Source organism: Sporomusa sp. KB1 (genome assembly GCF_007830295.1).
Lineage (GTDB): Bacteria > Bacillota > Negativicutes > Sporomusales > Sporomusaceae > Sporomusa.
On record NZ_VLKC01000001.1, the window covers coordinates 759,236 to 816,906 of the forward strand.

Genomic DNA, 57,671 nt, shown 5'->3' on the forward strand with positions numbered 1-57,671 from the left:
GACCTTATCGTAGAAATTAACGACACCAAGGCCACAACCGCAGAATTCTCCCTCGACAACTATGGCAACCGTTTCACCGGCCAAAGGCGCAGCAACCTCAACCTCAACTTCAACAACATCAGCGGCAAAGGTGACGCGGTATCCATTAGCGGTACTAATTCCGGGGGCGACCTGAACAACGGCACCATCAACTACATGCTGCCTGTCGGCAGCAAAGGCGCCAAAATCGGCGTAGGCTATTCCCAGTTGCACTATACCATCGGTAAGGAATTCGAAGCCCTTGAAGCCGGCGGTACCTCAAAGAATACCAGTATTTTCGGTATATACCCCCTTGTCCGTTCCCGTAACTACAACCTTTATGGCGTAATTGAGTATAACCATCGCAAAATCGAAGACCACATTGACACATATGACGCCTTTACCGACAAACATAGCAATGCCTGGACCATCGGCCTGAACGGTAGCAACCGGGACAAATTCCGCGGCGGCGGTGTTAACAACTTTGCCCTGACCATTACCACCGGCCGCCTGAGCATCGACGATGGACAAGATATGTATGGCATTGCCGCGCAAACCGTCGATAACAAGGGCCTGCAAACTACCGGTTCCTATACCAAAGCCAACGTTAACTTCAACCGTCTGCAATACCTCAATAACCGACTCAACCTGTACCTTGGCTTTACCGGACAGCTGGCCAACAAAAACCTGGACTCCTCCGAAAAACTGTTCATCGGCGGCGCCAATGCCGTCAGAGCCTACCCCCAGGGCGAAGCATCAGGCGACCAGGGTTACCTCTTAACCGGCGAACTGCGCTGGAATATGCCGACCCCTGCTTTCCAACTGGCAGCCTTCATCGACAACGGCAGGGTATCAATTGATAAAAATCCGGTAGCCGGATCAGGCGATAACAGCCGCATCCTTACCGGCGCCGGCCTGGGACTCATTCTTAATAAGCAAAAAGACTACACCCTCCGGGTTGACTATGCCTGGAAGTTAAGCTCCAGCGATGCAACCTCAGACAGAGACAAAAGCGGTCGTTGGTGGGTGAAAGGTACTCAGCGTTTTTAAATATATTAACCGCAGAGACACAGAGGGCGCGGAGGAGGAATTTTTCAATGGCCAAAGAGATGAATTCTGATCTGAATATGAATAGGTTAACCGGGTTGGTTATTGGCGCTGCCGTTGAAGTGCATCGTATGTTAGGACCGGGTTATCTCGAAAGCGTTTATGAAGAAGCACTTTCTGCCGAGTTTACAATGCAAAATATCCCATTTGAAAGGCAGAAAACAATATCTATAAACTACAAGGGATTTCCGGTTGGCGAAAGTCGTTTAGATTTCCTGGTGGATTCGCAGCTAATTGTGGAATTAAAAGCTGTTGAAAACTTGGCGCCGATTCATAAAGCCCAGGTTCTTTCTTACATGAAAGCCACAGGATACAAAATAGCATTATTGATCAATTTTAACGTTGTTTTGTTAAAAAACGGCATTAATCGAATTATACTTACAGAATAATCCTACTCCTCTACGTACTCTGCAGATCAACCTTTTATATTAAACTATATCAACCGCAGAGACACAGAGCGCGCAGAGGGAGATTATTTTAATGGTTAACGAGATGGATTCTAAGCTGAACAGGCTAATTATCCCAATTCTCTGTGTACTCTGCGCCTCTGTGGTTCAAATCGACTCAATCTTTTATTTTTCAATGTATCAACCGCAGAGACACAGAGGGCGCGGAGGGAGATTATTTTATTTGGATTAACGCGTTTTATTAAAACACAAACCCAATCCTCTGTGTACTCTGCGTCTCTGTGGTTCAAATCGACTCAATCTTTTATTTTTTAATGTATCAACCGCAGAGACACAGAGGGCGCGGAGGGAGATTATTTTATTTGAATTAACGCGTTCTATTAAAACACAAACCCAATCCTCTGTGTACTCTGCGTCTCTGTGGTTCAAATCCCTATTCCTCTGCGTACTCTGCGGTTCAAAAACGGTTCAACCCTTTATTTTAAGCAAGGAGGTATACTACATGCAAAGAAAATGGCGGCGCGATTGGGAGCGCAGTAAACCAAGCCAGCGGCAAAACAGTGTCAGCAAATCCACTCCCACGATTAATCCCCTGAAAATACTCGCCAAAAGCATCTTACCGTCCGTAATGGCAGCAGGCATCCTGCTCGGCAGTATGAATGGGGTCTTTGCCAACCCGACCGGCGGCACAGTGACTACCGGTTCCGGTACCATCAGTTCCAGCGGCACGACTACCACCATCACCCAGACTACCGATAAACTCGGCATCAACTGGCAGAGCTTCAGCATCGGCAGCGGTGAAACGGTAAACTTCATTCAGCCCGGCACCAGTTCGATCGCCTTAAACCGGGTCATCGGCAATGACGCTTCGGCAATTTACGGCACCCTGACAGCCAACGGCAAAGTATTTCTCATCAACCCCAACGGCATCCTGTTCGCCCCCGGCGCCAAGGTCGACGTCGGCGGGCTGGTGGCCTCGACCTTAGATCTGTCTGACAGTGATTTTCAGGCCGGGAAATATAAATTTACCGGCCGGGACGGCACCATCGGCACAGTCGTCAACCAGGGAACCATTACGGCTGCCAACGGCGGCTATGTAGCCCTGCTCGGCCCCCAGGTGGCCAACGAAGGTATCATTGTCGCCCAGCAAGGCACAGTAGCCCTGGGCGCCGGCCAGGCCATCACGCTGGATATGGACGGCGACGGGCTATTGAACCTGGCTGTGGACAAGGCAGCGATAAATGCCAGTGCAGCCAATCACAATCTCATCCAGGCTGATGGCGGACAAGTCATCATGGCCGCCAGCGCGGCCGGTGACCTGGCCGGCACAGTGGTCAACAACAGCGGCATTATTCAGGCCCACAGTGTCAGTAATGTTAACGGCAAAATCATTCTGGACGGCGGCACTAACGGCACAGTAGTGAGCAGCGGCACCCTGGACGCCTCCGGGAAAAACGCGGGCGAAACCGGCGGTACGGTTAAGGTACTAGGCAATACCGTCACCCTGGCCGACGGCGCTAAGGTTAACGTGTCCGGCGCCAAGGGCGGCGGTACAGCGCTCATTGGCGGTAATTACCAGGGCAAAGGAACCGAACAGAATGCCACTACTACCACGGTAGCAGCCACTGCCACTATTAACGCCGATGCCCTCACCAGCGGTGACGGCGGCCAGGTCGTGGTGTGGGCCAATGACACCACCAATTACTATGGCACCATCTCGGCTAAAGGCGGCTCGGTCAGCGGCAACGGCGGCAGCGCCGAAGTGTCCGGTAAACAGACACTGCTGTACAAAGGCTACACCAACCTGCTGGCGCCCAACGGCACGACAGGCACCCTGCTGCTGGACCCCGGCGAGTACACCATCAGCACGGACGCCACCAGCGGCAATGTATATAACGCCACTGACCTGGCTAACCAGCTAACTTCCGCCAACATCACCCTCCAGACCGACGGCACCGGTACCGGTAATATCACCGTTGCCGCCCCCGTATCCTGGTCGAGCGGCAACAGCCTCACCCTGCAGGCCGATAACGATATCAATGTCAACGCCAACATCACCAATACCGGCAGCGGCGGCGTTACCCTCAAGGCCGACAAGGATGTCAATGTCAATGCAACCATCACCACCGGCAGTGGCAATGTGGTGCTGCGGTCTGACAGCGACGCCGACAGCAGCGGCACGGTTGCCTTCGGGACAGACGGCAAGGTGGTAAGCGGCGGGACGGTGTCCATTTACTATAATCCAACAAGTTACGACGACGCGGCTACCCAGTCGACCGCGGTTACCACCTGGGCCGGAACAACAACCAGTAATCCTTATACTTCTTACGTTACCGGCGATCTCACCGCCTACATGCTGGTGAACTCGCTGGACGATTTGCAGAACGTCAGCAACAACCTTTACGGCGTCTACGCCCTGGGTACTGATATTGACGCCGGCGCCACCAGCACTTGGAACAGCGGCGCGGGTTTTGTGCCAATTGGTGGCACTCAATCCTTTGGCGGCATTTTTGACGGTGATGGGCATGTGATCAGTGGGCTTACCATTAATAGCAATAGTTCTTCTGCTTACATTGGTCTGTTTAGCCATACGATCTACGCAACCATTCGCAATGTCGGACTGGAAAATGTCAATATAACCGGCACCTGGAATAACGGCGGTGCTTTGGTAGGTTCAGCCGCAGCCTACACGACTATCACCAATTGCTACAGCACAGGCACAATAAAAGGAATCGGTAGTATTGCTGGTGGCTTGGTAGGTAATAGCGAAGCCACCACCTTCACCAACAGCTACAGCGACGTCAACATATCTGTTAATTCTAGCACAAGTGTAACTGCAGGCGGTCTTGTCGGGAGTATGAGCAGCGGCGGTGCCATCACCAATAGCTACAGCACAGGTACAGTCGACGTTACCGCTACAGGGAACTGGACCAGCGTGGGCGGCTTGGTAGGGAGTAGTGGTGGTACGATCACAAATTCCTACAGCACCGGGGCGCTAACCCTTACCGATGCTGCCGGATTTAATTTTATTGGTGGTTTAGTCGGAATTGACTCGAGCATATCTACATTCAATAACTGCTATACTACGAGTCCGGTCACAATGAATGGCGACAGTAGTTACGTTGGCGGTTTTGGCGGACTCGTCCTTGGCACTATCACAAATTCCTACAGTACAGGTTCGATAACCAATAACGGCAGCAACACTTTCGGTGGTTTTCTAGGGAGCAACGGAAGTGCTTTTGGGTTGAACGCTACTATCGCCGGTTCCTACTGGGATACCGAGACTTCAGGCATAAGCGATACAACCAAAGGCGTTGGCGACGCCGCTAATGCCAGCGGCGTCACCGGTTTGACAACAATCCAGGCAAGGGACAAGACCACCTTGACAAACCTTGGTTTTGACTTTACCAACACCTGGTTCATGATCGACGGTTATACCCGTCCCTTCCTGCGGTCCGAATTATATAGTTCCACCATCAGTAACGCCCACCAATTGCAGTTAATCGCCGCAACTGAGAACCTGAACGACAGTTATACTCTTAGCCGCAACCTCGACCTGAGCGGGCTGTTCACTGACGCCGCCGGTATGTGGAACACAGCTACCGGCTTCGTCCCCATCGGCAGTGCTACCACGCCGTTTACCGGTTCTTTTGACGGCAACGGATACTCAATCAGCGGCCTTACCATCACCAACCCGTCAGTTTCGGCCATCGGTCTGTTCGGTTATATCAGCGGCGCAACCATCAGCGATGTCGGCCTGACCGGTCTGGTCATCACCGGCGGCGCCAATAACACGTATGTCGGCGGCCTGGTTGGCTATAATGACGGCGGTACCATTGCCGATGTGTACACTACAGGCGCGGTAAACGGCGGTACCAATGCCGGCGGCCTGGTCGGTTTTAACAACGGCACTGTGAAACAATCCTATAGCATGGCTACCGTCAGCGGCGCCGGCAATGTCGGCGGCCTGACCGGGACCAATACCGGCACCATTACCAACAGTTATTTTGATGCTGCCGGCGTGGTCTCCGGTGGCACCGCCAGCAAGACGGGCGGCATCGCCGGCGTTAACAGCGGTACTATTTCCACTTCCTACAGCGCTGGCGCGGTAAGCGGCGGTACAGCCGGCGGCCTGGTCGGCGACGGCAGCGGCGGCACAGTTGCAGCCTCAGTGTGGGATACCACCACTTCCGGCCAGACAAGCGGCGTCGGCAGTGATTCGTCCGCCACCGGTGTCACCGGACTGACCACTGCCCAAATGGGCAACAGCGCCAACTATCCCAGCGGCTGGGATTTTACCAATACCTGGTCTTTATCCGGGGCACGGCCCCTCCTGCAGTGGGAATTAAACGGCAGCACCATCATCACCACGCTTGATCAACTCCTGGCCCTAAGCAACAATCTGAGTGGTACGTATATTCTGGCCGCTGATATCGACCTGACTGGCACGGCGTGGACACCCATCGGCGACAGTGCTACAACTTCCTTTACCGGTATCCTGAAGGGCAACGGCTATACCATCAGCGGGCTGACCATCACGGACTCTGCCGCTTCCGCCCTCGGCCTGTTCGGCTATACCAAGGGCGCCTCCCTCAGCAGCATCAACCTGACCAACGTCAATATCGTGGCCGGCGCAAATAACCTGTATGTCGGCAGCCTGGTCGGCTACAGTGGGATCGGCACCAGCATCACCGGTTCCTCCAGTGCCGGTAAAATTATTGCCAGCGGCACCGGCAACACCGTCGGTGGCCTGGTCGGCTACAACGCCGGCAGTATCGAGAGTTCTGCCAACACAGCCGCTGTTACCGCCACCGGCGCCAGCAGCCTAGTGGGCGGCCTGGCGGGCTGGAATGCAATTGATGGCGTCATCACCGGGTCCAACAATGCCGGCATGGTAACCGCCAGCGGCGCCAACAGCATAGTCGGCGGCCTGACGGGAACAAACGCGGGCACTATTGAAAGCTCCTATGTCGACACTGCCGTTACCGTCACCAGTGATGCCGACAGCAACTCAGCCGGCGGCCTGGTTGGCGAAAACGACGGCAGCATCAGCAGTTCCTACAATAAGGGCGGGGTGAAAACAACTGCGAGCGCCACCAATAATAAGGTCGGCGGTCTGGCCGGGGTAAACAATGCCAGCAGCACTATTACCGGTTCCTACAATAGCGGCGCGATAACCGCCAATGGTGCTGCCAGTGACGTTGGCGGCCTGATCGGAACTAATAATAGTAACATTACCAGCCTTTACAATGCCGGCGCAGTGACCAGCACCGCCGACAACAGCATCGTTGGCGGCCTTGTGGGCAGAAACAATAGCACGATCAGCAATTCCTATAATTCCGCCAGAGTAACCGCCAGCGGTGCCACCAGCACAGCCGGCGGCCTGGTCGGGATAAACACCTCCACCGGCGCCATCACCGGCTCCTACGATACCAGCGCGGTCACCGTCAGCGGCGCCGCCAGCACAGCCGGCGGCCTGGTGGGAGAAAATGACGGCAGCATCACCAACTCCTACAGCATGATCAAGACCTCCGGCACCGGCGCCGGCAGCACCATCGGCGGCCTGGCCGGGATAAACAACGGCACCATCGCCACTTCCTTCAGCGTCGGCGCCACCACCGGCACTGACAGCACAGTCGGTGGTCTGGTCGGCGTGAACAATGGCACCATTACCGACGCAGTTTGGTGTACAACAACCTCCGGGCAAACCACCGGGATCGGTTCCGGTTCCGGCACTGCCACCAATGTCCAGGGCTTGATGTGGGCCAATATGTTAAAAAGCAGCAATTTCTCCACATGGGATACCAGCAAATGGGGAATTACCAACGGTTTCCTCCCCTACCTCCAGTGGCAGTATGACGGTACGCCAACACAAAGTTTCACCGGTACAGTCCAGGGAGGCACCGGCGAAACGATTAATGTTGTATTTACGAACTATTCGGGAATAACTCAAACAGCTGCGCAAGCTTATGAATTCGGTGTTGATGGTTTCTATTATGGCATGGGCACGACATCAGTGCCTACCAACAGAGCAGTATTGCTCTACGTCGCAGGCGACGCCAACTATAAGGCTAACAGCATCTACCGCGCCACCAGCAACGGCCTGACAGGCAGCAAGCTGATCAAAGATACACTGTTCATCGATAACAGTGGCGCAACATCGGATACAGATCCAAGTATATGGAATGTATTTACAACCTACCAGTCACCCGATGAAATTCTTTATACATTCGGCACTCTGAATGGCGTCTCCGGGCTTATAGTAAACGGCAACCTCATAGCCAATGATATTTCACTTGGTAATAGCACCAATAGCATAATCGCCACCGGCTCCATTACCATTACCACCCCCGGCGATATTATGTTCAATAACAACTTTCATGCAAATAATCTTGATTCATTCGATTTAGGCAATCAGCAACTTGTCGCCCTCGGCGGCGACATTACCATAACCGCCGGCGGCAACATCATCCTGCGCCACGGAGCAACCAATACTACCGAGCTTACCGCCAGCGGCGACGTTACCCTGGTGGCCGGTACCGGCTTCCTCAATGACAGCGGCGCCAACGCCATCGTGGCCGGCGGACGCTGGCTGGTATATGCCCCCGATCAGCTCATTTATTCGTCCAACACTGCGTTATACTATGACGCCAGAACTTATGACAAACTGTCCCGGATGACCAGCAAGGTGGACAGCCCCAGCAGCGAGCTCATCTATGACGCCCGAGGCGGGCTGACTGGTGACTTTGTCCTATGGGATGGCCAATCAGCGCCAGCTACTGGCAGCGGCTTTATCTTCACAGCAGCCAATCCGTTAACCCGTCCCCTGACACCGGCCCAGTTACAACGTAACGCGGCCATTACCGAAGCCCTCATCTCCAATGCCAGGTTAGGCTCGATAGTTACACCAGCCGCTGATCTGGCGGTAAGTTCAGAGACTTTGCCGTTCCTGACCATCGTCGGTGAAGGTGTGGCAATTCAATAGTCTTGTCTTAGGAATAGTAAATCTATTAACCGCAGAGACGCAGAGATCACAAAGGGGTATACGGATTTATTGGCAGAAAAGAGTCCCTTTTGTCGAAAATCCCTCTGCGCCCTCTGTGCCCTCTGTGGTTAAAATATTTCAACATCTGGTACAGGAGGAATAGTAATGAACATTCAAGAAATCTTCGCCGACGGAATTAGCGGCATCCACATTACCAACAACACCATCCGGGTGGATTTAATGACACTGCAGCCTCATCTTAAAAGTGAGAATGGCCAGCCAGTATTTAACATCAACCACCGTCTCATCCTGCCGCTGGAAGGCTTTGTCCAGGGGTTCGGCCTGCAGCAGCAAATCCTCAAACAATTAGCCGACGCCGGGGTGATAAAGAAGCAGGAAGATAATACAGCCGACTAAGAGTAAAAAATAGTTAGCTGCCAAGAACGCCACAAGCTCGCCAAGAACAGACACCGGAAAAATCACCAGCTAACCACCCACAATAATACATTTGGCGTCCTCAGCGTTCTTGGCGTCTTTGGCGGTTAATCCATCATGTTTATCCAATATCGTAAAGGGGAGAAAAGTCATGAAAAAAAAGAAACTGGCGTTTTTAGCCAGTTGCCTGCTGCTGTATTCCAGTTTTCCACTGGCGGTGACGGCGGCCGAAGAAGCCAATACCGGGGGCGACACCGAGGTGGAAGAGGTGGTGGTAACCGCTGCCGCTTTCAAACAGCTTAACCCGGTTAAGTTTACCGTCATTACCGAGGACGAGATCAAGTCCAAAGGAGCACAAAACGCGGCCGACGCCCTGAAAGACGTAACCGGCTTATATATTACCAGCAGCAATACCAAAGGCAAGGCTATTGCCCAGTTCCGCGGCAGCGACGCCGATAACACCAAGATCTTTATTGACGGCGTGCCGCTCAGTCCGGTCGGCGACGGCAAGGTGGATTTACGCAACATCCCGGCCGACAATATTGAAAAAATTGAGATCATCAAAGGCGCCGTGCCGGTTATTTACGGCACCGACGCTCCCGGCGGGGTTATCTATATCACCACCAAGAAAGCCACTCAAAAAATGGCCGAATCACTGACCATCACCTCCGGCAGCAACAATACGCAGCGATATTTTGCCTCAGTCGGCGGTGATACCGGCAAGTTCAATTATAATTTCACCGCCAAGAAGGAAGATACCGACGGCTATACCGCTCATTCCAAGTTATCGGCCGACTACTACAGCGGCAAGATGAGCTGGGATATCAACAACAAATCCTCGCTCACCCTGTTCGGTTCCTATTCTGAGCGCCAGGAAGAGCAACCCAACCGTATCGACCCGGCTACCGGCCTGATTGTCTTAAACAGCGGCCGGAGCGGTGCCACGACCGGCAAAAGCAGCTACTGGTCCAATAGTTATGACTGGGAATATGACCCGATTAAAAACTCATACACCGGCGCGTTATACAACCAAAAACTCAACGCCAACAGCGAGCTTAGTTTCAAGGTGTACCGTTCTAAGGAAAACAGCCATCTGCTGGCTGCCCTGCTCAACACGACCGACAAGTTAAATCTGTGGTGGGATGGTACGGTTAAAGGCTACGAATTACAAAATACCATCAGAACAAGCAAGGTCAATACCGCAACCTGGGGTTACTCCTATGAAACCAGAAGCTTTACCGAGCAATCCAACAGCGGTCATTCTTATTATGATTACACCGGCAAAAGCTTTTATCTGCAAAATGTCACCAATCTCGGCAAACTGGCAACAAGTTTCGGCTACCGGCATTACGAAAACTCCGACAATGCCAACATCCGGACAATCGCCTATAACTCACCGGCGACGCAATACGGCAAAGGCACGGCCGACGATCCGGTCTTCAGCCTCAACTATGCGCTTAGTGACAAAACTAATCTACATGGTTCTATCGGCAAAAGCTACCGCTGGCCAAACGCCAAAGAACGGTCCGGACCGGGCGGCATCTATCCCTACAGCGACACGCAAACCTATCTAACCAACTCTGACGGATCGGTAACTTATTATTATGTAATGGCTGATGGCTCACTATCTCAAGGCACAGTCTGCGACTACCTGTTGCCGGAAACAGCCATCAACCGCGAATTGGGACTGGGTTACTCGCTGCACGGGTTTAAATTCGATATTACCTACTTCAACAAAGACATCACCAATATGATCAAAGGCCAGGGGTTCGGCCAGCAGCATACCCAGTATTACAACATCCCCCATGTCGATATGCATGGTTTTGAAGTGGAAATTAACAAAAAAATTGCCGACCATGTCAAAGGCTTCCTGAACTACACCTACACCAATGCTTTTGACACGCTGTTGCAATTGCAAGTGCGCGACATCCCGTACCGCAAATTCTCTTTGGGCCTCAACTACACCGGCCAGGACGGCCTAAATGCCAATCTGGCCCTAAACTATATCGGCTCCTGCACCAGCGCCTTCAGCAACGGCAACGGCAACGGCAGCGGCGATTCTCCCACCAGAATGCTTGTTCAGAAATTGCCCAGCTACTCCACTGTTGATCTGAAAGTCAGCAAGACAGTCGATAACCGGGATTATTACATTAAAATCAGCAACCTGTTTGACAAGAAGTACTACGCAGGCGCCTATCTTGCGGCCCCTGATAGGTATATAGAAACAGGCGTAACGGTTAAATTTCAGTAATATTTGAGGAATTGTGTTAAACCGCCAAGGACGCCAAGGATAACATAAGCTATAAAATTACCTACTCACAATAAGTTAAAATCCCTTGGCGCCCTTAGCGTTCCCTGGTGTCCTTGGCGGTAAAAATTATGCCTTGAACGGCAGGAAAGAAGGTAACTACTATGTCTATATTTAATGAAGCAAAAAAAATCAGCGCATTATCGCTTACATTGCTTTTTCTTGGATTATTCGGGATCATTATGACCCCACCCGGCACAGCTTATGCCGCACCAGCAGCTTCGGCGGTCGGCACCGTTGACTACGACCTGCTGATCAACCAGCATCCAGATACCCAGAAAGCCAATGAAATTTATCGCACTGAAACCGAACAGGCCAAAAAGGAATATGACGCCAAAGCGGCCGGCCTGAGCGACAAGGAAAAACAGGATCTCAACCTCCAGCTCATGCAGCGGGTGGAACAAAAGCGCCAGGAGCTATTGAAAGCCATCACCGACAAAATCAACGCCGCCGTCAAGGAAGTGGCCACTGCCCAAGGCCTGACAATGATTGTGTCCAAAACTTTTGTCATTTACGGCGGACCGGATATCACCAATGATGTCCAAAAGAAGATAACCGGCAAGTAAGTTAAAAAAAGCGCTATCGTGGGATTGTATAACCACAGAGACGCAGAGTACGCAGAGGGAAATGCATGTCAAGCCGTTCCCCCTGTGTACTCTGCGTCTCTGTGGTTCAATAAACTTAACTTTCTTTCCGTATAAAGTTTACGCCCCGGCCACATTGGCCGGGGCGTAAGCTTTATTGATGTTCTAATTAGAGAGCACTTGCCGTGGAGATGGATAAGCCTACCGGCTGCGTATTGCCGCTGTTGGTGGGCTGAACGCGGACCCAATAGGTGTGGCCTGAGGTCAGACCGGTAATGGAATAGGACATCGGCGAGCTAAGCGTATTGGTGATAACACTGCCGTTTGCTTTGGTCCAGGAACCAATGCTGGCATATTTGCCGTCAGCGTTGGAAGCATCGATATAATAGACATTAAACCCATACGGAGCCGGAGTAATCGAATAAGTTTGGTTGACAGGCCATGACACGGTAATTTGGCTGGTGCTGTCGCGGGTGGCCGTCAGATTGACGAGGGGATTGCCAGTATTCTCCCAGCCGGCGTAATCAGTAGAAGCTGTAGAGAAATTGAAAGCGGTAATGCCCGTGGAGTTATCTTTGGAATTTGTAAAAGTAGTGTAAGTATGAGAAGCGGTATCAGTGAAGCTCGGCAGATACAGGGTATAATTGTGGCCGGCAGTCCGGTTATAAACTGTCGTGCTATTGCCTTGTTTGGTCATGGGGAAGTAGAAGGTGGTGTTCACACTACCGTAGTCATTGGAGATCGCATTATGACTCTGACTCCCCGGTACGGTTGTACTACCCGTGGTGTCCTTGAAGCCAACACCGGCGCTAGAACTGTTCAGAGTACTTAAATAGGTCGAAAGCGAGCCGGAAGCAAGTGGCCGGTCAAAAATGAGTATTGTATTGGACTCTACCGGTACACCAGAGGTACTGTCAGGGTCCCCCACCACAAAAGTGACATACGGATTATGATCTGCATAGTTTCCCAAAGCATTAGGGGTCCTGAAGGTGAATGTCAAGTCTTTTGCTTTCGTATAATTACCTACGCTAAGACCGTTTTGATCCTCCAAGACGCCATGAATAACCACGTCATAAAGCGTGTCGGCACTCAGCGAAGATGTCGTGATGGTCGCTTTGGTGCCTTTGCTTAGGTTGGTGTCAGTGGTGCCGCTATACTGGCCGCCGGTGCCGCCCGAGCTAACCGAAACCGAGCTGACCTTATCGCCGCTACTACCGTGCGGTATGACGTCAAACAGTTCTGCCGTAATGGTTTCACCCGGACTGCCTGTTTGTTTGTCAAAGAACACCGCAATATGGGTGCTGTCCACATACTGATAGCCACTAAAGCTTATTGGCTTGTTGCCGCTGCCTGACCCAGTCTGGGTGCCGCTATAGTTCAGCGCAAAGGCGCTGGACCCGACTGCCACAGTAAATGCCAGGGCAAGCGCGGCCATATTGGCTAACTTACTACTTTTTTTACCAGCTTTCTTAAACGTAAACATTTTGTTTGCCTCCTTAATTTTTTTTGGCGGATTTGACCAAGGTATTGTAACTCTGCATTACTCAGTCATCAATCACCCCTCATCCCCTTTTAGATTTAAAAAGTCGGAATGTAAAAGATCACCCCGGCTGGGCCGACAATCTTTTCCACACTGGGAGGCATCGTTTGTGACACTAAGGCTTGTCCACACCATATATCCAGGAAAGCCCGGTGTCCAACAGCAATTTTCACCAACCTTATTAAACAAAACAAATAAAAACGGTTATAACAAATGATAACAAAATATAACTGATATTGGTATTTTTTCTATTTGCTGTGTTAATTTGATTATATTTGTTCATATACATTTTTGTCAAGCATACTCTCAATATCTAATTTGTTTATGTTAGTTTATTTTTGTTTATCTTTGTTTATTTTTGTTTACTTTTGTTTATTTCGCAAATTATGACATTTTTTTCATTATTGGTTGGTTTATAATGGCAACAATAATTGCTATTTATTATGTAGGGGTGATTTGGTTTGGAGACGCATGGAATATTAGAAAAACGAGTTATTCAGAACCTCTTCTACAGTCAAGCCTCTAACTATATTAAATGTTTAAGACCGAAGCAGTGGAGCAAAAATCTGTTAGTGCTTGGTGCACTGCTATTTTCATTTTCCACCGTTACTCTGACACAGGTCTTTGAAGGTCTAACTGCATTTATATTGTTTTGTTTAGGCTCAGGCAGCATCTACATTCTAAATGATTTTGTCGACCGCGAAGCTGACAGGCTGCATCCGCAGAAGTGCCGGCGTCCAATGGCTTCTGGCGAACTAAATCCCTATGCGGGTCTATTACTGGGAATTGTCCTGGCCCTCGGCACCTGTATTTACGCCTTTATATTAAGAGAGTCTTTCGGGTTAGTGCTAGTAACCTATTTAGTAATAAATATCGCCTATTCTTTTAAGCTCAAGAACGTTGTGCTGCTGGATATTATGGCAATCGCCTTCGGATTTGTCCTGCGGGCAGTTGGCGGCGGATTGGCAATCGGTGTTCAGCTGACGCCGTGGTTTTTATTATGCACCTTGTTATTAGCCCTGTTTTTGGCGATTGGCAAAAGGCGTCATGAGCTGCACTTGCTGGCGGACAGCAAAGGTGTGCACCGCCCAGTGCTGATGCATTATTCAACCGAACTATTGGACAAGCTCAGCGGCATTGTTACTACGGCTACCATTATGAGTTATGCGCTGTATACATTTACCTCCGGCAAGCCAGTTGAGCTTATGCTGACTATTCCCTTAGTTATCTATGGTATTTTCCGTTATCTGTATTTAATACACATTAAAGGCCAAGGAGGTGCTCCGGAAAAAATCTTGTTAGAAGACAAACCTATCCTATTCACGGTTCTGTTGTATGGGGCCACAGTATTAGTAATTCTCAATACTTTTAGCTAAGGACTGATACAATGTACTATTTGCGCAGTTTAAAACTATTGCTATTGTTGTTACGCCTGCAGCGTAACTTGCACTCTGGGCAGTTAGTAAATTCCCTGGGCGAATTTCATGGCTTTCCCCAAAAGTTAGGTCAGCATTTAACGTTATATGAGGGAGAAGCGTCACAAGTCCTGCAAACTCTTTGCAATCAAGGGACAAGCGAATTCTGTGACATAAGCGGTATTTTAGCAGAGCTTGGTGTATCCCCTATCACTGCGCCCCAAAACATATCTCAGGCTTCCATCGGACAAGTATTTAAGGTGCAAACCAGGGAATATGGCGATATTGCCGTGAAGCTTAAATATCCCCATATCGCCAGAAAGCTTGGCAGTGATATTAAGGTACTAAGGGCCGTGACCTATTTAGCTAAGCCCTTCCTTCCCAGTGGTAATTATCTGCGGGATACGATTGCCTTTATTTCAGGAAAGTTGCTGGAGGAATGCGATTACCACGAGGAACTGCATACGCAAACCAGGGTTTTTCAGACCTTTGCGGCAGGCTCCCACATCCATGTACCCCGGCCAATCACTGCCTTATGTAATTCGGAAGTGCTTGTCAGTCAGTGGGTGAACGGAGTGTTTTTGGATGAGGCGTTAGCAAACGCTGCCTATGACCAAAAGCTACAAATGTACGATTTACTGTGGAATTTTGAACTTCAGCTTTTTTGGCGGTTAGGTATGATCCATGCCGATCCGCATCAGGGGAATTTCCTTGTTACCGGCACCAGGCAGACACCTGAGCTGACAATTTTGGACTTTGGCAGCAAACTGGAATTTACTACTGAGCAGCGAAACTGCCTGGCAGCTATTGTAATGCGGGCTTGTGATCTGGGACAATTAAAAAAGCACCTCAGGGTGCTGGGGTTTGGGGACGAGGTATTGGCAGAATATCAGCCGGTACTTGGCGATATCATTACCGTTATGTTTGAGCCGTTTTATGCAGATGCTGATTATGATTTTCGTAATTGGCGGCTGGCTTATAAAATCAATACTATTTTATCGTCTGCCAATTTTCATCAACCCTTTACCCTTCCTCCCGTCCTGTTAACTTTTTTACGGATGGTGCATGGCTTATACTATTACGCGCAAAAGCACCGTCTGGCCTATAACTGGCGTCGTAATATGCTTAAGATTACTGATAACTCTGGGGGCTATGCAAATGAGTAAAGTATTTGTAATGAAGACTAAGCCAAAAACAGTACTTAACGATTATCAACAATTACTAAGAAAAGCAAATGTTAACGGTATTCTCGACCCTACAGTTCCAACAATTTTAAAGGATAACATCTCCTGGCATTTCCCCTACCTCAGTGCCAATTCCACGCCCTGGCAGTTGGAAGGAACCATTCTTGGACTCAAGCAGCAGGGTTTTAAGAAAATTTCGTGTGTTCAAAACGAGACTGTGGTAACAAATGCTTTTAAAGGCGAAAAGCTGAACAAATATCTTCCTATATTCAAGAAATATAATATTCCGGTGCTGTATAACTTCAAAGATGCTGATATGAAATGGGTATTCCATCAACCCAAGAAAAAATTGCTGGTGTTGCCTGAAGTTTTCCCTGAAGGTATTCGTATTCCCGACTACTTTTATGGCAAAAACGTTGTGCATTTGCCGACAGTTAAATGTCACATTTATACAACTACCACCGGCGCCATGAAAAACGCGTTCGGCGGGCTGCTAAACACTAAACGGCATTATACTCACAGCGTCATTCACGAGACCTTGGTTGATTTGCTGCAAATTCAACAAGAGATCCATCCGGGGGTCTTTGCCGTGATGGATGGCACAGTTTGCGGCAATGGCCCGGGACCACGCACTATGATTCCGATTGAGAAGGACTATATTCTCGCCAGCGCTGATCAGGTGGCGATTGATGCAGTTGCCAGTAAAATGATGGGCTTTGAACCGCTGGACATTCCCTACATTCGCCTGGCGCATGAACGCGGTTTGGGTATTGGCGACTTTCGGCAGATCGAAGTAATTGGTGAAGATGTGGAAAAGGTGAACTTTCAATTCAGGGTCGGGGATAATTTGGCTTCCCGCTTTGGCGATGCGGTGTGGTTTGGACCGCTGAGATCATTACAAAACCTGTTGTTCAGAACGCCGCTGGTGAATTTGTTCATCTTTGGCTCATTTTTCTATCACGACTACTTGTGGTGGCCTTTCAAAGGCAAGCGTAAGATGGAACATTTCAAAAAAAATACGCGATGGGGGCAGTTATTTGAACGCTATGAGGGATGAAACCAGCATTACTATTAAAAGCCTGCAAAACAAGCTGATCATTGGTTTAGTCCTGGGGCTTATCATCTCAACCAGCTTGGCGCTGTGGGGCGATGTCGGGCAAATTGGCAATGCGGTCAAAGGCTTTGGCTGGCATTATGCACCACAAATTCTGGCGTTTGTAGTGATGGGTTACCTGGGGAGATTTCTAAAATGGCAGCTTTATCTTGAAGAACTGGACATCAAGATAGGCTGGCAGGATAGTGCCCGGGTTTTCTTCTCCGGCTTGTGCATGGCAGTTACGCCAGGAAAGGTCGGGGAGGTTTTAAAATCGTACCTGTTGTTGAAGCAGCACAAAGTCAGTTTTTGCCGTAGCGCACCAACGGTAATTGCAGAACGGCTGACAGACTTAATTGCCATGCTGATCTTGGCAAGTCTGGCGGCTAATTTCGTTACTTATGGCCAAACAGTTATCGTCATGGGGCTGCTCATGTCATTAGGTCTCATCTGTGTATTACAATGGCGCCGGCTAGCAACGACTTTAATCAAGGGGCTTGAACATATTCCTTTTGTAAAACCCAAAGCCCAGCTATTAAATGCTATGTATGAAAGCGCTTATATTTTAAGTGGGGGTAGTTTACTGTTTAAAGCACTACTAATTAGTGTCATAGCCTGGCTGTGCGAATGTATCGCCTTGTATTATATATTGTTGGGTTTTGGTACTGCTGCTTCTTTACAGGTAGCAATGTTTGTGTTTTCGCTGGGTTCTATCGCCGGTGGGCTTTCCATGCTCCCGGGCGGTTTAGGTGTCGCCGAGGGCAGTATGATCGGTCTGCTGCTCAGTTGCGGGATAGACTTTACCGGCGCTGCCGGGGCGACGCTATTTGCGAGATTTGGCACATTATGGTTCGGCGTATTCTTAGGGCTATTGACCCTGCTGCTCAATTGGCGCAGGTTTAACCTTAACGCAAGGTCTGACTAGCATGAAGCGAATCAATATGGATTGTCATGTACATACGTCCTATTCCCGGGACTGTGGTATCAAAATTGCCGATTTGCTCCGGCTTTGCCCGGCAAGAGGGCTGGACGCCGTAGCCATTACTGATCACAACACCATTAGGGGCGCGCTGGAATTACGTGAACAGGCTCCCTTTAAAGTAGTCGTCGGTGAAGAAATAAACACCCTACAAGGCGAAATAATCGGGTATTTTCTCCAGCAGGAAATTCCCCCAGGACTATCTGCGCTGGCAACAGTGCAGGCCATCAGGGAACAAGGCGGTTTGGTGTGTGTGCCCCATCCTTTTGACCGCTGGCGCAAGTCGGCGATAGGTTACGAGACCTTGACGCAAATCATCGGCTATGTTGACATTATTGAGGCCTATAATGCCCGGAATGTTTTTAATCAGGATAATAAAAAAGCCGCCAGGTTTGCCAGCCAGCAGCATAAGCCAATCTCGGTCGGCAGCGATTGTCATACGGCTTGGGAAATCGGCTGTAGTTATGTAGTAATCGGCGACTTTAGCGACGCAGCCACATTCTTGGGGAATTTAGCTAATTCACTCATAAAGTTTACCAAGAGTAGTATTATGGTGCATTGCTATACTAAGCTGTTTAAAGCGAAGTGCGCCATCGGCTTACCAAAATAGACAAAGGAGTTATTGGCAACATGACACTGTTAAACGCAACTACCATTCGTTATTGTTCCTGGGGGTTCATTTTAGCTTATATAGTTACTTTTAGTATTTGGGTATTTACCGGGTCGGGTATGATCGACAGGAACGAAAGAGTCATTGGCGGCGACTTCATTTGTTTTTACGCGGCTTCCCATAAACTGTTGTCCGGAGACGTATTAGGCATCTATGATGGCAAAGATTTATGCGCGGTTGAACAGCAAATTACCGGGCGAACTAACACTGTGGGCTGGTATTATCCGCCAACGTTTTTGTTACTGGTGACCTATTTCGCCACTCTACCTTATTTAGCAGCTTTATTCTCCTGGCTTGCTATCACTCTTGCCGGATATATCATGGTTGTGCGCAAAATTGCCCCTCATCCCACTACTGTGGTACTTACTTTGGCCTTTCCCGGAACATTCCAGAATTTCATTTGCGGCCAGAATGGCTTTTTGAGTGCCTTGCTGCTCGGTCAGGGACTGTTATTGCTTGAGCAACAACCTGTACTTTCCGGTATAATACTTGGGTTACTGGTATATAAGCCTCACCTGGCGTTTTTAGCAGTGATTGCCTTAGTTGCCGCGAGAAAATGGCAGGCACTTATCGCCGCCTGCGCATCAGCAGCAGCCTTAATCATAGTTAGTATAGCTGTATATGGGATTGCCAGCTGGGAAACGTTCTATCATACCCTGCCTGTGGCCCAATACTTATTAGAAATAGGCTCTTTACCCTGGTACCAAATGACAACAGTTTTTGCTATGGCGCGTTCCTTCGGATTTTCCGTTCCTTTCGCTTACGGACTACAAGCAGTGTTTACGGCTGTTGCCGTTATCGCTGTGGCTTGGGTGTGGTACAAGCGAATCTTCCCGCTGGCCTATATTATCCTGACAGTCAGCATTTTCCTTGCTACTCCTTACGCCTACCAATATGATCTTACTATTTTAGGTCTTAGCATCGCTTGGTACGGTTGGGAGGGGCTTAACCAGGGCTGGTTACCCTATGAAAAGATAGTCCTGTTACTTGCCTGGTTTATGCCGTTGGTAAATTCGCCGATTGCCCGCTTAACTAACCTTCATATAATACCTATTATCTTATTAACATTGTTAGTTTTGGCCCTAAGGCGCAGTATATTGGGGCTAAGGTTACCAGCCGGACCGAAAAACAAATTAATTTTAGGGAGATGAGTATGATGATTAATATAAAAACAAAAGCACTGTATATTAATATTGTCATGTTATCGGTCATCTACTTGGCAGAATTGGTGTATATTCTGTACCTGAATTCCGGCGTTTTTTCCTATACGTTGGATGATCCCTATATCCACATGGCCTTGGCAAAAAATATTGCTGCCGGTCACTATGGGATAAATTTAACTGAATACTCCGCGCCCTCATCCAGTATCATCTGGCCCTTCATTTTAGCAGTTTTTTCCGGTGCCGGTTGGTTTGATTATGTGCCACTGATTATTAATTTTATTTGTAGTCTCGGCACGGTTTACCTGTATACCCAACTATTCAGTATGCTGTTTACCGCAGCTAATGCCCAGCGGCAAACGTTGCTAACAATAATAGCAACAATGGCTATCGTATTTATTACCAATATAATTGGTCTTGCTTTTACCGGGATGGAGCACTCGCTCCAGGTCTATATTTCACTACTGGCAGTGTATGGGGTAATAATTTCGCTCCGGGAACAGCGAGTTCCCTGGTGGCTGGTGCTGGCCGTAATAGCGGGGCCGCTGGTACGGTATGAAAATCTAGCTCTGTCCTTGCCCGCCATAGTCTATCTTGTTGCCCAGAGATACTGGCTAGCAGCGGTTAGCAGTGGTTTACTACTGGTTGCGTCAGTCAGTGGTTTTTCGGCTTATCTACATACATTAGGTCTGGGGTATTGGCCCAGTTCGATCATCGCCAAATCTGCTTTGCTGGAAAAGGGACATTTAGCCGCTGTCATTGATACTATGCTTAGTCATTTAGCATTTGTACCTGTTAGTATTTTTTTAATTTCCGTATTAATGCTAGCACTTTATAACTGCTTCAATACCAAAGCAGCAGATAAATATCTTGCTTTAATTATTGGTACAGCGATAATTGCGCATATGCTGTTCGGTTATTCCGGGTGGTATTATCGTTATGATATGTACATTGTAAGTGCAGCTACCATGGGTATCATTTACAGCTTCAGAGGTGCTTTATCGAAAATCTATAATGCCCTCTACAAGGAACTTGATGAAAGCTCACCAGTTACCTATACTCTGGTTTTGCTGATCATATGTTGCGGGGTTGGATTCAATTCCTGGAAAACTACCGCAACAACAGCAATTGCCGCCAATAATATTTTTGAGCAACAATATCAAATGCACCGATTTGTCAACGATTATTATAAAGCACCTGTTGCCATTAATGATCTGGGTTGGGTTGCTTATGAGAATCCCAATTATGTATTAGACTTATGGGGGCTGGCTTCACTAGAAGCACTCAAATCCAGACAAACCGCAACAGATTCCGCCTGGATGGATAAGCTCGCCAGCAAGCACAATGTAAAATTAGCCATTATTTACGATTCCTGGTTTAGAAATAAACCTTTCACCTGGCGACCGGTGGCCGTAATGGAACTAGGGAAGGAAAGGATCACGCCCGCTTCTAACTACGTAACCTTTTATGCTTTAGATAGCAATTCATATGAAAAGGTCAAACCTATGCTGTTGCAGTTTAAAGATAGTTTACCTAACGGTGTCAAGTTAACAGTATATTGACCTTAACTATAACCAAAATCGCAGTTAAAGGAGGCTTGCCTAGACGATTAGTCCTATGGAAGTTGGTCTTAAGTCATAACCGCTGCAGCAGATGCTCTGTACGTTTGCTATTCACTAATAGAAATGAGGTGAGTAATTGGTTTTGCAACATTGCCAGAGGACAACTTTCTGCATATTCATTTTGGGTTTATTACTTTTTATCATACCATTTGTTGCTTTTGCGGCACTGCCGGATGCTGGCTCACCGCCACCCACGGCCACTCCGGCAGCGTCAGCTACACCGGGAACTCCAGCATCTAACCCTGCGGGACAAGCTCCGCCGAATGCTGGCTCATCTACGCCCACTGCAACTGCACCAGTTGCAGCTGCACCGAATAATCCCGCGTCTAACCACGCAGGACAGCCTACTCCGACTGCGCCGCAAAATGTGCCGGAACCCACCCCCGATGCCTTGGCAGCTGTCGGGTTATCGCCTTTGGTTGTGCGGTTGGAATATGTAAAAGCAGATCAAGTCAAACTTATGCTCGCCACGCTGTTTCCCGATAACCGAATCAGGGTAGACATTGTAAATAAGACGCTGATTGTCACAGGCAGTGACGATGACTGTGCCGCTGTTAAAGCTATGCTAGCAAAGCTTGATGCCCCACCACGCCAGGTTATATTTGAAGCCGAAGCAGTCGAAATATCTCGTGACAACCTGCGAAATCTCGGCATCAACTGGGGAACTGTCAACGGGCTGACAGAAACCGCGCTTACCGACAGCAGTGCTTTTCGCATCACCCTCGGTATTCCAAATCATCCGGAATACGGCATCAATCTCAAGGGTACTCTTAATCGTCTGATAGAAAACAAAAGAGGCCATTTGTTGGCCAGTCCCCGCATCGCTGCCTTGGATGGTGAAACCGCCAAAATTCTCATCGGTGACAAGTTAGCGGTGGAAAGCACGCAAATTTCCAGCGGCACTACAGTCACCACAGTAACTTACGTTGAGGTCGGCATCAAACTGGAGATAACCCCCACCGTCCACACTGATGGTACCATAACTGCCATTATTAAACCGGAAGTCAGTAACAAAACAGACACTACCACCAGTGGCAACCCGAATATCCGGACCCGTCAGGCTGAAACAACGCTGCGGGTAAAAAACGGCGAGACAATTGTCCTCGGCGGTTTAATCCAACGGCAAAAAACCAGTGATACGATCAAATTCCCCCTGTTAGGTGATTTACCCTTAGTTGGGATGTTCTTTCGCTCAACAAATAGGGAAGTCACAGAAAGCGAATTGATTATCCTAATTACCCCCAAACTGATTGATCTATGAGGAAGGTGCTATGACTATGCAACGCGCTCTGATGACAGCATTATTCCTACTAGTATTGCTTATTACCCCAGTACAGGCTGGCGCTACAAGTGAAACTGCCGTGATTTTGCGGTGGGCGCCGGTTATTCATCAGCAGGATAACGACCAAAACCCGCTGTCGCGGGAAAATATCTTTACTGTAGCTAACTTTGACCTTGATTGGCGAATGAATAACAATTGGGGAAACCTGCCATACTACCCTCCCGGCGCAGCTGTGTACTATTCTCTGGTGGAAAGTGACACGCATTATTTTATCGGCTATTACCTTTACTATCCTCGCCATATTGGTAAAGTCCAGCATGAGCATGACATGGCCGGGGTATTGGCTGTGGTGCAAAAAGGCTCTGAGCAGTTAGAATTACTGTTGACTTATAATCATAACGAGTTTCTGAAATGGAACGGTTCCCATGTGCGGCTCGAAGCTGGACATCCCAGTTTGGTAGTCAGTGCTGGTACTCATGAAATATCGCTAGTTAAGACTTACGAAGCAGCGCCAGGTCCTGGCGGGATTTTCCCGCTCCCTCCGGAAAAACAAGTACCGGCAACAGGTGGTCAAACCGGTACAGCGTCAAGTGCCGTCTACCGGTTAGTTGACTTGAAAGAATTATGGCAACGTTGTAACGACATCGGCCAAAGCCGTACTTTTAGCCGCTGGGGTTACTTCGATAGTTATTATTATTTTGATGCAGCTGTGCCGTGGATGTGGGAATATAACCGGATCAACTGGCTGGCTAAACCGGCTGAACTGGTAAGGCGTATTCATGGAAATGACCGCCAACCAATAACGTACCTTAAGAATCCATATGCAGGCATCCGCTAGCGGCATAAGTAATTTTAAAAAACTGGCGTCACTCTAAAGTGACGCCAGTTTGGCGTAGTATCTTATAAGATAAGAAATTATATGTTTTTTGAACCGCAGAGACGCAGAGTACGCAGAGGGAATGTCTCGATATACATCTCCTCTCTGTGTACTCTGCGGTTAGAGCCGTATCCTCAAGGGCACGATAGCACTTTTTTATACGACAACCATATAATTTAATTTCTAGTCCTTTTTCGTCTTACCGAACAGATACGTTATTAGCAGAAGAATCAACTAATTTTCTAAAACTTGTAGATGCAATCAGCATTGCCAATGTAATCAACGCAATAGCCACAATTAACTGCAAACCATCGGTCAGGAAAGAAAAGCCGCCAGTGTAGATGATTTTATGAACGATACCATAAATTGACATACCCAGCGAAATCAACGTAACTACTAACATAAAGCACATTGGAATGTAAAGCATTTTCCCCTGACGTCCGGTGACTTTCATGAAGACAGCCAACGCAATCAGAACCAACGCAGCACACAGTTGATTTGCTGCGCCGAATAATGGCCAAACATTCATATATCCGCCCAGACAAAGCAAATAACCAGAAAACAGTGTTATTACGGTAGCAACGTATTTATTTGTCAACACACGCTGCATTGGCGACATTTTTGCCGGATCAGTCGTATCACCGGTAAACAATTCCTGGAAACACATCCGTCCGATACGCCCGACAGAATCCAGCGTAGTCAGTGCCAGTGCAGATACGCACATAGTGACGACACAGGTCGCTACAAAGCTGGACATACCAAACATGGACAGAAAATTGCCGACAGAAGCGGAGAATATCTGGAATGGCGTACCTTTCGGCATCACACCGCCAGTAGCGGCAGCGCCAACAACGATCAAAGCAACGACAGCCAGGATGGTCTCAACCATCATGGAACCATAGCCCACAAACAACATATCTTTTTCATTGGAAATTGTTTTGGAAGAAGTACCGGAAGAAACTAAGCTATGAAAACCGGAAACGGCGCCACAGGCAATGGTAATAAAGAGGATTGGAAACATCGGCTTGCCATTTACTTCAAAGCCAACAAAGGCCGGCAATTCAATCGTAGGATTGGTAAAAACAACGCCGATAACACCACTCGCAATCATACCGAGCAGTAAGAATGAACTCAAATAGTCACGCGGCTCCATCAGCAGCCACATTGGCATAACAGCAGCCATAAACATATAGGCAAAAACAACATAGATCCATGTTGTCTTGTCAAAATAAAGCGGATAAGCGATACCTGCTGCCAGCATACCAATAATCAAAAGAATACCAACTGCCAGTTTAGGCTTTTCTGACAGGGGAAATTTTTCTAGAAAAAGTCCGAAGAAAATAGCAACAACGATATACAACATCGAAATCGACGCAGCAGCGGCATTAGGGGTAGCCAGTGAACCATTGGGACTAAAACCATTAAACGTGCTGGCAACAATGTCCGCAAAAGCGGCTGTTACTAACAGAGTGAACAACCAGGAAAAGAGCAAAAACATTTGTTTCCCGGTTTTACCGATATATTTTTCAATCAGCATTCCCATAGACTTGCCTTCATTTTTGACAGAAGCGTACAGTGCTGTAAAATCCTGAACAGCACCAAAGAAAATCCCACCGATCATCAACCAGAGCATAACTGGTAACCAACCGAACATCGCAGCAATAATCGGCCCGGTGACTGGGCCTGCGCCGGTAATAGAAGAAAATTGATGCGCAAATACAGTGAATTTTGAAGAAGGAACATAGTCATTACCGTCTTCTAAACGATAAGCCGGCGTTTTAGCATCAGGATCAATACCCCATACCTTTGTCAGCCAGCGGCCGTAAATAAAATAACCGCTTGCACAGACAAGTAACGCAATACCTAATAAAGTTAAGCCAGTCATAAATTTTTAATTCCTTTCCATTTTTATGCTGCGTCTGCAATCCTGTGTCGCAGTAATGACGACTGCAGTCTGGCATTTTTTCAGAATATCCGGCATTTCTTTGCAAAACCCCAAAAGGCAATTCAGATGTTCTTCTGATCGCAAAAAATAAACAAAAAATCCTTCGTCTTCCTCATGCATTAACGCATGGAAGACGAAAGATACTCCTCCACATTACCATTTCATTTGCTGATTGCGCAGCCACCCTCTGCCATATCAGAGAAATTTCAATTTTTTACCGTCTTCCACTCTCTTGACGTCTCTCTGCAGGAAGAACTTTCCATTACGGAGTTTGGCTCATTGTTTCCAGATATTCTGTTGGGGTATAATATATCACTATTTTTTTTTATTGTCAACAAGTTATTAACAATCTAACTTAATCGATTTCTTGCTGTATCCAATCTATATACAACGCGTTAAAGATTTTTGCAGGCGGGTGGTGTGTTGGCAATACACCACCCGCCTGGGCCTGTAAACTTCTTTACCGCGGAATATACACAGGTCTATAGTTTGCCCATCAAATCTTCAGGTGAGGACTCAGCCCCACCTGAGATAATGCCGCCGATAAACCCCTTGTCCATATTTTCAATTCTCGCTTTGAACTGCAACCAGGTTTCCTGCGCTGTATTTTTCCCGCAGTTTCGGTTTTTCAATTTTTCCAGTGGGGTTGCGCGGAACCATATCAAATATAATCTTGCGCGGGCGTTTGTAACGCGGCAGGGAAGAACAGAATGTCATTATTTCATTTTCAGTGCATTGGCCATCTGGCTTTAGTTCGATGATGGCTGCGGAAATTTCGCCAAGACGTTGATCTGGCAGGCCAATCACTGCTACATCTTTAATCGCATCATGCTGATGAAGAAAATCCTCAATCTGTACCGGATACAAATTCTCTCCGCCACAAATAATAACATCTTTTTTCCGATCAACCAAATAAATAAAACCGTCTTTATCCATGCGTGCCATATCGCCGGTAAAAAGCCAACCATCTTTTAATACAGCCGCCGTCGCTTTCGGATCATTATAGTAACATTTCATCACACCTGGGCCTTTTACGACAAGTTCTCCCACGTTTCCCTGCGCAACAGGGTGGCCCGATTCACCGATAATCATTGCTTCCCATCTAAACCCTGGTTTGCCGATTGCCCCGACCTTGTGAATGTTTTCTATACCAAGATGAACACAGCCTGGGCCAATTGATTCGCTCAAACCGTAATTAGTATCATAGAGATGGTCGGGAAAATATTTTTTCCAGCGCTGAATCAGGCTGGGTGGAACTGGCTGAGCGCCAATATGCATCAACCGCCACTGGTCAAGCTTATAATCCCCGAGCTTCACTGCTCCGCTTTCAATCGCGTCAAGAATGTCCTGCGCCCAGGGAACAAGCAGCCAAACGATTGTGACCTTTTCTTCAGAAATAGCTTTTAGTATCCATTCGGGTTTAACTCCGCGAAGCAAAACGGCTTTGCCCCCTACCAAAAAGCTGCCAAACCAATGCATCTTGGCACCGGTATGATACAACGGCGGAATGCAGAGAAAATTATCATCCCGCGTCTGCTTGTGATGATTTTGTTCGGTATAGCAGGAAGATGCCAGGCTACGGTGATTATGAAGAATCGCTTTGGGAAAGCCTGTGGTTCCAGAGGAAAAATATATTGCTGCGTCATCTTCATCTGTAAGATTAATTTGAGGCGCTTCAGCGGAGCAAGCTGCTGCCAGCTTGTCATAGCTACCAGCAAAGGAAGGGCAATCTTCGCCTACAAAGAAGTACCTTTTGCCACTAGAAATTTTATCGATAATTGTTCCCATACGGTCAATAAATTCTGATCCGAAGACCAACGTAGTAGCTTCCGCTAACTCCAGGCAATATTTTATTTCCTCCGAAGTATAGCGATAGTTCAACGGTACTGCCACAGCGCCGATTTTAAGAATCCCTAAATAAATCGGCAGCCATTCGATACAATTCATTAACAGTATCGCAACTTTATCTCCCTTATTTATACCACTGCGTAGCAGAAGATTGGCAAATCTGTTCGCTTTGTCGTCAAATTCACGCCATGTCATCTCCCGCCGAAAACTCACCGCCGGATTTGTTTCAATCAGTTCGTATTCACGCCATGAAACTACATGTTTTTCCTGTAATTCCGGATTGATTTCAACCAGGCTGGTATCATCACCATACATAATAGCATTGCGAGAAAGTATTTCCGTTATTAACACGTTATTTGTTCCCCCTAATACACCTTTACTAAAGAAAGTGCAACTGATTTCTTCTATAAAATATTTAACAAACATAAAAATCCCGTCTCTGTATTCCTACAGGGACGGGATTAACAATCCGTGGTACCACCCTGCTTGCTTATAGCAAGCCGCTCTTTTAGGTACAGGAACTCCAGGTCCGATACCCTAGCCTTGGTAACGGTGGCACACCGGCACAGTCTACTCATTTCTTTTCAACCTGCTGCTCATGAGTGTATTTCAGTTAATCTGCTTACCGGTTCGCACCCTCCACCGACTCTCTGCCAAGCACAAAAAACCTACTTTTCTCAATCATTGCATTTATCTTTTGCTGCTAATCGTAATTATAACACAAAATTCCTTTATGTCAATAATAGAAGAAACGCAGTCAAAACTTCAACAGCTAAATAGTAATCAATTACTTCCTTCCTGAGCCGGTTCCAAAATAATACGATGGTCAACTAGGTTCAATTCTTTAATTCTAGCCGCGATAGTTGTTCTCTGTCCCCAAATGCTTTCGAGATAGATTTCACCATTTTGAGGCACTACCCTATCAACCCTTTCCATCAATAACTCTTCTTTATTATCCTTAAGAAGATATGCATTAGCCTCGCACATAGGACTATTCCCTCCCTTCACTCACTATATATTGTTTCATTTGTATTAACATAGCCTCCACCATGTGAGGTAATGGCTCTGAGTGTATACCAATTAGATCAATGTTGTTGCGATGAATTGGTAAAAGAATCTTTCTTGCCTTGCTGGTAACCACTCGCTTAGCCATTTTGGCTGTTAGCTCACCCTTCATTGAGTTAGGCAAGATTATACTAAGTGGGCCAAGTACTAAATCCACTTCATCAATATTACAAATAACTGCATTCTCGCCAGTAGCACCTTCATTTGCCCCAGCCCGTAACATAACAGAAGTAGCCTGAGAATTCGTCCCAATAGCCAAAATTTCAACGTTATTACGAAATTCGTTTCGAACTCTATCAATTATGACCCTGCCAATTCCGCCTCCCTGACCATCTACAACAGCAATGTACACAAAATCCCCCCAGCATTACAAAATCAGTTCTAAGATCAACCTCTATCACGCTGCACCTATTTTATATCAGCATTTTGTACATTACTATTTTATCCCTTCCCATAGTAGCCAAAAGCGTAAGCAGCGGCACATAAAAACGAAAAAGCCATGAAAATATCGCTTCACACGAAACCTTCATGGTTATTATCTTCATTACAAGAGCTATTTTCAAGTCATTCAATAAACCGACCGTACTTCATACGGTATTCGGCAGCTTCAGCTACCTTCTTTGCATTAATTGTACCAAAGTTCACTTTTAAATGTCAATACATAGTATAAATTATCTACAATATATTCTTTACTCAGAAATACTCATTGACAAGTTTGCTACAATTACGAGATAATATATTTATAAAATTACACATATTTTGAAATTAAAGGTATGAAGCCTTGTTGGAGACGCAGTCCCCTTCACTTTTTCATACCTTTTTTTAATTTGTAAAATAAAAAATTATTGGAGGTATTATCATGAACAATCGTTCTGCTGACTATCAAAAGGCTATTGACTTTCATGGACACTGCTGTCCTGGGCTGACTATTGGCTACCTTGCTGCCAAAGCTGCCTTGGCCCACCTCAAAGTAGAACGCGCCGCCGATGAAGAGCTTGTCACTATTGTCGAGTCGGACGGCTGCGGCATTGATGCTGTGCAAGTGCTATTAGGATGCACCATTGGTAAAGGCAACCTGATCTACAAAGACCATGGCAAACAAGCTTATACCATTGGCAACCGCAGCACAGGCCAAGCCGTGCGAATTGTTATGACTGGTGACATGGTGCCGCTGACAACAGAACAGGAAACCATCAAGGCGGCCGTATTCAGCGGACAGGCCACGCCTCAGCAGGAAGAAGCCTGGCATAAACTTCAGTCTGAACGCACTGCCCGTCTGCTAGCTGCTCCGTTTGAAGAAATATTCAAAATTCAGGATGTTGAACTTAAACTTCCCTCAGAAGCCAAAATCTTTAACTCGGTCATCTGTGAGTACTGCGGCGAAAAAGTCATGGAAGCCCGTGCCCGTTTGAAAAATGGCAAAATTGCCTGCCTGGCCTGTACCGAAGAATATAGCCGGGGATGGTAAACCTGACCAGAAATAAACATATATTGGTGGCGACCCTGCTGGCTGTGTGCCTTACCCTGCTGGTGCTCGGCTGCGGTGGATCAGCAGGGCCGGACTCCCTAGTAGCCCAAGATCAAGTCTATACCATTGCTGATGCCACCGGTGATTACGGCTTTCCCTCACCTTTTGCTCATTATTCCCGCGGCCCCGGTTATATCCGCATGAGTATGATTTTTGATACCTTACTATGGAAAGACGCTGACGGCTATGTTCCGGCATTGGCAGCTAAGTGGGACTATCTCGCAAGCGAAAACGCTTACCTTTTCCATCTGAACAATACAGCTACTTGGCATGATGGTAAAAAAGTGACTGTAGATGATGTCTTATTTACGTTTGATTATCTGAAAAAATTCCCCTATCAAACAACCAATATTAGTATGATTAAAACCGTTGAAGCCATCGACAGCTCTACTGTGAAAATTACATTATCCCACCCGCACGCGCCATTTTTAGATCAAGTTGCCGGCACCATCCCGATTCTGCCCAGGCATATCTGGCAAAATATTACCAATCCTGCTCAATTCCGGCAACCAGAGGCACTCATTGGTTCCGGCCCGTTTAAACTTGTTGACTATAACAAAGAACAGGGTTCGTACTTATATGAAGCTTATGAAGGCTATTATCAGGGTAACCCCAAATTCAAGCAGCTCAAATTCATAAAAATGAATGTCGAAATGGCAACAGCTGCTTTGAAGCAGCACCAAATTGACATCACCCAGATTCCGCCGGAGTTAGTCAAGCCTCTGGAACAGACAGGTCTTAAAATTTTGACCATGCCACACGACTGGATTGCCAAACTAGTTATTAACCACCAACAAGAACCGTTTAATAGCACCGAATTCCGGCAGGCGTTAGCGTACGCTATTGACCGTAAGGCACTAATTGACACCACACTGCGAGGTCAGGCACTTCCTGGTAACCCTGGTCTCATCCCGCCTGACAGCCAGTGGTATAACCCGGCATTAGCCGAAATGTACCTTTATAGTCCGGACAGTGCTGGTAAACTTCTGGCCAAACTAGGCTATAACAAGTCAGGCAGTTATTGGGAAAAGAACGGACAGCCGCTGGAGATCGAACTACTTGTTACCGCCAAAGCCGGTATCCCTGGCTCCCCTGGTGAGCGCCAGGGGGAATTTATCAAAGTGCAACTGGAGCAATTCGGTATCAAGGTCAACCTAAAAGCCCTGGAAGGTAAAACACTGGACAACCGCATTAATGAGGGAGAATTTGAATTGGCTTTAAATGGCCACGGCGGTTTGGGGGCTGACCCCGATTTCCTGACAAATATGATTGTTGGCAAAGGATTCAACAGCGCTCACTACCATCAGAACCAAACCCTTACTACCTTACTCGCCAAACAAGCTTCTCTTATGGATAACGCCGCCCGCAAACAACTTTTTGCCGAAATCCAGACTGTCTTTGCTGCCGATGTACCGGCCTTGGCCTTGTACTATCCTACCTGGTACTATGCCTACAGCAACCGGGCCAACCTGTACTTTACTAAGCAAGGCATTGGCTCCGGAGCTCCTATCCCCCTTAATAAAATGTCATTTGTCAAATAGAGGTTACTATGCCTACCACCAAAACAGCCGTTGACTACGCAATTGCGTTAACAGCTATTCTCATTCTTAACTTCATATTGCCACGACTGCTGCCAGGCGACCCGCTACAAGCCATTTATGGCGATGAAGCCTTAATGGTCATGACACCGGCAATGCAAGCCGAGCTTATTCATCGTTTTGCCCTTGACCAGACCTGGTCAGAACAATTTGTTGCCTACATACAGGCACTCTTACGCGCTGACCTAGGGTATTCATACTTTTACCACACTTCTGTCGTCAGTGTAATTGCCGGGGTACTGCCCTGGACACTACTGTTGACTGGTTTAGCTTTTGTACTTTCCACACTGCTTGGCAGTTTGCTAGGAATAGAATCTGGCTACCAGCGGGGTAGTAGACAAGATGGTCATTTGCTGGGAATCATGATGCTTATCAGCGGTTTTCCCGACTTTTTTGCTGGGATATTGTTGTTGCTTACTTTTGGTGTTATCTTGGCCTGGATGCCTTTGTCCGGCGCGTTTACTCCCTATAGCGGATTCACAGGTTTAAAGCTGGTTGCTGATATTGCGCAGCATCTAACGCTGCCATTGACAGCACTAGTGCTTGTCCGCCTGACTGCCGCCTACTTATTTTCCCGTAGTGCCATGGTTGGCGTTATGGGAGAACACTTTATCCGGACAGCACGTGCTAAAGGCTGTCCGGACATAGCCATTCGCTATCGCCACGCGGCGCGTTCAGCGCTGCTGGCAATAGTTACCGCCGCCGGCCTCAGCTTCACTCATGTGATAAGCGGTGTTTTATTTATTGAGACCGTCTTTTCCTACCCCGGACTTGGCTCTTTACTCTACAAAGCCGTTCTTACCCGTGACTACCCGCTGCTACAAGGAATTTTACTGCTGGCCGCTGTGCTGGTGCTTCTTGTTAACTTTGTCACCGACCTGCTCTGCGCCAGATTTGACCCTCGCTTATCAGCACCATCGCCAAAAGCAAGGAGAGACAATCATGCATATCCGGTATGATATTGAGCTGACAGACAGTAACTTTGGCCGTTTAGGTTTGTCGCTGCTTTTTACGGCATTCATCGCCGCCCTGCTGGCGCCAGTTCTTGCTAACTATAGTCCTACCGCTTATACAGGCGATATTTTTCACCCGCCCTGTACCAGATACTGGCTGGGAACCAATGAGGTTGGACAGGATATCTGGACTCAACTCATTTATGGTGCCCGTACCTCACTTAGTATTGCCGGGGGTACGGCATTTATGGCGGTAGCCTTAAGCCTGCTGGCTGGCGGCCTGGCCGCTCTCTACGGCGGCCTTTGTGATCGAACCATTATGCGCATTGTTGATATATGGCTGGTTATTCCACCTATTATTGTCATTATTTTGTTTGCCGCTTATTTACACCCAAGCATAGTTTTACTAATAACGCTATTAGCTGCCTTTATGTGGCCTGACGGAACCCGGATTGTGCGGGCTCAAACACTGGCCCTAAAGGCCAAAGCCAGTTATGCTGCCGCCACTACTTTTGGCGCTACTAAGCAATACCGGCTCAGAAAACACGTCCTCCCCGATCTTGGGCCTACGCTCATAGCACTGTTTATTCACTATGCCCGCCGCGCCATTTTTATGGAAGCCGGGTTGTCTTTCCTGGGTATCAGCGACCCCAGTCTTATCAGTTGGGGAAAAATGCTGCAGCAGGCCCTGGCATTCACCTACCTAGACGTGTGGCAATGGTGGCTGATACCGCCCGGTTTGGCAGTATCACTCACCATTGTCGGGCTGGCCTTTACCGGTCTGGCACTTGAAACCGCCCTTGATCCCCGGCTGCGTCCAGAAAAGAGGTAATCATGGAACAAGAAAAGACCATACTTGACATTCAAAGTCTCTATGTCAGTTATGAAGGAACCGACATACTCAAAGATATTAATCTAACTCTGAAAACCAACCAAACGCTGGCTGTCATTGGTGAATCCGGCGCAGGCAAAAGTTCACTCGCACTTGCCATTGCCGGACTTTGTGCCGGTAGCACCACAGGCACAGTACTGTTTCAAAATAAGAACTTGCTCGCAGCCACCGAGGCTGAGCTGCGTCACATTAGAGGCAAAGACATTTCCCTGGTTTTCCAAAATACCGACAATGCCTTACACCCTTTATACACGGCAGCCGAACAAATAACAGAAGCCATTATCCTGCACAAGGATATCGCAAAACCTTCCGCCTATCAGTTAGCCTTACAAGCCTTGGCCGAAATCGGACTGACCGGCAAGCTGGCCACTGCGTATCCACATGAATTAAGCGGTGGGCAGCAGCAGCGAACGCTCATTGCTATGGCTCTTGTCAACAACCCTGAGCTATTGCTGCTGGATGAACCTACTGCGTCCCTTGACCCGCTTACCAAACAAGAGATTACCACTCTCCTACAGCAATCAGCCGCCGGACGCGCAGTTATCCTTATTACCCATGACATTACCACCGCCGCTGAACTGGCTGATACTGTTGCCGTGCTGTATGGCGGCCGGATTATTGAACTAGGCCCGGCCAGAGCAATATTGGAAACTCCCCGCCACCCGTATACACGCGGTCTTCTCCGAGCCTACCCCAACATGACGACAGTCAAAGACTTCCAGGGCATTCCCGGCACCATGCAACATAATCTTCCTGGCTGTCCTTTTCAGCCGCGCTGTACCCAACGGCTGACTAGCTGCAACGCCAGCATGCCAGAGCTTGCCTTGACTGACGGGCGCATGCTCGCCTGTCACCGTGGCGGCATTGTGCCTGTGCTTCAGGTAACAAACCTAACCAAAGCCTGGGATGAACACCAGGCTGTACAAGATCTAACACTTACTTTGTATGAAGGTGAAACATTGGCCATTGTCGGCGAAAGCGGTTCAGGAAAAACCACACTGGCGAAAACCATTATGGGCCTTACACCCCCGACCTCAGGTAATATCTACCTTAACGGAGTCAACATCACGGAACGCAGCCGAGATTTTTATAAACAAATCCAACTGGTCTTCCAGAATCCCAAAGAGGCGCTCAGTCACCGCCTGACTGTCTGCCAGCTAATCAAAGAACCGCTTGACATTCAAAAAATTGGTACTGAAACAGACAGACTAGTTGCTGTCAAAAAATTGCTTACCGAAGTTGAACTGCCAACAAATGATGCCTTGCTCCATAAATACCCGCACCAGCTAAGCGGCGGAGAAGCTCAACGGGTAGTCATTGCCCGCGCCTTAGCCTTAAACCCGAAAATACTTATTGCTGATGAACCAACCTCAGCACTGGACGCCAGCATCCAAGCCAAAGTAATCAAGTTATTGCTCAATCTTCAGGAAGATCGCGGCCTGTCCATGTTATTTATTACCCACGACATTGCTTTGGCCAGAAAAATCAGTGACCGCCTGGCTGTTATGAAAAATGGCAAAATCGTGGAAGAGGGACTAACCCATCTATTAATTGCCGCCCCGACGCACCAATATACCCAAAAACTGCTGGCTGTGGCAGCCCGCATCAGCTGGCGGTAAGACTAAAGAAGGCTAATGTGGTGGAAAGTAAAATCGTCCTTTTTACGATTCGTTTTACTATTATTTAAGAATATTCTTGTTTACCGGCCATATACTATTACCAATTGATTACCAATTCGCAGGAGGGTCCGGTATGCAGGATTTTAACACAATTTTTCTTAGTATTATTATTGAAGCACTCCCGCTGGTACTTGTGGGAGTGTTTGTTTCTGCCTTTATTCACTTGTTTGTTCCGGCAGAATGGATTCAACGGATATTACCCCGAAAACGCCTAACAGGCATTATCGCCGCCAGTTTTCTTGGTTTATTTTTACCGCTCTGCGAATGCGGAATGGTACCTATCATACGCCGGTTAATTCACAAAGGGATACCACCCTATATCGCCATAGCCTTTATGCTATCTGCTCCCATCATCAACCCGCTTGTCGCCTGGTCTACTTACCTGGCTTTTTCTGCATTTCCGTCTATGGTCCTCTATCGGTTAATTGGAGCTTTTATCGCTGTTGTTATTATTGCCTTCATCATTAGTACCAGCCATGACCGCCAGATGCTTTCCAGCGGCGAAGCGGCAGCTACCTCCGACTGCTGCGGGCATCATACTCACCGGCCTCCCGACTCAAATTCCAACTTTCAAAGTACCCTGCGCGCTATGCTCTATCATGCCTGTGACGATTTTTTTGACATGGGCCGGTTTCTGCTCATAGGTTCTTTCCTGGCCGCTTTAATTCAGACAACTGTACCGCGCCTGACGCTCTTATCTTTTGGCCAAGATCCTGGTTATTCTGTCGGCGGCATGATGCTTTTTGCTTTTCTGATCTCAGTATGTTCCCAAGCCGATGCTTTTATTGTTGCCCCCTTCCTGGAGCATTTCAGTACCGGATCACTGGCAGCCTTTCTGATCTTCGGGCCAATGCTTGATATCAAAAACACCGCTATGCTGCTTACTATTTTCAAGCCGCTATTCACCCTTAAGCTTATCTTGCTCATTACAGCAACTGTATTTGGCATAAGCTTATCTATGGTTTACTTTCCTCAACTATGGGAGGTGATTTGTTTTGTTCATTAAGCTATCAGGACAAAATCTGTTAAAGCTCCTTGTGCTCATGGGGTTTTGCCTGCTATTTTACAATACGCTAACAACACCGGGCTTATCCCAAGTAATCAATCCACAATTCATCTGGAATACCAAACTAGGATTTACGTTGCTTTTGGTACTAGCAATAATTCAAATGTTCAAAACATTCGACTGGCGTCATAACATGGCCTGCGGTTGTCACCATAAAACCGGTCAGCTAGCTTATATTGTATTTGTTGGTACACTGATTCTAGGCCTACTTGTTCCTATCAGCCCACTTGGCTCGGCAACCGCCTCACAAAAAGGTGTAAAGTTCATGCAAACCGGCACCAGCGTACCGGTCAGCTTACCTGTATTACCGGCAGATAGCCAGCCTGAATTGGGAATAACTGCTGAAAATCATGTCAAATATATAACTGCTTTCTATGAAAACAGTACGGCATTTATTGGGAAAAACATCAGCCTAAAAGGTTTTGTTTACCGTCCAGACCAAACACCAGCCCAGCATTTTTTTGTCGCCCGGTTTGAAATATCCTGCTGCGCTGCCGATGCCGTTCCCAGTGGACTTTTTATTGAATGGGATGACAGTCAGAGCATAAACAGTGACAGTTGGGTAGAGATCCATGGTAAATTAGCTACCTTTAATTATCTAGGAAATAAATTACCAGTTGTTAAAGCTACACAAGTTATCCCTATCAAACCATTGGCAACTCCTTATGTGTATGTCAACAACTAAATTTTAGAAGCCAATCTTTATTTTGCTTTCCCATGGAAAGCCTTGTTTATTGTCAATATTGCCAATGGCATTGGCCTGCGCAAAATCAAATGCTAATTCTTTAGTAGGACCATAGCTAATAAGCAGCTATTTGATAAAGAACATTTTATTCAAAGGAATGGGTACGCCCAACCCGATGCCTTGTTTAGTAATGAATAAAGATATTTTAGGGCTATAGGCATAGTACCTCGTAGGATAATATAATGGCACAGCAGGTACTTCATCGGCGTACTCTGCCTGTATTTTATCAATTAGCTGCCTACGCTCAGTTTTATCTAAAATAGAAACCTGCTGGTTAAGTAACTTAGCTAAAGTCTCGTTGTCCTGAAAACGGGCGCTGTTAAAGTTTTTACCCATAATCTCGTTTTTCAAATAATCCGGATCAGCCCCTAAACCGCCATGACTATTTAATGCTAAATCAAAATTCCACTCATTGATACGGCTGTCGGCGGTTTTGGATTCTAAAATACACAGATTTACTTTTATTCCCACTTCCTCTAATTGCGACTTAATAAACTCTCCGTGGCGTTCACCTGGTTCATCAACGCCGCCACTGCCGCCGCTATTGCCAGCCAGTAATTCCAGTTCCAGTATTTGACCATTCTTCTCCCAATACGGGCCATTTTTCACATAGCCTAGACTGCTTAAAATACTTTCAGTCTTAGCTGGGTCATAGGCATACAAATCTTTAAGCGCGGGATTGAACCATTCATTATCAGCAGGTACTAACCCGGGATTTCCTGCAATTCCCTCACCCCGTAATGTTGTTTCAATAAGTGCTTTTCGGTCAATTGCATAGGCCAAAGCCCGGCGAAATTCTTTGTTATTGAAAGGTTCCCTGCGATGGTTGATAACCAGATTGGCAACCCAATCATGAGGCATCGCCATTACTTTTATCCCCGCTTGTTCTAAGGGTTTTACTAACTCTGGCGGTATCTGAGCCATGTCAATCTGCTTTTGCTTAAGCGCTGCTGCAACCATTTCCACATTCATCTTAACCATTTTGATCTGTTGAAACTTAGGCTTACCCTGATAATATTCATTGTAGGCTTCATATAAATAAGTACCATTTTCTTTACTGTAATCAACTAACCGGAAAGGCCCTGTACCAATTAAAGCTTCTTTTTGCCGAAAGTTACTGGGATCTGTTACCCCTTTCCAGATATGTTCAGGCAGGATTGGTATAGTACCGGCAATGGTATCCAAAAAAGGAGCATAAAGACGATCTAAATAAAATTTGACTTCATATTCATTCAGGGCTTCTACTTGTTTAATCATACTGATGTTAGTGGTATAGTAGGGATGTTGCTTTAAATATTCAAATGTAAATATCACATCTTTGGCCGTAAATTTTGGGCCGTCATGCCAAGTGGCTTTTTTTTGCAAATGAAACACGTAAGAGTTTTCCTCTTTATTGTACTCCCAACTTTCCGCCAATGCAGGAATGTAGCCTTTATCATCCTTCCATATCAAGGCATCAAAAATAAAGCTCATACGCAGATAACCGGGACCGCGAAAGTAGTGGGCAAACGGTGAAGGAAAGCCATGATCTCCCGTATGGTCAGCGATGGTAAAAACCATATCTTTTGCGTCAGTTAAAACTGGTTGTTTAGAACTGCTGCACCCCCAAAGCAAAGCCGCAACCACAATTATACAAAAAATGACTCGTATTGATTGCCGCAGGTAACTTAATTTCACTCTGTATTCCTCCAGTCTATTTTAGAATGTCATTTTTATTGATAAAGTTAGCAATATAACTATTTCCATAAGCATAATCGGGCGTAACGACTTAAAAAAATCAGCTTTAAAATACTCTAAGGTCACCAAAAGGCATAAGTGTGCGGGTGACAACATCTGTCCGGCAACACCAGCCACATAACCGACTACAGCCATAGCAATATTACCACTAGAAATTGCTGCGACAAAAGGAAATGCGATCGCCACAAAACCCGGGGAACTACCTGTAAGTATTCCTGCAAGAAATGCAATACTACCAATCATTACCACTATGGGGATACCCATGCTTTCTAATACTAAAGCAACATCTGCAATAATACCTGTTTGCTTCAAGATGGCTTGAAAAAAAAGAATGCCAATGAGTCCCCATAGTAATTTCCGATCAAATGCATGTTGGCACATGGTAATAATATTCTTCAGTTTCATCTGCAACAATAATGTCATACTTACAACCACTAGCAGCATTGACATCGCCGGACCAAAATCAAACCCAACGACCAGTAGAAAATTGGCAACTATCGGCCCGGCCGATAGAAACAGGTACTGGTAGTTATTTTTCCCTTCCGAACAGGAAGCAGTTATCATCTGATTTTCAATATTATTGGGCAACGGTGAAATGTAGACAAACCATCCTCCCACCAAACCTATAACTGCGACCCAAAGCATATTGATAATTAGCGCACTTACAGGAACTTGTGCAATTTGGCTGGCTAATAACAAGGAAGGCAGTATTGGATTGGTACACTCCCACACGTGCCGGAACCAAAGATTAATTGATGTTTTTTGGTCAGGGGAAAGATTATACTGCTTTCCGGCTTCCTCCACTAAAGGTGCGGAAAAAATAGCACCACCCAAGGAAGGTAAGAAACCAAGAAAGGCTGGCATTAAAGCCAATAACATTCTGTCACTTTTAAAAAATGCCCGGGATACGGTCATTAGACCATTGACAATTCCGCTTGTTCGCAACTGATATTCTAAACACATAACCAGAAATACAGCCAGCAAAATCTCCCACGTACTTGAACTATATAATAACTCTCTTCCTGCCGACTCAAATGTACTCCATTGAGGTGAACACATTAGAAAGACCAGCCCGGCACCAATCATCATGGTATTGCCCAGCAGGAATCTCTTTTGCATTAAGAAAACTATTACTGTTAAAGTTAACAGCACCTTAAGCATTACGATCATAATCATCACCTTACCTTGTTTCGTCGTTATATTAACCAAACAATATATAAAGCTTAATTCCAAGCTGATTTGAACCAAATTTTTGAAAGCTACTAATGGTTTAGTGAACTCGTTTCAGCATAGCTGAAACATTGGGAATTCAGGTGGAGAGTCTACTCCACCTGAATTAACCCGCCAATAGAGGCGGGAGTCTTGACTCGTATCCAAGATAAATTAATACTTTCCATAAAACCATTGTTACAGCTAAAAATTAATGTTAATTAAAAAACATGAATTAATATATAACTCACATTTCAAAATAAGTTTCTGTGTATACTAGAAATCGACTTTTGATTATATAGCAAATTACATTGCTTGATGCGGATAGATATTTTCATTAATAACATCAAAACAAGAACTACTTAATTTACTATGGGTATAAAGTACTGCTGGACACCCATTCCTACACGAATCCCAGTTTTCACATGTTTTGCATTGGGTAGTGGCACTATTTCTTACGTTTTCAAAAAAAGAGCTAGTCCATGCATCTAAAAGAGAATCTCGATAAATATTATAACGACTTTCTTTTGGGAAATAGCTACAGGGTATAATACTTCCATTAGCAGCTACATAAAGTGCCGAATGGCTGCAAACACAAGCAATATTTGGAGAAACGACGAATCCTTTGCAGCGAGGGAGATAATTGCACATAACTGTTATAATAGGATTCATCTTATTCTGCGGCAAAATTTTAACAGCATCGTTGAATGCTTTTTCTAATAACAGATGTTCAGACATAAGTTCAAAGTCTGAACGACCGATGGGAAGAACAGCTTTAAGTTCGATTGTGGACACGCTCAAATCTGCTAACAATTGAATAATTGGATTAATTGTATTAATATTTTCATTGGTTACTGTAATTCGGATGTATGTTTTAAGACTAGTGTTTGTTGCTAATTTTATATTCTTCAAAACCGTTGAAAGTGAGCCACCTCTAACCTTTTTGAATAGATTGGCATCTATAGAGTCCAACGAAATTTTTACTTCATCTAAACCAGTTGCCAGTAATTGATCAATGTATTTTTCGAGGAGAAGCCCATTAGTACTCAAGCCAGATGTAATTTTGAGTGACTTGCAAGTTGAAATAATTTTTAAAACCGTATCCTTTTCTAAAAGCGGCTCTCCTCCTGTTATCCATACGGATTTAAGATCTACATACGGAGAATTAGCATTTGAGTAAATAACGAGATCTTTTATAGTCCTACATGCTATTTCAGGATTTAATTTGTCACACGATGTTTCTTCACCATTAAAACAGAATTTACAAGACATATTACAGGAAGTTGTAAGCTGAAATTCAATCTTTTCAATCTTCTTTTTATTTCTTTCCATTCAAATTCCCCTCCTAGACATTTTTCAAGTATATAGTTCGCGCTTGCCTAATAATTCGCAAAATTGGTAGTTTCAAGACTACTAATACGCTCAAAAATATCCTGGCCATTGTGAAAGTCTATGGGGGTATGTGGCCCTCATGAAAGGCTTCCCTTTCGTTTCTAACTTGACTTGTTCAGTGAATTCTTTCAATCTAAAATCAGTATAATTATAAAATGAAGGCGCTTGCAAAATTGACGCATTTTCCGCACGTACATGTACAATAACTGGTATCATGCTCTCCTTTGCCAATGCATATCTTTGCTCCGTAGAACACTGCAGTTGATCATCAATAGTTACTCTTAATGATTCCTTATTCAGCATGGAAGCATATTTTATACATAATTCTAAATCATCCACAGAGTCAGGAATGAGTCTTACTTGCTCAGGTGCTAACCACATTGGAAAGCAGCCCCCATCAATAATCCTTGATAAAATTGCATACATAAATCTTTCAATTGAACCAACAATATTAGCATGTAATACAATGGGATTTGAGCCATCTTCTTTCAAAATGCCAAATTTTATAGGATTGTCATAATCTAACTGAAAGGCTGATACTTCAAGTGGATTCCCTTCACCTACATCAAAATGATATTCAACATTAATTGGTCTTCCTTTTCGAGGGTTAGCTTCCAGAAGCAACGCTTCCCTTTCATGCAAACGAACCAATTGTAATATCCATTCCAAATTTTTTTCTAAAAAGTCGTTGGTAACTTTGTATGTACAATAGAAATCCAGGTTAAATTCGGCTGCAAGCTCAAGTATCTTTTTATGTATCTGAAGACTTTCGTCAAGTGATTCATTCAGGTTATTAAATAATTCATGCATATCTATCATGGTAAACTCACACGCTCTACGTAATGGGCTATATTTTTCCTCAAGCCTACAGCATTTGGTCATCTCAAAAAGCTTTAGTGGTAGATGGCTGGAAGATAAACCATTTTTACCAACTAATCCCATCTGAGAATAAAGCACTCCTATTTTTGTAACAAGATGTCTTCCTGAAGAATTTGTATGATACGTGTTCTCTCCTGATTGCTCAACATGATTTACAACAGCTAAATTCTCGAAATCTGTAAGCACAGGTGTCTCTATATAAAAACATTCTAGATCAGCATATAGACCATAGATATATTCCTTAATGAGATTGAATAAAATTGCACCTCTTGGCAGGAAGATATAATGTCCTTCTCCAGATGTAGAGTCCTGCGTTACGATTTTCAATTTTTCTATATTTAAGTCATATTTATTAACAAAATCATCCTCTTGTTTTTCTCCTGCAAGCTTGTTCAATATTTTTGTAGTAGTAGTAGTAGTAATCGTTCCATCAATATTTAATATTCTCATTACCTAATCCCTCCTGTAATCATCCATTAATAATTCGCTCATCCTTATAAGCACCCATAAGCCACCCCTTCTTTGCCGATTACACAGTCTCGCAATAGACACACTGACGCTCTCGAACTGCTACCTTATTAAAAACTTAACTATCAACACCTCCTTTATTAAATATAACTATTGGATTGAACGACCGATGAGTTTCATTTAACTCAGAATACAAAAAAGCCATCGTAACCTTCTGCTGGGCATTACATGCCACGGAAGGATAGCAATGACCTTCAAGTCAAAATATTACACTTCGCTATGGTAAATCTCTTCAAGAGATTTGCTCAAACTTTTAAATTTTTAATCTTAACATATTAGTCAGCACCACAACCTCCGTCGGCTTGCTTCCCATCAAGTGCCAAGCTTCTTTGTCCGCCTGTTCGACAGTATTATGCCAAAAAGTATAGTTAGTCGGAGCTTCGGCGGCGCAAACTGCGCCTACCTGACAAACAAGGAGTATACAGAAAACTAGATTAAATCTCCTTTTTTGAATTAAAGATGAATACCCGTTCATTAGGCATAAGTAGCCATATCAGTAGTAAATTCTATAACGCCACTATAAATAAAAAAGGTATGAGCGAATAAAGGACCTATTCACGTCCTTTACCGGCTTCATACCTTGAGTTACGTTATATCTGTATTTACATTTCCATATGACTAAATTTGTAATGAGTTTTCACAACTCTATTCACATATATTTTACACTATTTTAGTATTTTTGTAAATAAATGTTTTTTTGAGAAGGGCACGCTCCACTCCTTTTTCCGCCACATAGCGGCAGGTGATATGTGTAGCAGGAAAAGCAAACCATAAACCCGAAATATCTGTTCTAGTCTAAACAATATTTTTAAGATAGGAGCTCATGTCATGCAGTATGACCTACTCAACAAAGTCGCCGTTATTACTGGAGGAACCTCCGGCATCGGTTTATCTACCGCTGAACTATTTTTATCCAGCGGTGCAAAGGTTGTTATCGTTGGTCGTGATTCTATAAAGGGTCATGCCGCAAAGCAATCCCTTGCTACAATTTCAAACACCATTGATTATGTGCAGGGAGACATTTCTCGTCCTGCAGACTGCGTTAACATAATAAAACAAGCAACCGCCAGCTTGGGAAAACTTGATATTTTGGTGAATTCAGCCGGTATCTATCAAGAAAATTTAATCTCTGATGTCAGTGAAGAAGATTATAATACTATTATGGATGTCAATGTAAAAGGTGTTTATTTCATGTGCAAATCCGCTTTGCCTGAACTGCGTAAAGCCGGTGGAGGCTCTATCATCAACCTCGCTTCTGACGCAGGCATCAATGGCAATCTCTTGTGTACAGCCTACTGCGCTTCTAAAGGAGCAGTCATTGCTCTTACCAAGGCATTAGCTTTAGAATGCGCCCCTTATAATATCCGCGCCAATTGTGTATGCCCTGGCGATGTGGCTACACCGCTGCTGGACCGTCAGCTTACCGCTCCCAATAACATCTGCACTCTATCAGATATGGCAAATTTATACCCGCTTGGCCGCATTGCGCAGCCTTCAGAAGTTGCCCACGTTATTTCCTTTTTAGCCTCTGACGCTGCCTCCTTTGTCACTGGTGCAGTGTGGACAGTCGATGGCGGATTAACTGCCTGCTAGTTCAAAAATAAGTGAACATTGCTGAGTTAACCGTTTATCCATATATACAATCTCAAGGTCTTCCGGTTTCTCACTTTGGATTTTATAACCCTGACTTAGCCAAAAGGGAAAACCACCTGGCAGAAACTTATGGGTATGCAGACAAATAGTCTCATAACCATAATTACGGCAATCGTCTTGAATGGCTGCCACTAACCGGCCGGCAAGTCCTTGGCGGCGCAGTGAGTTTTTTACATAACAACGGGATAATTCGGCAGTGGCTGACACATCATAGCAACCGCGAACCGCCTCAATCCTATCATCATAAGGTCTGATGGCGACCGTTCCAACAACTTGTCCGCTGCCATCAAAGGCAGCAAACATGACTGAGTTATCAGGTATAACATAAGCTTCTTCCATATTTGCAAGGTCCCAGCGTAAGGCTACATCAGGTATAGTAGGATACACCTCTTTCAGCATAGGAATGATAAAATCAAGTGCAGGTACAATATCTTCTGCTGTAATCTTGCGAATAGTACAATCTTTATGTTTAATTTCCATACGAATCCCGCTCCTTTTTTTTCAACTAAAGGGAATAACCGAAGCCAGCAGTGATTTTGCATACTCGTTCTGCGCATTGGCCAAATCCCCGCTCATAAGTTCTTCGACTATTTCACCTCTGTACAAAAATACCATCTTATTACACAAATGAGCCACAGCCTGTAAATCATGAGCCACAAAAAGATACGTCATCTTCATTTCAAGCCGAAGTTTATGCAGCAGTTTCAGTACCTGAATTTGAACAGAAACGTCCAGGGAACTGATGGCTTCGTCCAAGACAATACATCGGGGATTAGTAGAAATGGCTCTGGCAATACAAACACGTTGAACCTGGCCGCCGCTAAGTTCATGCGGATAGCGGTCTTTCAGGTCTGGCGACAGACTTACTTTATCTAAAAGAACATCAATTTTGCCAGCTAAGTTTCCCGTGTGCCCCATAGCACGCAGAGGTTCCTCAATGGTCTCCCGGACAGTGTACTGCGGATTGATCGAAGATGCATAATCCTGAAAAACCACACTCATTTTCCCCTGATTCGCTTTTATCCACTGACGCACAGGCTGGCCCTCAATTAAAATAGTACCATTGCCTTTATCAGGCTTTTCAAGACCTAAAATCAGCCGCGTCAGCGTACTTTTGCCACTGCCGCTTTCGCCGATAAGACCAACGCAAAGGCCTTCTTCAATAGTCAAGGTTACACCCTTTAATACCTTGACTTTGGTGTCGCCAAAATTGCTGCCGGCCTTCAAATAGCTTTTTTCAATATTTTTAATCTCAATCAAATTAGGCACTGACTTCCCCTCGTTTCATTGCCTTTTGAAACGACTTGGACATTTCGAGCCGGCTGTCAATCAAATACTTCGTATATTCATGCTGAGGAGTCTTGAAAATCGACCGGGCTTCGCCGTATTCTACCGGCTCACCGCAGCGCATAACCAAAAGCTGGTCGGCAAGATGCTGCACCACACCCAGATCATGGGAAATAAAAATCAAAGCAGTTCCCATTTCCTGCCTGAGCAGCTTAAACTCTTCCACCACCAGCCGCTGATTGATAGAATCCAAAGCAGTTGTAGGTTCATCGGCCACAATAATATCAGGTTTCATAGCCAACGCCGTCGCCACCATACAGCGCTGCAACATCCCACCGGAAAGCTGGTGGGAATATTTTTTCAACACTTGCTCCGGTTCAGGCATATTTATCATCTGCAAAGCTTCCACCACCATGTTCATGGCCTCGGATCGGCAAATTCCTTTATTCTCGATAAAGGTTTCAGACATCTGACTGCCGATCCTCTCCAGAGGGTCAAATGCCGACATGGCATCCTGCAGAATCATACAAATACGCTGTCCCCGAATCGACCGTAACGTACTTTCATCCTGTTGCAGCAAATCCAGAACGCCGTGCCCATCTGACAACTCAGCCGTTCCTTCACTGCATAGCCAAGGATTAGTTAGACCCAATATTGCTTTGGCCGTCATGGATTTACCGCTGCCGCTTTCTCCCACAATTCCCAGACAACTGTTCTTTTTTAGCTCAAAGCTGACGCCGTGAATAATTTCAGCTTGGGTTCGCAGGTCAGTGACCTTTAAATTCCGTACAGTTAATAAATTACTCATCAAGCCACCGCCTTCTTGCGTCTGAAAATGGACAGTCGTTTCTTCATGCTTTTATCCAGTTGTGGATCCAACGCTTCCTGAATACTGTCTCCCAGAAAATTAAAGGCAGCAACAACCAGAAAAATGGCAAAACCCGGCGGCAGCATTTGCCAAGGGTTTATACTCAAAACCTTTTTAGCCTCATTGAGCATCATTCCCCATTCCGCGGTTGGCGGCTGAACACCCAAACCCAAAAAGGACAAGGCGGAAATATTCAAAATGATGCTGCCTGCATCCAGCGTAGCCAACACACAGATTTCTCCCATAGCGCTGGGGAGCAGATGTTTGTTAATAATATGCCGGGCACTACAGCCAGACACCCGGGCAAAACAAATGTAATTTTTATCCATAAACTGAATGACAATGGAACGGATCATCCGGACATACCAGGCCCATTTGGCGATAACCATTGCGAGAAGAATATTGAGAATTCCGGTTCCCATTACACCAATAATCGCCAAAATCAGCACCTCATTGGGAAAAGACAGCATAATATCACAGACACGCATAATGACTTCATCTACCCAGCCTCGGAAATAGCCGGCAACAACACCTAACAGAATACCAATACCGATTGTACAAAACATAGTGGCAAGCGACCAAAGCACTGTTATTTGACCGCCCCACAAAATTCGGGACAACATATCCCGCCCCAGTTGATCTGTTCCTAGTAAATGTTCGGCTGAAGGCGGGGCAAACTTATTGGCAATATCCTGGTGAGCCGGATGATAGGGAGCTATTAGCGGTGCCAAAAGCGATAGCAATATGACAATACCTAAAAAAACAGCCATAGCAAGCGCCATTTTATCTGCTTTAAACCTTGTCCAAAAACCTGCCATCGTTAGTCCTCCTCCTTCCTCATTCTTGGATCAATAACAGCCACGCCAATGTCTACCAGCAGATTGCAGACTACAAACAATATGGCCATAATTAACACATAAGCCTGAATAGTGGGGAAATCCCGGTCAAAAATCGCGGTAACACAAAGACGGCCAACCCCGGGCCAGGCAAAAATATTTTCAATGACAACAGTACCGGCAATGAGCTTGGGAATGGACATTCCCAAAGCAGTCAATGAAGTATTCAGTGAATTTTTAAAAATATGCTTTGTAATGGTGCTGTTTTTCAAACCCCTGACTTTGCCATATAAAACAAAATTAGCATGCTGATTTTGAATCATGGTGTTCCGGATTAAACGCACATAAGTGGCAATGTACCCGAGAGCTAACGTCACTGCCGGCAAAGCAACTGAATCCGGCGTTCTCATACCGCTGGTCGGGAAAATAGGAATTTCTACAGCTAACAGCCACATCAGCAAAATTCCGACCCAGAAGGACGGTATGGCTGTCCCCACAAACACAAGGCCGCGAATAAGTATATCGCCGGCACTGCCTTCCTGTAATGCACAGAATACGCCGGCAGCCACCGATACTGTCAGGGTGATAATCAAGGCTACGCCAGCCAGATACAACGTAGCGGGAATGGCATCGGCAAATTCACTGACAACAGGTTTTTGGGTAATATACGATTTGCCAAAATTGCCGTGCAAAGCATTGGTTACCCACTCAATATAGCGGGTCATAAAGGGCTTATCCAAACCAAGTTCCTGCCGCATCTCAGCCACATTTTCCTCGGTAGGCGTAATACCTGTCACCCTAATAGCCACCTCGGCCGGGTCACTGGGACTTACATTAATAAGAATGAACGAAAAGAAGGAGATTCCGATAAAAATCGGAATCATCCAAAGAATTCGTTTGATGATATAAATTTTCATCGGCTTGCTCCATTCCAGAATACTTGCTCATTATAGCATCAGTAGGTCGATTATTTGCCAAAATACATCTTTTCAAAGGGAATTTCATATTGAGAATCGTTGAATGTAACCCCCTGCAATCCTTTGATGCCAACGGCCTTGGTTTTGGAGTAAGAAATCGGTATGTACACACACTGGTCATTGACGTAAGTCAAAATTTCTTTGTATTGTTCTGCCCGTTTACTCGCATCAGCTTCAATCATAATTTTAGTGATGGTATCATCCAGCCACTGTTTTCTTTCGAGACCTTTTTGCGCCTGACAATCCCCATGAGCAGGAATTCTCCAGGAAGATACATAAGACTGCGGGTCATATGGCGTTCCCCAGGATAAAGAATATTGCAGGTCAAAATCACCGGTTCTCTGTCTATCCAGAAAAGCCTGTTTTTCCTCAGCCAAAATATTCATTTTAACGCCTACAGCTGCCAAATCAGCCTGCATGGACTCGGCAATGGTGCCTTCCTGCGCATTCTTGGCGTTGTAAGAAAAAGTCACCTCGCATTTCTTGCCGTCTTTGACACGGATGCCGTCGGCGCCCTTAATCCAGCCGGCTTCATCCAGCAGTTTGTTGGCCTCTGCCGGATCATAAGCAAATGTTTGTAAAGCAATATCACAAAACGGCACGGTTTTAGCCATCAAGGTGTCGGCCTGCTCTTCAGAGCCGTTTAATATTCCCTTAATGATATTTTGCTTATTGATAGCATGTTCAAAGGCTTTACGAACCTTCAAGTCCTTGGTAACAGGTGCTTGGGTATTTAACAAAATAGCACGGGAGGCAATAGGTGGACTGAGATACGTTTTATATGCGCCTTCTTTTTCCAGCTTCTTATAAGAATCCAGGTCAATCTGGTCGCCGTCAGCCCCAAACAAGAGGTCAATTTCACCTTTTTGCAGCGCTAATAAGATTGTCTGGGGATCAGGCATGACCTTCCAAGTGATTGTAGCGACTTTTGTTTTTTCACCCCAGTAATTTTCGTTACGGATAAAGGTTGCGTACTGATTGTTCTCGTGCTTGGACAAAATCCAGGGTCCGGTTCCCGCATAGCCATTGACGCCATTGTGTGTTGCACCGTCAATAAAGCATTTAGGCGAAATGAAACGGAAAGGTCTGGTCAGCCCCAGTTCAATCAAAGTCGGATAATACGGATGCTTTAATACCAGTTTAAAGGTATGCTCATCAACAACTACATTTTCCTTAATTTCATTGACCATATCTAACCACTGGTGGCGTTTGATGTTGGCCACAATGGCATCCATATTTAATTTGACAGCTTGCGCGTTAAAAGGTTCACCATCAGTAAAAGTGATGCCTTTGCGCAAATGGAAAGTATATTCCAAACCGTCAGACGAAATTTCCCAGCTTTCCGCCAAAACCGGCACGACTTTACCACCTTCATTTTTGGTCAAACCTTCAAACACCATATTCTGAGCAGCCATTTCTCCCAGATATAAATGCGGATTGATGTCACGGATATCTTTGGTACTGGCGTAGTTAATTTCATTTTTGTTGGCAACAGCCGCATTACCACCAGTACTTTTGCCGCAGCCTGCAAGCAAGCTGGCGCACAGGGCAATTGCCATTATCATTGCTAGAACTTTTTGGAAATTCATTTGAACTCTCCTTCTTATGGGTTTTAGAATTTGTAGTTGGTAATCAAATGATAAGACGGCTTGTATTCATTAAAACCAGCTTTATTTTCATCATATGGTTTTAAATTATAATATCTGGCTTCAACATTGGCGTTTTTAGCAAATACATATTGCACGCCAAGGCCAAAGCCCTTGGCTCCTGCACCACCAATGCCATTACCGCCGCTTACTACCAAAGTACCTGGGTTGTTAGTTGAATCAACCGCATAATTTCCCAGACTTAGATAATCAAAATTGATGCCATAGGAACCAGGCTTGCTGTTGTCGATGCCTTTCCATTGTACCCGGCCCCAGTAGCCATGCTTTTGAGCATCTGACGGCAATTTGTCATGATTGTTTTCTACATATTCGCCACTAACAGTAACGTCACCGGTTTTTGTTTTAAAACCATAGGCTGTTTGGTTAACATTGTACCCGACAGAATTAGTCATGGTATCCAGATGAGCGACAGTCAGGTTAGTATTCTGGCCAATTTTTACATCCAGATTAGCTAAGGCTGCATTTGTCGCGGCCCCACTGCCTGTATAGGCGGCTAAATCACCGTAGCCGGCTGATAGTTGGGCATTGCCAAAATCATAGGTGGCGTAGGCTCCGTCAATTGAGTTGCCATCCCAGATAATTCCCTGGCCCAAAGAGGGCAATATGCGGCCAAAAGCAACGGTTGTCTGCTTATTTTTCCATTGCAGTTCAGCCCGGTCAAAGGCAGGATTGGCATAAGTTGAACTTTTACTTGAACCATCGACAGCGCGCTTATTACTGGTATGTGTTGCCACAAGACGGCTATTGAACTTTAAATTATCGGTAACATCTGCCGCAATATTTAGTCTTACTCGCTCTTGTATGCGTGTGTCGGTGTCTTTAGCGGTATTTTTAGCTTTTTGATCCCAGTTACTCTGGTAACGAATCCGGACATCACCATTGGTGATTTTTATCGGCGACGTATTTTTCTCTAATTTATCTAAACGGCTGGCAACAGTACTTGTTTCACTCAGGTTAAATTCAGGCGCAAATTCAGCCTTAAGTTTTTCAATAGTGGCTTGGGCTGCCGCATCAGCATTAGCTGATTTTGCCATGGCTTTTGCTACAATAGCTGCCATTTCACAACGGGTTAAGATGACATCTTTTTTGTAAGCTCCTCCGCCAAAGCCTTCGACGAGGCCAGCTTCCGCCAACTGGCTGATCGCATTATAGGTCCAGTGTTTTTCCGGAATTACCGCAAAAAGATTTGCCGGGACGGCCAGTGAAGTACCAGCCATACTTAAACTGAATACGGCACACAGAGCAATCATAGTTTTCTTTTTCATCAATTTTCTCCTATTCTTTTCCTCGTCAGATAATATATCAGTTCTAAAAAAGGTTCATATTGAAGATAAAAAATAATAAACCACGATAAGCTCAGCCGTTCTTAGCTGTGCTAACCGTGGTTTCAAACCAACAAATAACAGTTTTTAATTTTCATAATGTAAAATTCACTTACAGCATTCATTGCTGCATTTGTTCATAGTATAACGTACTATTTATTAGTTTACAATACCAATGTTGCTAGAATTTTATTAATTTATGTATTTTTATCTTTTTTATCAAAATAATTGTTTATGCTTTGGATTATTGTCGAATTGATAATACTATCCTGTTTTATTTTATCGAACTCATTGCCATAACATGGGGAACGCCATCACTGGCCAGGTGAATGGCAGCATTCACCTGGTACACCGTCCGGAGCATTTCCGTGGTCAGTACTGCTGCAGGCTGTCCGGCTGCATACACCTCGCCGTCAAATAAGACAACGATTTCATCGGCATAGCGGGCTGCCATATCCAGCTGATGCAATGTAACAACAGTTATCAGCTTCCTGGTTATTGTCAGTTTTTTGATTAACTCCAGCATTTCCAGTTCCCGGTGCAAATCCAAACAATTTGTCGGTTCATCCAAGAGTAAAATGCTAGGTTCGCGCACTAACGCCTGTGCGATAAACACCAGCTGCTTTTGACCGCCACTCAGCTCGCAAATATTCCTGGCAGCTAATTTTTCTATACCTAGTTGCCTGAGAATTTTCAAAACATAATTTACCTCGACATCACTGACTTTCAGGGACAGTGAATGTACTCTTCCCAAAAGAACAACCTCGAAAACACTCAAAACAGCTTTTCCACAACCTTCTTGTGAGAGGTAGCTGATCTGCTTTGCTATGTCCTGTAGCTTAAGAGTACTTAGGTTCTTACCATCCATCAGAATATCACCCTGCCCCCGCAGAATGCCGCTGATACATTTTAACAACGTAGACTTACCTGTTGCATTGGGGCCAATAACAGCCGTCATTTTTCCTGGCCCAAAGGTAAGATTGACGTTTTTTAATATTGGCTGTGAGCCATAGTCAAAAGATAAATTACTTATTTTCAGCATCACCAGTACCCTCTTTTCTGCGTCAATAGCAAAGAAAAGAAGAATGGTACGCCGATCAGCGAGGTAACAATTCCTATCGGGAAAATCGCGCCCGGAATAATCATCTTACTGCCAATAGATGCAGTCGAAAGCAGCAGGGCTCCGCCTAAAGCCGATACAGGCAAAAAAAACCGTTGATCTTCGCCTACCAGCATTCTGGCAATATGAGGTCCGACCAAACCAATAAACCCGATAGTACCTACGAAACACACTGCCGAAGCAGTTAACAACGAAATAAGCACAAATGTCTTGAGCCGCAGCTTTTCGACATTTATTCCCAGGCTTTTGGCCTTTTCATCGCCCAGCTTCAGGGCTGTAAGCTTCCATGCGTCTTTTACAAGCAGAGGAACGGCAAGGACAAGGACTGTCGCAACTACTCCCACTTTGGCCCAGGTTGCCTTCATTAAGCTGCCGAAGAGCCAAAATACTATGGCCTGAAGTGCTTCAGCGGAAGCCGTATATTGCAGCAAGGCCAATAAGGCATGAAAGAGAAACAGCAGGCCAATTCCAGCCAGTACCATGGTTTCAGCGGTAATCGTTCTGACCCTGCCGATGAAGTAAATCAACAGACAGCTTAACAGCGCAAAAACAAAAGCATTGAACGGGATAAGATAATCTTCAGGAATTGGTAGCTTACCTGCCCCCACAACAATGGCCAATGCCGCACCAAAACCGGCCCCTGCCGATATCCCCAGGGTATAGGGGCTGGCCAGTGGATTATCCAGAATGGTCTGCATCTCGGCACCGGCAATACCCAGGGTTGCGCCGACAACCAGGGCCATCAAGGCTGTCGGCAGCCGCAAGGTCCAGACAATAACCGCTGTTGTCGGCTCAACCAAACCTGTCCCCAAAACTGCATTAATTACATCTGGTACAGCTAACCACGCTGGCCCCACCAAAATATCAACAAGCAAGCTCACCGTGCATACCGCAGCGAATAGAAGCAAATATAAATACTTTTTTGCAGTAATACCATGATATATTACTTGTTCTTTTACTAGTTCCATACCCATTCTCCTCGCCTAATTTTGCAAATCCATCATCCAGACACCGCTTAGTTCAACCGGTAAAAACTTCTTGTGGAATTCCTGGAAGCTTTGCAGCGGGTCTACATCCTTAAACTCTTCGGGATAAAACTTTTTCGCTAGATATTGAATAACCACTGAATCATAGACCTCACGGGAAATAGCATGATGGATGGAAAACACTTGCTTATTCTTCACTGCGCTGAGTTCTGCCCAGCCTGTCCGTTTGGTAAAAGACTGAAGTAATTTCTGCGATTCTGCTTGGTCGGCCATGAAGCCCATACGCATGGATTCCGTTTTTTTCGGCCAATATGAACCTGTGATAATGATAATATCAGGATTAGCCTTAAGTAAAAACTCAGGATTTATTGGAGCATATTTTTCAATTTTATCCTTGGTTATATTATTACCGCCGCATTTTTCCACTAAAGCCCCCCACATATAGTTTCCATAACTATTACCATATGTAGCCGGACCTTCTGAACCGCACTCCACATAGACTTTAGGCTTAGGCTTATTAATGGCTTGCAACCGTGAGTAGATCTTATTGACCTGCTCCTGGTGATAGGCGGCCAGTTCTTGTGCCCGCTGCTCTTGTCCAAAAATTTTCCCCAGCAATTGAATGCTTTTCGTATGATTTTCGATACTTTCCAGGTGATAATCAACAAATACAGTAGGTATTCCCGCTGCTTCCAGTTTTTTTATAATATCCTGGGCTTGTTTCTGCATACTTAGCGGTAAAATAAGTACATCCGGCTTTAAGGCAATAACCTTTTCAACATTAAAGCTATCCTGATCGAGATTCCCTATATCAGGAATTTTTTCCAATTCCGGCATGGCTTCAGAATACTTTTCCCACATATCGAAGCGGTTGATCTTTAATCCATTATCCCAGCCAGCAATCTTTTGCTGTACATTTTTCCCCTCTAGCGCCAGCATGGTAATAAAGCCGCCACCGCTGCCGCTCCACTGCAGCACTACCTTATTGACCGGCGCTTTGATTTTTACCTCCCGCCCGGCAAGGTCGGTAACCTGTATTTGTTCATCTTTTTTCACTGCTGTTTGCTGTGAGCAGCCTATTAGTGCGGTAATAGCAACCAAAAATACTAAAACTACTAAGCATAGTTGTTTTAATGACGATTTCCAATTCATTGTAACTATCCCCCATTATTTTGTAGTACCCTCTGAGAAAATAAAAAACCACAAAGGATAGGACTTCTAATCGTCCAAATACCCTTCGTGGATATGTCTTACTTATTCAGCTTTAGATCTGTCCTACTAGCTAGCTCGCTGACCTTCAAGTCAGCATTTGCTGAAATTATAGCTTATTATAAACAACAATGCAATACATTCTTGTAAAACTATTCATAAATTACCAAGTTATTCGGAAACTAATCATTTTTCTTACATACACCCAAAACGCTCAATTCATATGTTACCTTCGGATAGTCTCACCCGTGTCCAAGCAAGTTCCTTCCAGGGAAACCATCAAAGCTAAGTACTTTTTCTCATCAGTACCAGTTTTTTCCCTATAGCTCACTAACAACATTTTGCACAACAAAAAAGTATGAAGCCATTCTTCTACACTGAATGGCTTCATACCACATTTTCGTCTAATGTGCTGTTATTATAGGTCTAAACAATAACATAACTTCTGTCATATTTGCAAATTTTCTTAAATTCGCTATTATTATATTAAATGTTACCATTTTCACAGAAAGCTGTAAATATTTTTTGTATAATAACATGGCGTGCTTATGATTATATAAGGAGGTCAACTATGGATATTGAAGTTTTAAAAACGATGCAAATTTTATCACAAACCAAGAGCTTCTCAAAAACGGCGGAAATACAAAATATTGTCCAATCAACAGTCAGTGCCCGTATTGCTGAGTTGGAGAAGACACTGGGACAAAAGCTATTTATAAGAGATAATCAGCGTGTGGACCTGACACAGAGCGGTCTCATGTTTCTTCCCTATGCCCAGCATATATTGGAAGAATTAGAAAACGGCAAAGCCAAATTAAATTCAGCCACCCTATTCGATGACAGTTTAGTCATCGGCAATGTATATTCCATTTTGCCAAACCTCTTATTCCCGGTTTACCGCGAATATCTGCGCAGCTTTCCCCGTATCTCGGTAAAAGCTGTTGCCGGTCATTCAACTGATATTTTGCAGTCTTTGGTAGATGGTATCATCGACATTGCGATCGTTTATCAATTACCAAGAATTCGCCGTTTTGCAACATTTTTATGTAATGAAGAAGATTTTGTTTTTATTTGTCCACCTGATGACCCGCTTGCGGACCGGACAGAAATTCCGGTTAAGGATCTGGAAAAAATCAACTTGCTGTTTCATGACTGGGGAGGAAGTTTCAGCGATTGGATTGCCCAATTATTTCCGGGCACACGCTGGTTTCATGCCAATATCGGCAATCCGTCTTTTATCGTTTCTCTTGTTGAGGAAGGTGCCGGGGCAGCCATTTTGACCCGTTCTACTGTGCAAAAAGCCCTGGCCAGAAACTCAGTCGTCGAAGTCCCCCTTACCGGCTCACCTTTGCCGCCCCGCTGGCAGACGTATGCAGTGACCCATCCCAAGCGTCTTGCCCGGCAGCCTGTTCGTGACTGGCTTGATATGATGAGTAAGTATGATCTGACAGCAGTACCTATTTAGCTGCTACTCTCTTTTTACCGGCAAAATGATGTTCGAGAAACCGTTTCCTACTGCTATGCCAATAGGCCCTTTAATTAAAATACATATCAAAAGCGCCGTAATAGCGATGGTCATGATCACCGCTTGTTTTATCCTCCAGATTTTGATACTGCAGGGACAACCGCACACCACCTATTACCATATTTTGGTAACCAAGCATAAAGCCTTTATGTCCGTTTGTCTTGACTGTTCCAAAGCCGCTAAAATTTCCATAATTTCCCGGTAAGGCGTTTTTCTCAATATCCCGGTAGATTATGGCTAAAGCCTGATCGTGTGGTATACGGTTGTTTACAAGACCCTCGTATGAATAAAATCCTGTTTGCCGTTTGCCACTTACCCAGTTGTACGATATTTGTGCAGCCCATGCATCCGGTGATCCCGGAGCATCGGATTTTGTATAATCGAATACGCCGGTGATCCCCTTTTTCATTTCCCTGGAAAGACCTGCTTCTACATAGTTGGCTGCCGGAACACCGGCTTTGGCACTGGCATCGGCAGAAATATAGCTTATATTATATTCAAAGGATTTCTCCGGCGCAAAATTCAAATTTACCCCTCTTACATTGGTATTATTTTCCGGGATCACCCAATAGCCATCCAGCCTGGCCTTGCCAAACTGATGTTTAAGTGCAAAGCCGTCAGCATCTCCCTGCAATGCCATGGTAAAATAGCGCCCAACAGCCAACGGCAGCCGGCCAGCCTGAAACTGGTCAATGCCAAAAAAATCTTTCACTTGGACAAAACTGCGGGTAAAACGCATCTCGTTGGTTGCACCGCCGCTGGCACTGCTGCCGCTGCCGAATTTGCCGTTGGCCTGAATACGCGATTTATAGCTCACCCGGTCATTGAAGTCAGCATTGATATGCAGCCGCTGCCGCCAATTATAGGCACTGCTGCCGGCATGTTCCACACTGTCCACATCCATGGCTTCAATTAAGGTCTCGCCGTCAATCATAACCGACGTTTTCTTGGCTCCGGTTTGTTTTGCCGGCTGAGCCGCCGGCTCTTGCGGGAAGTATTGTGCCGTTTGCACCGTCCGGACGCCAAGCGTATTGAGTTCTACGGCAAATTTCTGCGCCAGCCGGTTAATCTTGGCCTTTTGCTGTGTGTCGGCCCGTTCATATTTACTTAGAGCATTGGCTAAAAACCGGGCCATTTCAAAGCGGGTCGCGATTTTGTTCTTGTCATATACAGACGCATCATAGCCCACAATCAGCTTGTCCTGCACCAAGGCGTCAATTTCTGCGTAAGCCCAATGATTGGGGGGAACATCGGCATAAGGATTCCCTTCCGCCGACACCCCGCCAAGACCTGTCAGCAACATTAAAGAAAGACCTGCAATTATTTGTTTTCTTATTTGTTTTTTCACTTGTTTCTCCCTCAGCTTCTGTTGTTAGATATCATCTACGAACTCAAAGCAGTACCAGTGATCACACTATTTTTCGACAACCAGCATAAACATTGGCGTCGAGCGGTATAGTATCTTTTTCTTATCGTCATAAACCCGGTCGC

Annotated in this window: 45 protein-coding genes and 1 other annotated feature (2 of these 46 running past the window's edge); of the genes, 24 read left to right on the forward strand and 21 right to left on the reverse strand. The window is 45.7% G+C overall.

Translation table 11 applies throughout. The features are described 5' to 3' along the window. From SALPA_RS32785 to SALPA_RS32810, 6 genes are all read left to right on the forward strand, one after another. Positions 1-1,068: the 3' portion of a ShlB/FhaC/HecB family hemolysin secretion/activation protein gene (locus tag SALPA_RS32785; RefSeq protein ID WP_145088380.1), read on the forward strand. Its footprint begins 669 nt before the window's first position; 1,068 of the gene's 1,737 nt are visible here — the last part of the coding sequence; the start codon falls outside the window, past its left edge; the stop codon is at positions 1,066-1,068. A gap of 47 nt (positions 1,069-1,115) precedes the next feature. After that, complete coding sequence (locus tag SALPA_RS32790; protein ID WP_145088382.1) at positions 1,116-1,514, forward strand: GxxExxY protein; 399 nt, start codon at positions 1,116-1,118, stop codon at positions 1,512-1,514. Positions 1,515-2,034: 520 nt separating this feature from the next. Continuing rightward, the gene (locus tag SALPA_RS32795) at positions 2,035-8,517 is read left to right on the forward strand and encodes a filamentous hemagglutinin N-terminal domain-containing protein (RefSeq protein ID WP_145088384.1); all 6,483 of its coding nucleotides are present in this window, start codon (positions 2,035-2,037) and stop codon (positions 8,515-8,517) included. Positions 8,518-8,682: 165 nt separating this feature from the next. Continuing rightward, on the forward strand, positions 8,683-8,934 hold the full coding sequence (locus SALPA_RS32800) for a hypothetical protein (protein ID WP_145088386.1): 252 nt from the start codon (positions 8,683-8,685) through the stop codon (positions 8,932-8,934). Positions 8,935-9,103: 169 nt separating this feature from the next. Next, the gene (locus SALPA_RS32805; RefSeq protein WP_145088388.1) at positions 9,104-11,203 is read left to right on the forward strand and encodes a TonB-dependent siderophore receptor; all 2,100 of its coding nucleotides are present in this window, start codon (positions 9,104-9,106) and stop codon (positions 11,201-11,203) included. 161 nt (positions 11,204-11,364) lie between these two features. Then, positions 11,365-11,826 (forward strand): OmpH family outer membrane protein, encoded by a 462-nt coding sequence (locus SALPA_RS32810; RefSeq protein ID WP_145088390.1) that lies wholly within the window; start codon positions 11,365-11,367, stop codon positions 11,824-11,826. Positions 11,827-12,013: 187 nt separating this feature from the next. Here SALPA_RS32810 and SALPA_RS32815 read toward each other — a convergent pair whose 3' ends face one another. Beyond that, positions 12,014-13,327, reverse strand: a complete 1,314-nt coding sequence (locus SALPA_RS32815; protein WP_145088392.1) for a fibronectin type III domain-containing protein — start codon at positions 13,325-13,327, stop codon at positions 12,014-12,016. 518 nt (positions 13,328-13,845) lie between these two features. Here SALPA_RS32815 and SALPA_RS32820 point away from each other — a divergent pair. From SALPA_RS32820 to SALPA_RS32860, 9 genes are all read left to right on the forward strand, one after another. Continuing rightward, positions 13,846-14,760, forward strand: coding sequence for a decaprenyl-phosphate phosphoribosyltransferase (locus SALPA_RS32820; protein ID WP_145088394.1), 915 nt, complete (start codon positions 13,846-13,848; stop codon positions 14,758-14,760). Between the two features lie 11 nt (positions 14,761-14,771). Beyond that, positions 14,772-15,965: an AarF/UbiB family protein gene (locus SALPA_RS32825; RefSeq protein WP_145088397.1), complete on the forward strand. Its 1,194-nt coding sequence runs from the start codon at positions 14,772-14,774 to the stop codon at positions 15,963-15,965. Further along, positions 15,958-17,040 (forward strand): DUF362 domain-containing protein, encoded by a 1,083-nt coding sequence (locus tag SALPA_RS32830; protein WP_145088399.1) that lies wholly within the window; start codon positions 15,958-15,960, stop codon positions 17,038-17,040. Before SALPA_RS32825 ends, SALPA_RS32830 begins: the two co-directional genes overlap by 8 nt. Continuing rightward, positions 17,030-18,001 carry a lysylphosphatidylglycerol synthase transmembrane domain-containing protein gene (locus SALPA_RS32835; protein ID WP_255450745.1) on the forward strand — a complete coding sequence of 324 codons (972 nt, stop codon included), beginning with the start codon at positions 17,030-17,032 and terminating at the stop codon, positions 17,999-18,001. Before SALPA_RS32830 ends, SALPA_RS32835 begins: the two co-directional genes overlap by 11 nt. 1 nt (position 18,002) lies before the next feature. Continuing rightward, the gene (locus SALPA_RS32840) at positions 18,003-18,665 is read left to right on the forward strand and encodes a PHP domain-containing protein (RefSeq protein WP_145088402.1); all 663 of its coding nucleotides are present in this window, start codon (positions 18,003-18,005) and stop codon (positions 18,663-18,665) included. A gap of 20 nt (positions 18,666-18,685) precedes the next feature. After that, positions 18,686-19,876 carry a glycosyltransferase family 87 protein gene (locus tag SALPA_RS32845; RefSeq protein WP_145088404.1) on the forward strand — a complete coding sequence of 397 codons (1,191 nt, stop codon included), beginning with the start codon at positions 18,686-18,688 and terminating at the stop codon, positions 19,874-19,876. Between the two features lie 2 nt (positions 19,877-19,878). After that, a complete protein-coding gene (locus tag SALPA_RS32850; protein ID WP_145088406.1) occupies positions 19,879-21,447 on the forward strand; it encodes a hypothetical protein in 1,569 nt (522 codons plus the stop codon). Between the two features lie 181 nt (positions 21,448-21,628). Next, positions 21,629-22,768: a type II secretion system protein GspD gene (locus SALPA_RS32855; protein ID WP_186450832.1), complete on the forward strand. Its 1,140-nt coding sequence runs from the start codon at positions 21,629-21,631 to the stop codon at positions 22,766-22,768. Between the two features lie 10 nt (positions 22,769-22,778). Next, on the forward strand, positions 22,779-23,627 hold the full coding sequence (locus SALPA_RS32860) for a hypothetical protein (RefSeq protein WP_145088409.1): 849 nt from the start codon (positions 22,779-22,781) through the stop codon (positions 23,625-23,627). 238 nt (positions 23,628-23,865) lie between these two features. Here the strand turns inward: SALPA_RS32860 and SALPA_RS32865 are convergent, their stop codons facing one another. From SALPA_RS32865 to SALPA_RS32880, 4 genes are all read right to left on the reverse strand, one after another. Further along, positions 23,866-25,551 (reverse strand): carbon starvation protein A, encoded by a 1,686-nt coding sequence (locus SALPA_RS32865; RefSeq protein WP_145088411.1) that lies wholly within the window; start codon positions 25,549-25,551, stop codon positions 23,866-23,868. Between the two features lie 624 nt (positions 25,552-26,175). Continuing rightward, the gene (locus SALPA_RS32870) at positions 26,176-27,810 is read right to left on the reverse strand and encodes a class I adenylate-forming enzyme family protein (RefSeq protein ID WP_145088413.1); all 1,635 of its coding nucleotides are present in this window, start codon (positions 27,808-27,810) and stop codon (positions 26,176-26,178) included. A 97-nt stretch (positions 27,811-27,907) separates the two neighbouring features. After that, positions 27,908-28,153 (reverse strand) — a binding site (T-box leader). Between the two features lie 89 nt (positions 28,154-28,242). Beyond that, positions 28,243-28,446: a CooT family nickel-binding protein gene (locus tag SALPA_RS32875; RefSeq protein WP_145088415.1), complete on the reverse strand. Its 204-nt coding sequence runs from the start codon at positions 28,444-28,446 to the stop codon at positions 28,243-28,245. Between the two features lie 4 nt (positions 28,447-28,450). Next, complete coding sequence (locus SALPA_RS32880) at positions 28,451-28,876, reverse strand: DUF3842 family protein (RefSeq protein WP_145088417.1); 426 nt, start codon at positions 28,874-28,876, stop codon at positions 28,451-28,453. 507 nt (positions 28,877-29,383) lie between these two features. Between SALPA_RS32880 and SALPA_RS32885 the strand changes: the two genes are divergently transcribed. The 7 genes from SALPA_RS32885 to SALPA_RS32915 all read left to right on the forward strand — a co-directional run bounded on the left by SALPA_RS32885 (position 29,384) and on the right by SALPA_RS32915 (position 36,925). Beyond that, positions 29,384-29,992 (forward strand): FmdE family protein, encoded by a 609-nt coding sequence (locus SALPA_RS32885; protein ID WP_145088419.1) that lies wholly within the window; start codon positions 29,384-29,386, stop codon positions 29,990-29,992. Then, positions 29,986-31,593 (forward strand): ABC transporter substrate-binding protein, encoded by a 1,608-nt coding sequence (locus SALPA_RS32890; protein WP_145088421.1) that lies wholly within the window; start codon positions 29,986-29,988, stop codon positions 31,591-31,593. Before SALPA_RS32885 ends, SALPA_RS32890 begins: the two co-directional genes overlap by 7 nt. Before the next feature lie 8 nt (positions 31,594-31,601). After that, positions 31,602-32,609 carry an ABC transporter permease gene (locus SALPA_RS32895; RefSeq protein WP_145088423.1) on the forward strand — a complete coding sequence of 336 codons (1,008 nt, stop codon included), beginning with the start codon at positions 31,602-31,604 and terminating at the stop codon, positions 32,607-32,609. Continuing rightward, on the forward strand, positions 32,593-33,435 hold the full coding sequence (locus tag SALPA_RS32900; RefSeq protein ID WP_145088425.1) for an ABC transporter permease: 843 nt from the start codon (positions 32,593-32,595) through the stop codon (positions 33,433-33,435). Before SALPA_RS32895 ends, SALPA_RS32900 begins: the two co-directional genes overlap by 17 nt. A gap of 2 nt (positions 33,436-33,437) precedes the next feature. Then, a complete protein-coding gene (locus SALPA_RS32905) occupies positions 33,438-35,114 on the forward strand; it encodes an ABC transporter ATP-binding protein (RefSeq protein WP_222427785.1) in 1,677 nt (558 codons plus the stop codon). Positions 35,115-35,247: 133 nt separating this feature from the next. After that, entirely contained in the window at positions 35,248-36,180 is a 933-nt protein-coding gene (locus SALPA_RS32910; protein ID WP_145088427.1) for a permease, read from the forward strand. After that, on the forward strand, positions 36,170-36,925 hold the full coding sequence (locus tag SALPA_RS32915; protein WP_145088429.1) for a TIGR03943 family protein: 756 nt from the start codon (positions 36,170-36,172) through the stop codon (positions 36,923-36,925). Before SALPA_RS32910 ends, SALPA_RS32915 begins: the two co-directional genes overlap by 11 nt. A gap of 126 nt (positions 36,926-37,051) precedes the next feature. Here SALPA_RS32915 and SALPA_RS32920 read toward each other — a convergent pair whose 3' ends face one another. The 4 genes from SALPA_RS32920 to SALPA_RS32935 all read right to left on the reverse strand — a co-directional run bounded on the left by SALPA_RS32920 (position 37,052) and on the right by SALPA_RS32935 (position 42,652). Then, entirely contained in the window at positions 37,052-38,662 is a 1,611-nt protein-coding gene (locus SALPA_RS32920) for an ABC transporter substrate-binding protein (protein WP_222427786.1), read from the reverse strand. Between the two features lie 21 nt (positions 38,663-38,683). Continuing rightward, complete coding sequence (locus SALPA_RS32925) at positions 38,684-39,955, reverse strand: DUF401 family protein (protein ID WP_255450696.1); 1,272 nt, start codon at positions 39,953-39,955, stop codon at positions 38,684-38,686. A gap of 282 nt (positions 39,956-40,237) precedes the next feature. Further along, a complete protein-coding gene (locus SALPA_RS32930) occupies positions 40,238-41,263 on the reverse strand; it encodes a radical SAM/SPASM domain-containing protein (protein WP_145088433.1) in 1,026 nt (341 codons plus the stop codon). A 90-nt stretch (positions 41,264-41,353) separates the two neighbouring features. Further along, positions 41,354-42,652: an aminoacyl--tRNA ligase-related protein gene (locus SALPA_RS32935; protein WP_145088435.1), complete on the reverse strand. Its 1,299-nt coding sequence runs from the start codon at positions 42,650-42,652 to the stop codon at positions 41,354-41,356. A gap of 906 nt (positions 42,653-43,558) precedes the next feature. On the opposite strand from SALPA_RS32935, the gene SALPA_RS32940 reads away from it, so the two are divergent. Then, positions 43,559-44,323, forward strand: a complete 765-nt coding sequence (locus SALPA_RS32940) for an SDR family NAD(P)-dependent oxidoreductase (RefSeq protein WP_145088437.1) — start codon at positions 43,559-43,561, stop codon at positions 44,321-44,323. On the opposite strand, the gene SALPA_RS32945 is transcribed toward SALPA_RS32940, so the two are convergent. The 10 genes from SALPA_RS32945 to SALPA_RS32990 all read right to left on the reverse strand — a co-directional run bounded on the left by SALPA_RS32945 (position 44,309) and on the right by SALPA_RS32990 (position 54,598). Continuing rightward, on the reverse strand, positions 44,309-44,863 hold the full coding sequence (locus SALPA_RS32945) for a GNAT family N-acetyltransferase (protein WP_145088439.1): 555 nt from the start codon (positions 44,861-44,863) through the stop codon (positions 44,309-44,311). The two genes, SALPA_RS32940 and SALPA_RS32945, sit on opposite strands and share 15 nt — an antisense overlap. Before the next feature lie 21 nt (positions 44,864-44,884). After that, complete coding sequence (locus SALPA_RS32950; RefSeq protein ID WP_145088441.1) at positions 44,885-45,652, reverse strand: ABC transporter ATP-binding protein; 768 nt, start codon at positions 45,650-45,652, stop codon at positions 44,885-44,887. After that, positions 45,645-46,478: an ABC transporter ATP-binding protein gene (locus SALPA_RS32955; RefSeq protein ID WP_145088443.1), complete on the reverse strand. Its 834-nt coding sequence runs from the start codon at positions 46,476-46,478 to the stop codon at positions 45,645-45,647. The genes SALPA_RS32950 and SALPA_RS32955 overlap by 8 nt, the downstream gene beginning before the upstream one ends. Next, positions 46,478-47,356: a nickel/cobalt ABC transporter permease gene (gene opp1C, locus SALPA_RS32960; RefSeq protein ID WP_145088445.1), complete on the reverse strand. Its 879-nt coding sequence runs from the start codon at positions 47,354-47,356 to the stop codon at positions 46,478-46,480. Before opp1C ends, SALPA_RS32955 begins: the two co-directional genes overlap by 1 nt. Positions 47,357-47,358: 2 nt before the next feature. After that, positions 47,359-48,291, reverse strand: a complete 933-nt coding sequence (opp1B, locus tag SALPA_RS32965) for a nickel/cobalt ABC transporter permease (protein WP_145088447.1) — start codon at positions 48,289-48,291, stop codon at positions 47,359-47,361. A 50-nt stretch (positions 48,292-48,341) separates the two neighbouring features. After that, a complete protein-coding gene (nikA, locus tag SALPA_RS32970; RefSeq protein WP_145088449.1) occupies positions 48,342-49,940 on the reverse strand; it encodes a nickel ABC transporter substrate-binding protein in 1,599 nt (532 codons plus the stop codon). A gap of 23 nt (positions 49,941-49,963) precedes the next feature. Further along, a complete protein-coding gene (locus tag SALPA_RS32975; RefSeq protein ID WP_145088451.1) occupies positions 49,964-51,283 on the reverse strand; it encodes a putative porin in 1,320 nt (439 codons plus the stop codon). Between the two features lie 331 nt (positions 51,284-51,614). After that, positions 51,615-52,382 (reverse strand): ABC transporter ATP-binding protein, encoded by a 768-nt coding sequence (locus SALPA_RS32980; protein ID WP_145088453.1) that lies wholly within the window; start codon positions 52,380-52,382, stop codon positions 51,615-51,617. After that, the gene (locus SALPA_RS32985) at positions 52,382-53,428 is read right to left on the reverse strand and encodes an iron ABC transporter permease (protein ID WP_145088455.1); all 1,047 of its coding nucleotides are present in this window, start codon (positions 53,426-53,428) and stop codon (positions 52,382-52,384) included. The genes SALPA_RS32980 and SALPA_RS32985 overlap by 1 nt, the downstream gene beginning before the upstream one ends. A 15-nt stretch (positions 53,429-53,443) precedes the next feature. Next, entirely contained in the window at positions 53,444-54,598 is a 1,155-nt protein-coding gene (locus SALPA_RS32990) for an ABC transporter substrate-binding protein (protein WP_145088457.1), read from the reverse strand. A 628-nt stretch (positions 54,599-55,226) separates the two neighbouring features. Here SALPA_RS32990 and SALPA_RS32995 point away from each other — a divergent pair. Next, the gene (locus SALPA_RS32995; protein ID WP_145088459.1) at positions 55,227-56,120 is read left to right on the forward strand and encodes a LysR family transcriptional regulator; all 894 of its coding nucleotides are present in this window, start codon (positions 55,227-55,229) and stop codon (positions 56,118-56,120) included. Positions 56,121-56,190: 70 nt separating this feature from the next. On the opposite strand, the gene SALPA_RS33000 is transcribed toward SALPA_RS32995, so the two are convergent. Together SALPA_RS33000 and SALPA_RS33005 are read right to left on the reverse strand one after the other, a co-directional pair. Beyond that, positions 56,191-57,528, reverse strand: a complete 1,338-nt coding sequence (locus tag SALPA_RS33000; RefSeq protein ID WP_145088461.1) for an S-layer homology domain-containing protein — start codon at positions 57,526-57,528, stop codon at positions 56,191-56,193. A gap of 66 nt (positions 57,529-57,594) precedes the next feature. After that, a protein-coding gene (locus tag SALPA_RS33005; protein WP_145088463.1) for a class I SAM-dependent methyltransferase crosses the window boundary here: on the reverse strand, positions 57,595-57,671 show its 3' end. Its footprint extends 667 nt past the window's final position; only the last 77 of its 744 coding nucleotides appear in the window; the start codon falls outside the window, past its right edge; it ends in the stop codon at positions 57,595-57,597.

What these genes read in the sequence shown, in the direction of transcription:
- SALPA_RS32790 (WP_145088382.1), top strand. Translation starts at nt 1,116, where the DNA reads ATGGCCAAAGAGATGAATTCTGATCTGAATATGAATAGGTTAACCGGG.
- SALPA_RS32795 (WP_145088384.1), top strand. Translation starts at nt 2,035, where the DNA reads ATGCAAAGAAAATGGCGGCGCGATTGGGAGCGCAGTAAACCAAGCCAG.
- SALPA_RS32800 (WP_145088386.1), top strand. Translation starts at nt 8,683, where the DNA reads ATGAACATTCAAGAAATCTTCGCCGACGGAATTAGCGGCATCCACATT.
- SALPA_RS32805 (WP_145088388.1), top strand. Translation starts at nt 9,104, where the DNA reads ATGAAAAAAAAGAAACTGGCGTTTTTAGCCAGTTGCCTGCTGCTGTAT.
- SALPA_RS32810 (WP_145088390.1), top strand. Translation starts at nt 11,365, where the DNA reads ATGTCTATATTTAATGAAGCAAAAAAAATCAGCGCATTATCGCTTACA.
- SALPA_RS32815 (WP_145088392.1), bottom strand. Translation starts at nt 13,327, where the DNA reads ATGTTTACGTTTAAGAAAGCTGGTAAAAAAAGTAGTAAGTTAGCCAAT.
- SALPA_RS32825 (WP_145088397.1), top strand. Translation starts at nt 14,772, where the DNA reads ATGTACTATTTGCGCAGTTTAAAACTATTGCTATTGTTGTTACGCCTG.
- SALPA_RS32830 (WP_145088399.1), top strand. Translation starts at nt 15,958, where the DNA reads ATGAGTAAAGTATTTGTAATGAAGACTAAGCCAAAAACAGTACTTAAC.
- SALPA_RS32835 (WP_255450745.1), top strand. Translation starts at nt 17,030, where the DNA reads ATGAGGGATGAAACCAGCATTACTATTAAAAGCCTGCAAAACAAGCTG.
- SALPA_RS32840 (WP_145088402.1), top strand. Translation starts at nt 18,003, where the DNA reads ATGAAGCGAATCAATATGGATTGTCATGTACATACGTCCTATTCCCGG.
- SALPA_RS32845 (WP_145088404.1), top strand. Translation starts at nt 18,686, where the DNA reads ATGACACTGTTAAACGCAACTACCATTCGTTATTGTTCCTGGGGGTTC.
- SALPA_RS32850 (WP_145088406.1), top strand. Translation starts at nt 19,879, where the DNA reads ATGATGATTAATATAAAAACAAAAGCACTGTATATTAATATTGTCATG.
- SALPA_RS32860 (WP_145088409.1), top strand. Translation starts at nt 22,779, where the DNA reads ATGACTATGCAACGCGCTCTGATGACAGCATTATTCCTACTAGTATTG.
- SALPA_RS32865 (WP_145088411.1), bottom strand. Translation starts at nt 25,551, where the DNA reads ATGACTGGCTTAACTTTATTAGGTATTGCGTTACTTGTCTGTGCAAGC.
- SALPA_RS32875 (WP_145088415.1), bottom strand. Translation starts at nt 28,446, where the DNA reads ATGTGCGAGGCTAATGCATATCTTCTTAAGGATAATAAAGAAGAGTTA.
- SALPA_RS32885 (WP_145088419.1), top strand. Translation starts at nt 29,384, where the DNA reads ATGAACAATCGTTCTGCTGACTATCAAAAGGCTATTGACTTTCATGGA.
- SALPA_RS32890 (WP_145088421.1), top strand. Translation starts at nt 29,986, where the DNA reads ATGGTAAACCTGACCAGAAATAAACATATATTGGTGGCGACCCTGCTG.
- SALPA_RS32895 (WP_145088423.1), top strand. Translation starts at nt 31,602, where the DNA reads ATGCCTACCACCAAAACAGCCGTTGACTACGCAATTGCGTTAACAGCT.
- SALPA_RS32900 (WP_145088425.1), top strand. Translation starts at nt 32,593, where the DNA reads ATGCATATCCGGTATGATATTGAGCTGACAGACAGTAACTTTGGCCGT.
- SALPA_RS32905 (WP_222427785.1), top strand. Translation starts at nt 33,438, where the DNA reads ATGGAACAAGAAAAGACCATACTTGACATTCAAAGTCTCTATGTCAGT.
- SALPA_RS32910 (WP_145088427.1), top strand. Translation starts at nt 35,248, where the DNA reads ATGCAGGATTTTAACACAATTTTTCTTAGTATTATTATTGAAGCACTC.
- SALPA_RS32930 (WP_145088433.1), bottom strand. Translation starts at nt 41,263, where the DNA reads ATGGAAAGAAATAAAAAGAAGATTGAAAAGATTGAATTTCAGCTTACA.
- SALPA_RS32935 (WP_145088435.1), bottom strand. Translation starts at nt 42,652, where the DNA reads ATGAGAATATTAAATATTGATGGAACGATTACTACTACTACTACTACA.
- SALPA_RS32940 (WP_145088437.1), top strand. Translation starts at nt 43,559, where the DNA reads ATGCAGTATGACCTACTCAACAAAGTCGCCGTTATTACTGGAGGAACC.
- SALPA_RS32945 (WP_145088439.1), bottom strand. Translation starts at nt 44,863, where the DNA reads ATGGAAATTAAACATAAAGATTGTACTATTCGCAAGATTACAGCAGAA.
- SALPA_RS32955 (WP_145088443.1), bottom strand. Translation starts at nt 46,478, where the DNA reads ATGAGTAATTTATTAACTGTACGGAATTTAAAGGTCACTGACCTGCGA.
- opp1C (WP_145088445.1), bottom strand. Translation starts at nt 47,356, where the DNA reads ATGGCAGGTTTTTGGACAAGGTTTAAAGCAGATAAAATGGCGCTTGCT.
- opp1B (WP_145088447.1), bottom strand. Translation starts at nt 48,291, where the DNA reads ATGAAAATTTATATCATCAAACGAATTCTTTGGATGATTCCGATTTTT.
- nikA (WP_145088449.1), bottom strand. Translation starts at nt 49,940, where the DNA reads ATGAATTTCCAAAAAGTTCTAGCAATGATAATGGCAATTGCCCTGTGC.
- SALPA_RS32975 (WP_145088451.1), bottom strand. Translation starts at nt 51,283, where the DNA reads ATGAAAAAGAAAACTATGATTGCTCTGTGTGCCGTATTCAGTTTAAGT.
- SALPA_RS32980 (WP_145088453.1), bottom strand. Translation starts at nt 52,382, where the DNA reads ATGCTGAAAATAAGTAATTTATCTTTTGACTATGGCTCACAGCCAATA.
- SALPA_RS32985 (WP_145088455.1), bottom strand. Translation starts at nt 53,428, where the DNA reads ATGGAACTAGTAAAAGAACAAGTAATATATCATGGTATTACTGCAAAA.
- SALPA_RS32990 (WP_145088457.1), bottom strand. Translation starts at nt 54,598, where the DNA reads ATGAATTGGAAATCGTCATTAAAACAACTATGCTTAGTAGTTTTAGTA.
- SALPA_RS32995 (WP_145088459.1), top strand. Translation starts at nt 55,227, where the DNA reads ATGGATATTGAAGTTTTAAAAACGATGCAAATTTTATCACAAACCAAG.